Here is a 47,973-nt window from a genome sequence, read left to right as displayed (position 1 = left end):
ACACCGAAGGGTAGAAAGGCCCGGAACGCCGCCCTGCCCGAGATAGGAAAACCGCCAAAATTCAGAAACGGGCTACCCGCCCCAGCGGACCGGTGGATTCAGGCTTAGCTGATCGCGGACTTCATCTCGTCCACGGCCTTCTTCCCGGCCTCGTCAGTGGACAGGCGGTTGAAGAGGACCTCGGAGGTGTAGCGTTTGACGATTTCCTGGATGGCGCCAGCGCCCTTCGGCGGCGGGGCCGGAGCCTCGCCGAGCTCATCCTTGATCTGGTCGATGAACTTGACCACCTTGATATCAGCGGGCGTCAGCTTTGGCTCAATGGCTGTGCGGACGTCGGAGTTGGGGTAGACGCCGCGGTCTGCAAGCAGGGCCTCGCCTGCCTTGGTGTTGTTGGCCAGGAAGTTGATGAACTTGGCCGTTTCCACGGGGTGCTTGGTGCGCGATGAGGCCGACCAGAACTGGGATGCCTTGTACCAGAGCTTGGCGTCGGCAGCCTTGCCGGTGGTGGACGGGAAACGCAGGATCTGCAGGTCGCTTCCGGCAGCCTTCTCCAGCGCCGGCAACTGGTTGGACCACCAGAAGGCGAGCCCGTTCTTGCCCGTGGCCAGGCCACTCTGGTCAAGCGGTGCGGCCTCAGCTTCCACAACTTCTGATGCAGACGGCACAGCCTTCTTCTCGCTGAGCTGCTTTAGGAAAGCCCACCAGTCGGCGATGTCGGAGGGCTCGAAGCCCAGCTTGCCGTCGGACGTGTACAGGGATTTGCCGTTCTGCCGGAGCCAGACTCCCAGCGAGGCCTCGTCCGTGCCGTAGGCGGCAGAGCCGTAAGTACCCCTCGGGGACTTCTCGGTGATTTCGGCGGAGATGCGGCCGAAATCTTCCCAGGTCCAGGTCTTGTCGTCGGGAAGCTCAACGCCTGCAGCCTTGAAGACGGCCGGGTTGGCCAGGATGGTGGCCGCGTTGATGCCGGCGGCGATACCGGTCAGGCCGTCTTCGCTCTTGCCGGCGTTGAGGGCTGCTTCGTCCAGCTTTGACGTGTCGATCTCGTACTTGGAGAGGTCCAGCAGCGCACCGCGGGTTGAGTACTCGGTGATGTATTTCTCGTCCATCTGGATGATGTCCGGGGCGTCGTTGGCGGCGACCTGGGTGGCCAGCTTGTCCCAGTATCCGCTCCAGTCGCCATACTCCGGCTTGATCTTGATGTTGGGATTTTCCGCCTCGAAGGCGGCGATCGCGGACTGCGTCAGCTGGGCGCGTTTGTCGCTGCCCCACCAGGAGAAGCGCAGTTCAACGGGTCCGCCATCGCTCTGCGGGGAGGCGCCCCCGCCGCAGGCACTCAGGGCAAGCACGACGGCGGCTGCCGCTGCAACGACGCCCGTCTTGCGGAAACGGCGCGGCGTGCCGGCGGATGGCGTCTCTGCCGTACGGTTCTTGGCATCTGACTCAGTGCGGTGAAAAAGCGCCACTGGGTACTCCGATCTTCATTGATCTGGTTATTGGGGAAAGTAAACGAGAAAGCGTTTTCTTAAGTCTCATGCTACAAGTACATGACTTGTATTACAAGATGTTTTCGTGTCCTGTTCCCTTGGGCCTTGGCGGACGTTCCACGCCAGCCCCGACACAGCGGGATACGCCATTGGCCCGCCCTTGGAGGAGGGCCAATGGTCAGGGCAAGGCGGCTCGCTGGATCTACTTGATGCCTGTGGTGGCGATGCCCTTGATGAGGAACCGCTGGCCGAAGAGGAACACCAGGAACACCGGCAGTAGGGACACGATGGACATTGCGAACAGCGATCCCCAACTGGTGGCGGACTGCGAATCCACGAAGGCGCGCAGGGCAACCGGAACGGTGAACATGTCCGGATCCGTCAGGTAGATCAGGGCGCCGAAGAAGTCGTTCCACGTCCAGATGAAGGTGAAGATGGTGGTGGTGGCCAGGGCCGGCACCATCAGGGGCAGGATGACCCGCAGGAAGATGCGCGGGTGGCCGGCGCCGTCGATCCTTGCCGCTTCATCCAGGTCCTTCGGGATGCCGCGGATGAACTGGACCATCAGGAACACGAAGAACGCATCGGTGGCCAGCAGCTTGGGCACAATGAGCGGCCAGAAGGTGTTCACCCAGCCGATCTGCGAGAACAGGATGTACTGCGGCACGATCACCACGTGGAACGGGAGCATGATGGTCAGAAGCATAATGCCGAAGAAGAGTTTCTTGCCCGTGAACTGGAGCCGCGCGAATGCGTAGGCGGCCATGGAGCAGGAGATCAGGTTTCCCAGGATGGAGCCGATCACCACGATGGCCGAGTTGAGCATGTAGTGGCCGAACGGGTGCGTCAGCGCGGACCAGCCGTCCGTGTAGTTGCTCATCTCCAGGCTGTTGAGCCACAGGCCCGGCTCGCGGAAGATCAGCTCATTGGCCCGGAGTGAAGAGACCACCATCCACAGCAGGGGGTAGATCATAAGGCCGCCGGCGAGGATCAGGATGGCATGTTTGACCAGTGCCCTGGTGCGGGCTGCCCTGCTGAAAGCGAGCGTGCCGCGGGACTCGCGGCGCTTCGCGGGCTTGCGGTGGTTCGTAGGCTTACCGGCGCCGGCGGTGTTTTTGTCCGGGGCGGGCAGCGTCTCAAGCTTAGTCGTCATAGAAAACCCAATACTTTGCAGCGATGAAGTTGATGGCGGTGAACACGCCGATGATGACCAGCAGGAACCACGCCATTGCGGAGGCGTAGCCCATGTCGAACTGGCCAAAGCCCTTCTGGTACAGGTACAGCGTGAAGAACATCGTGGAGTCCGAAGGGCCGCCATTGCCGCCGGAAACGATGAACGCCTGCGTGAAGGACTGGAAGGATCCAATGATCTGGAGCACCAGGTTGAAGAAGATGATGGGGCTGAGCATGGGGAGCGTGATCCGCCAGAACTGCTGGAGCGTGCTGGCGCCGTCCACCCTCGCTGCCTCGTAGTACATCACCGGAATCTGGCGGAGGCCGGCCAGGAAAATGATCATTGGGGCGCCGAAGGTCCACACGTGCAGCAGGACGATGGAGCCCAGCGCGGTGCTCGGATCGGAAATCCAACCCGGGCCCTGGATGCCAAACATCGCCAGGGCCTGGTTGACCAGGCCGGTGGTGCCGAAGATCTGCTTCCACAGGATGGCAACAGCCACGGAACCGCCCAGCAGGGACGGCAGGTAGAAGACGGAGCGGTAGAACGGCAGTCCGCGCAGGCCCTTGTCCAGCACCAGCGCGATCAGCAGCGCAACACCAAGCTGCAGCGGGACGCCTACGAAGACGTAGGTGAACGTCACGCCCAGCGAGTTGTGCAGGCGGGCATCGCCGAACATGCGGATGAAGTTGTCCAGCCCGACCCATTCCGGCGGCTGGAGCAGGTTGTAATCCGTAAAGGACAGGTACAGGGACATCAGCATCGGACCGACGGTGATGGCAACAAGGCCCACCAGCCACGGCAGCAGGAAGATGTAGGCGGCCTTATTATCGCCATCGTTGGCTTTTTTCTCCGCTGCCGTCATGGGGCCTTTGCGGCGCTTGAGGGTGCTCAGTTCGCTGATGGCACTCATTGCGGCAACTCCGATTCACGCAGCAGACCCGCCGCAGCCGGCATTCCTGCCGGGCACGGCGTCCTGGGTATATGTCTAGCGGCCATGTGGCCTCCTTTGGTCATCGTGGCCCTCCACGTCTGGGTTGATCGCACTGGGCGATCCATGTATGCACCGTCTCCGGCGGCGGACTCACTTGGTGTGCAGCTGTCCGGATCCGGTCTCCGTCACGCGGGACGTTGAAAGCGGCTCCGTACCAAAGTAAACGGTTTCTTGACTCCTGTATAGCCCTTTGTTAGTTTTTGAGAAAGCGTTTTCTGCAACCGGATCACTCTACCCAGAGTTCAACATCCGTCCCGATCCGCCGCGCATTCAACCATCCCCATCCACCCGAACAACAGGCAGGGTCAGTGAGCAAGGATTCCCGGCCGGTCCGGCCCAGTGCGATTGCAGGCTACGAGAACTGGCCTGCCTACGTTCGTGACCGGCCGCGCTACCAGGCAGACACCCCAGCGGCACAGGATTTTTCGGACGCCCTGGGCGTTCCGGCAGTTGTTCCCCCGGCGAACGTCACCGTCCACTGGGAGGAAACGCACGACGGCGTCACCTCCTCCCAGCTCAGCTGGCAGTTGGGCTTCGGCCCCCGCACCACGGGCTGGCTGATGCGGCCGGCCGGGAGTTCGGGGCCGCTGCCCGGCGTGCTCGCCCTGCACTGCCACGGGGGAAACAAGTTCGGCGGAGCGGACCGGCTGGTCACGATTCCTGAGCCTCACCCGTCCGCAGTCGAAGCCCGTGCCGGGCACTACGGAGGGCGGGCACTGGCCACGGACGTCGCCCGCCAAGGCTTCGCCGTCCTGGCCCACGACGCCTTCGCGTGGGGCAGCAGGCGCTTCGATCTCTCCAGCCCGCCGTGGCGGACGGAATCCGCACTGGAGGCGAGGAAATCGCAGTGGCGGGAGGCCGGCGTCGTACCTTCCGACGCCGAACAGTACAACGCCGCCGCGGGAATCCACGAGGACACCCTGGCCAAGGCCGCGGGCCTGCTGGGCACCAGCCTGGCGGGGATGGTGGCCCACGATGACCTGGCCGCTCTGGAGATCCTTGCCGGACTGCCGGGGGTGGACGCGGAGCGGCTGGGCTGCCTCGGGTTCTCCGGTGGCGGCGGCCGGGCCCTGGCCCTTGCAGTCCTCAGCCCGCGGATCCGGGACTACGTGGTGACGTGCATGATGACCACGTTCCAGTCGCTGCTGCCCGCCTACCTGGATGCCCATTCCTGGCTGCTCCAGACCCCGGGCCTCTGGAAGCTGGGCGACTGGCCGGAACTGACCGGCAGATCCGGCGCAAAAGGATTCCTGGTGCAGTACGCGCTGGCCGACGAGCTGTTCCCGGAAGAAGGGATGCGGGACGCCCACCGGATCCTGGAGTCCATACACGGGCCGGAAAGATACACCGGGAGTTTCTGGCCAGGAGGGCACGTCTTCACGGCGGAGATGCAGAATGAAGCAATCAGCTACCTGTCCAGGACCCTGGGCGCAGCGGGACCCGCCGCCCACAACCTTTCGCCCCTACCAACCCCTTAGCCACCGAGGACCCCTGATGATTCAGCACTCCGCCCCCGCGGCACCCGCTATCTCTGCAACGGCAGGTGACGGCCCCGCGCCAGCAGCCCTTCCGCGCGTAGCCCTCGTGGGCGTGCACGGCTTTGGCGAATCGCACCTGGCCAACCTCGCCAGGCTCGAGGACGCCGGGGCCCTGCACCTGGTGGCAGTAGCTGACCCCAACCCACCGGAAACGGGCGCGCTCGGCGAGTCCGTGGCCGTCTTCAACACCCTGGACCAGCTTCTGGCAGCCGGGCCGGTCCCGGATGTGGTCATCCTGGCCACGCCCATCCAGACGCACGCTCCCCTGGCCCTCGCGGCGTTGGCCGCCGGAGCCGACGTGTATGTGGAGAAGCCGCCGGTGGCATCCATGTCCCAGTTCCAGGACGTGCTGGCCGCCGCCGAATCCGCCGGCCGGCTCGTGCAGGTGGGCTTCCAGAGCCTGGGCTCGCTGGCCCTGCCGGAAATCCGGAACACCATCGAGGCCGGCGGCATTGGCGAAGTGCTGGGACTCAGCGCCACCGGCATGTGGCTGCGGACCAGGGGCTACTTCAAGCGCACCCGGTGGGCCGGCAAACGCAGCCTGGACGGCACCGACGTGGTGGACGGCGTGGCCACCAATGCCTTGGCGCACGCCGTGGCCACCGCCCTGAACATGGCCGGCGCCCACACCGTGGCCGACGTCGCCTCCGTGGAGACGGACCTCTACCGCGCCAACGACACCCAGAGCGACGACACCTCGGTGATCCGTGTTCGCACCGCTGCCGGGACTACCCTGTTGTGCGCCCTCACGCTCTGCGCCCCCGAACAGCAGCGGCCGTCCGTCAAGGTCCATGGGACGCGGGGGGACATCACGTTCTTCTACACCGAGGACGAACTGGTCATCAGCACGGCGGACGGCGAGCGCCGGGAGAGTTTCGGCCGGACCGACCTGCTGGAGAACCTGCTCGCGGCCCGGGCGGCCGGCACTCCCCTGCTCAGTGGTCTGCCGGATACCGGTGCTTTCATGTGTGTGCTGGATGCCATCCGCACCGCCCCCGCGCCCCCGGAAATCAGCGCCGGCCATGTCAGCTGGGAGGGCGACGGCGATAATTCCCACCCGGTGGTCCACGGCATTGCCGCGCTGATCGAACGCGCCACCAAGGCACAGGCCACCTTTGCCGAGCTGGGCGTCCCCTGGGCTCGCAGCCTGCCGCCGGTCAGGACCTTCGACCTTTCCGGGCGTCCCGTCGCGGATTATCAGGACGGCAGCCGCATCCGCGCCGTGTCGTCTCCCCGCCCGTACCTGCACCCCGTCCGGACCCTAGCCGGGACCGTGGTGACGGACCACCAGCCGTTGGACCACGTGTGGCATCTGGGCGCGGGCGTAGCCCTCCAGGATGTGGACGGCGTCAACTTCTGGGGCGGCCGTACCTATACCCGGACTGCCGGCCAGTACGTCTGGCGCCCGGACCACGGCAGCATCGTCCGCACCGGCGAACCGTCCCAACAGGATGGCGAGCTGACCGAGAAACTCTCCTGGAACGGGCCCGACGGCGCTCCCATCCTGACCGAGCAGCGCACCTGGACGTGGGCCGCCGTCGGGCCTTCCATCTGGCGCCTCACCCTGGACTTTGCACTCTCCCCTGCCGGCAATCAGCCGGTGAGCCTGGGCAGCCCGGGTTCCAACGGCCGGGTTGGGGGCGGATACGGCGGGTTCTTCTGGCGCCTTCCCGAATGTTCCGGGCCGAGCGTCCGGACCCCTTCAGGGGCGGGTGAGTCCGCCGTGCACGGGAGCGTCACGCCGTGGCTCGCCTGGTCGGGCGGGTTCACGGGGGGACGGTTCGACGGCGGTGCCGCCACGCTGGTGTTCGTCGCCTCGGCGGATTCAACGGACCCGTGGTTCGTCCGGGTGGACGGATACGCGGGTGTTGGCCAGTCGCTGGCCTGGGATGCGCCGGTTATTGCTGAACCCGGCGCCCCGGTTCGTCGCAGCGTGACCGTGTTTATCGCCGACGGGATTTTGGGTACCGAAGACATCGAGACATTGATCAAGACACAGGGGAACAACTCATGAGCCAGACCACCACCGCTGCTACGCCGCCGTCACAGCTGACTGCAGCCGCTACTTTTGCCGACCAGGGCCGCCGCACGCCGCACGCTTCTAACGCAGACCGTGCCATCAAGCGCCGCCGCGTCCTGGAGATCCTGGATGCCAAGGGGCAGGACTCCCTGCTGCTGACCAGCCACACAGCGCTGGCCTGGTACCTGGACGGCAGCCGCGTCCACATCAGCCTGGCCGGCGACCCCATCGCGGCGCTGCTGGTGGACCGGGACGGCGACCACCTGGTGACGTTCAACAACGAGGCCGGCCGGATTGCGGCCGAGGAGCTCCCCTCCGGGGTCTCGCTCCACACCGTGCCCTGGTACGGGAACCTGCACGAGGCTGCCGCCGCCGTCGGACATTCCGCTCGAGGGGGCGCCGGCACCCCGCTGGCCGAGGCCTCGGTGGCCGCCGAATTGAGGGCTTCCCGGCAGCAACTGCTGCCGGGCGAGTCCGCCCGCTACGCCCACCTCAGCGCGGAGCTGGCGGGCATCATGACCGATGTGCTGTCCGCCGCCCGGCCGGACACCACGGAATTCGAACTGGTATCCGCTCTGGCCGGCCGCGTGGTTGGAGCGGGCGCGGAGCCGCTGGTACTCCTGTGCAACGGCAGCTCCCGGAACGACTTCCGCCACCCGCTGGCCACGCACGCACCCCTCGGCCGCCGCGCGATGGCTGTGGTCTGCGCCCGCCGGGACGGCCTGGTCGCGAACATCACCCGCTGGGTAAGGTTCGACGCCGGTACCCCCGAGGAACTCGACGCTGAGGCCCGGATCGCGGCCGTTGAGGCGGACATCTTCGACGCAACGGTCCCCGGCGCCCGGCTGGACCGCGTCTTCGGCGAGATCAAAGCGGCCTACGTCCGCCACGGTTTCGGCGCGGAGCAATGGGAGCAGCACCACCAGGGCGGACCGGCGGGCTATGCCGGACGGGATCCGCGCGTCACCGCGGCCGTCACCGACACCGTGGTCCTCAACCAGCCGTTCACCTGGAACCCGTCGGGACCCGGCGTGAAGATCGAGGACACGGTCCAGCTCACCGAGTCCGGTATAAAGGTCCTGACCGCGGATGACCGCTGGCCCGCCGCTACCGTCAACGGCCTCCAGCGGCCGGTCACGCTGCAGCTGTAGGGTCCAGCCGTTAGACGGCATAGAGACACCCCGGGACCGACGTCCCGGGGTTTCTCTAGGCCCGGTGATCGAGCTGGGGGTCTTGTGGTCACTGGCTGTCTTGAGCGAGACTCATTTAGCACATGATGAACTGATCATTTGGATTGCAGGACAAAACCAGCGGGAAGGGGACGCAAGGGCGCGTCCGTGTCTGCTCCGTGGCAACGACGCCGCCGGGGCGGATCCCGCAGACCGGGAGGATTGTTATGGCCGGAATGTTCGAACTGTTCGTTGACGCGGAGTCGTATTTCAGGTTCCGTCTGACTGCGCCGGATGGCACCGTGATGGCCGTGTCCAAGGCCTTTGAGAACAAGAGTGCAGCTGTTGCCGGTATCGCCGCCGTGCGTGAGTACGCCGGTATGGGACTGATTGCCGATGTTTCCCCTACGGAAAGGAAGGCGGCGCCGCCGGAGGCACACGATGTGACTGTTCAGGTTCGTGAAGTCCGGCGCATTCCGACGGCCGATCTTCACGCACGTTCCAGGGAAGTCCATCGGGCCCCCAGCGGACGTCGATTGGCCGGAGCGGTTTGAGTTACGGCAGTACCAGCTCGCCGTCCACGCGGCGCGGGATGCCCAGCGGGTTGCTTTCGCGCAGTGCCGGGTGCAGGACCGTTTCCGGAGCGTCCTGGTAGGCGACGGGGCGCTGGAAGCGGCGGACCGCCGTCGCACCTACCGAGGTGAACAGGGACGTCGTCGCCGGGTACGGGCCGCCGTGCTGCTGCGCCCAGTTCACTGCGACGCCGGTGGGCCAGCCGTCGAACAGGACCCGCCCGGCAAGGCCGGACAGCTGCTCCACGAGATCCCCGACGTCCTCGCCGGGCTGGGCGTGGACGGTCGCGGTCAGGCTGCCGGGGACCTTGGCCAGGACCGCGGAGAGCTCTTCCTGGTCAGAGTATTCGATCAGCATCGTGGTGGGGCCGAAGCACTCCTCCAGCAGCTCGTCCGGGCGCTCCAGGACGTTGGTGGCGGACGTGGAGAACACTACGGGCGCGGCGCCGTTGAGGGTTGCGTTCTGGTCCGCCGTTCCGCTGACGACGGCCACGTCGGGCAGCGAAGCCACGCTGCGCAGGCCCTCCGGATAGGCATCCGAGATCCGGGTGGTGAGCATGGCCGCCGTCGGCTTGTCCTTGCTGGCCTCAGCCAGCTCCGCGGCGAATCCTGTGCCCGCCGGAATGAAGACCAGGCCGGGCTTGGTGCAGAACTGGCCGGCGCCCATGGTGAACGATGCAGCAAGTCCCGCCGCCAGCTGGCCGGAACGCTCGGCCAGCGCGGCCGCGGTGATTACTACGGGGTTCAGGCTGCCCAGCTCGCCGTAGAACGGGATGGGGTCGGGCCGCGAGACCGCGAGGTCAAACAGCGCCCGGCCGCCGGGGATGGACCCGGTGAAGCCCACGGCCTTGATGGCGGGATCCTGCACCAGCGCGGTGCCTACCTCGCGGCCTGCCACGAGTGCGAACAGTCCCTCCGGCGCTCCGGCGGAACGCAGTGCTTCGGTGACCACTTCGGCCGTCCGCTCCGACAGCTTCAGGTGGCCCGAGTGGGCCTTGACGATCACCGAGGAGCCCACGGCCAGGGCCGACGCGGTGTCGCCGCCGGCCACCGAAAACGCGAACGGGAAGTTGGAGGCAGAGAAAACGGCCACCGGCCCGATGGGACGCAGGATGCGGCGCAGGTCCGGCTTGGGCGGGGCAGCGGACGGGTCCGCGTGGTCAATCACGGCTTCAAGGTAGGAGCCTTCGGTGATCACTCGGGCGAACAGCCGCAGCTGCCCGGACGTGCGGGCCACCTCGCCGGTCAGCCGGACGGTGCCGAGGCTGGTCTCCGAATCGGCGATCTCCACCAGTTCGGCCATGTTGGCGTCCAACGCGTCGGCGACGGCGTTGAGCCAGCCTGCGCGCTCGGCGTCCGACGCGGCAGCCGCGATGGCGGCCGCCCGGGTAGCGGCAGCCGTGAGCTCGGAGAGGGAAAGGGTTGCAGTTGTCACTGGGGATACCTGCTTTTCGTCGGGAGTTGTCGTGTCTGCGGTCAGTCGTGATTGCAAGCCGTCAGCCCTGCGGGTCGTCCGTGAACCGGAAGCCAAGTCCCGGCAGGTCTGTGAGGGTCAGGCGGCTGTTGCTGAAGCGGACCGGTGACGGCCCGGCCAGGATGCCCAGCTGCTCGAAGGACGCGTCCTCCACTTCCTCCACCAGGGTGGGTTCCGCCAGCGTGAGGGCCAGCTGCCCGGAAAGCTCCGGCAGCAGGTGCGGCATCACGCGGATGCTGTTGGTCCGCGCCAGCTCCACGATCCGCCGGAACGGCGTGATGCCGCCAACCCGGATGATGTTGGGCTGGATGATGTCCACCGCCTCCGCCTCGATGAAGTCGCGGAAGCGGAAGATGGTGTGCAGGTTTTCACCCAGGGCGATGGGCACGGGTGAATGCTTCCGCAGCCTGCGGTAGGCCCAGAGGTCATCCGCCCGGATGGGCTCCTCGAGCCATTCCAGCCGGTATTCCGCGAGCACGTCCAAAGCCTTAAAAGTGGTGGGCAGGTCCCACCGCTGGTTGGCGTCGATCATCAGCTTGCGGTCCGGGCCGAGGACGGACCGGACGGCCGCCACCCGCTCGGCGTCCTCGCGGATATCGGGCTTGCCCACCTTGATCTTGACCGCCCGGTGACCCTCGGCAATCCAGCGCTCGGTCTGGGCCACCAGCTCCTCCAGCGTGTAATGGAGGTTCACGCCGGAGCCGTACACCTCCGCGGACTCCTGCCGCTGGCCGAGCAGGCCCGTGACTGAACTATGGGCGCGCCGAGCCTGGAGGTCCCAGAGGGCAAGGTCGACGCCGGCCATGGCGATGGTGGTCAGTCCCCCGCCGCCGGCCTCATGCAGCCGCTTCCACAACGCGTCCCACACCGTCTCGGGGTTGGCGGGCAGCCCCGTAATGAAAGGCGCGATGTCGTAGTCGAGGAGCGCTTTGACGGCCTGCGGGCCGATGGTGGGCGTCCAGGAAAAACCGTGCCCCGCGCCGCCGTCGTCCGTCTGGATCTCCGTGACGATCACGTGGTTTTCCGGCGCCTCCACGCCCCAGCTGCGGCGCAACGGGACGGTCAGCAGCCGGGTGGTCAGGCCGGTGATGACCGGCGCGGTCCGGACGGCTTCGACGGCGGGCGCACCCATCAGCGGCTGGCCAGCTCGTAGCCCTTGGCCAGGATGGATTTCAGCTGGAGCAGCTGGTCCTCGGTGGGGTCCACCAGCGGCGGCCGGACCGGGCCAACAGGAAGTCCGCCCAGCCGCAGGCCGGCCTTGAGCAGCGAGACGCCGAAGCCGGGGGTCTGGTCCCGGAGCCGCACCAGCGGAGCGTAGAAACCCTCCAGCAGGGCGTTGCGGCGGTCCTCATCGCCGGAGACATAGGCGTCGTAGTATGCCTTGGCGATTTCCGGTGCCATGGCGAACGCCGCCGAGGAGTAGAGCGGAATGCCGAGGCCCCGGTAGGCGCCCTGGGTCAGTTCGGCGGTCAGGAGCCCGTTGAAGAAGGCGAAGTCCTCGCGTCCCGTGGCGCGGACCGCGGACACGATCTCCTGGGCCAGGCCAACATCGCCCAGCCCGTCCTTGAAGCCGATCACCTTGGGGTTGGCGGCGAGTCGGACCATGGACGCGGCCGTGAACTTGGCGTTGCCGCGGTGGTACACAATCACCGGGAGGCTGCTGGCATCGGCCACTGCCTCGATGTACGCCACCAGGCCGTCGGTGGGTCCGGTGACCAGGTACGGCGGCAGGACCAGGAGTGCGTCGGCGCCCGCTTCCTCGGCAACCCGGGCGGCGGCCAGGGCATGCCCCAGCGGCCCGCCGGCTCCGGCGACCACCGGCACCTTGCCAGCCACAACCTCGACGGCGGCGGTCACCACGGTGCGCACCTCGTCGATGCTCAGGGCGTGGAACTCGCCGGTGCCGCAGGCAGGAAACACGCCGCCGGGTCCGAACGGCAGCCGCGAGCCGATGTGCTCTTTGAGGAGCTCCACGTCAACGGTGCCTTCCGGCGTGAACGGGGTGACGGGAAAGAACAAAACGCCGTCGAATTTCATGATGTCTCCTTGGAACCGCTGCCGGCGCTTACCAGCCGGGCGGATGTCTCGTCGTTGAGGGTGGTTGCTGTCTTAAGTTCAGTCCGCCAGCTGCGCCTGGGTTCCCAGCCGAGCAGTTGGCGGGCCTTCGCGATGGAGAAGGCCGGGCTGGTGCCTGTCAGGCCGGCGGCCAGGGCCTCGCTTCCCGGCAGGTAGCGGGGCATCAGTTCGGCCAGCGGTGCGGTGGCGAGGGCATCCGCTGCGCCCACAAAGAAGGTTTCGCCGTTCGGGATGGTGTCCATTTTCTGCAGGAGTACTTCCAGGAAGTCGGCCACGTCGCGGGCGTCCACGTAGTTGAACAGTGCGGGCGCGGACAGGGCAGGATCGGCCAGTCGTTCGGCCAGGGTGTGGCCCTGCTGTGTGGGCGCGCCTTCCCATTCCTCCGGTGAGATGACGTAGCACGGGCGGAAGGCGGCGTACCGGATCTTCGCACCCTGCGCCGCTGCAAACATCGCCACTGTCTGCTCGGCAATCAGTTTGGACAGCGCATAGGCGTTCCAGGGCTTCGGCGTGGTGCGCTCATCCAGCGGGAAGCTGTCCGGCAGCCAGCCGGCCGGCGACCCGTAGCCCAGCACCGTGGGACTGCTCGCCGTGACGATCTTGCCGATCCCCAGTTCCGTGGCCGCGCTGATGACAGCGTAGGCAAGGCGGGTGTTGGTGGCGAAGATGACGTCCTCCGGCGCGCTGAACGGAACGGCGATCGCCGCGAGGTGGATGACGGCGTCGGGCCTGGTCTCCCGGAGGAGGCGCAAAGCCTCGCCCGGGGCCAGCAGGTCGCCGGTTTCCTGCGCAACACCGGCGGGCAGCTGGTCCGCCGGGATGGCGTCGCGGTCCACCGAGATGACCTCGTGGCCCGCTTCCGCGAGCCCCGCCACAACGCTGCGCCCCAGCCGGCCGGAGCCGCCGGTAACAAAGATCCTGCTCATGTTGGTTCCTTTGGGATTTCGGGCGGACTAGGCGTCGCGGCGAAGGTCTGCGCCGAGGTGGAGATCCTCGATGCGGACAGGAAGGGAGGACTCCAGCGAAAGGTTGCCGGCAATGCCCACGCACACGGAGCGGAGGCCGTCGAGGTAGCCGGAGGGACGGCCCAGCGGGTCCTCGCCGGGGCCGTTGAAGAGGTCGGAGAGGAGCAGGTCGTCGCCGCCGCCATGGCCTCCCTCGCCGTTAACGATGGGCACTTCGTAGGCAGCTTCCCAGTGGCGCTGGACCACCAGGCGTTCGCCGTTGCGGCGGACGGCGTCTTCCTCCTCGATGGGGGTGGCGCTCGGGTCAACCACGGTCTCTTCGTCCGTGCCGTTGAGGACCGCTGCGCGTTCCACCACTTCGAGTTCGGCCCGGCCCTCGGTGCCGTTGACTGCCACACGGTAGCCTTCCCACGGGCTGTGGGCGTTCAGGGAGTAGCTCAGGCGCGGGCCGCCCTGGTACTCCACCACGAGTGCCAGGTTGTCCTCGATGGTGATGCCGCCGGTGAAGACGTCCTGGTCGCGGCGGTAGCCGTCGTAGTGCTCGTTATCCAGGAAGAGGGCCTTCAGGCGCTCATCCTCACGCAGGTCCAGCGCAAACGGGTCCTTTTCGGCACTTACCGGAGTGCCGGCGTCGGGCGTTCCACGCTCCGGACGGGGGCCCAGGCCGCGCTCGGCGGCATTCTCGTCGCCGTAGAACTTCAGCCCGCCGGAGGCGAAGACGCGCTCCGGGACGTCGTTGATCCACCAGTTGACCAGGTCGAAGTGGTGGGATGCCTTGTGGATCAGCAGGCCGCCGGAGTTCTTCTTCTCGCGGTGCCAGCGGCGGAAGTAGTCGGCGCCGTGAACGGTGTCCAGGACCCAGCTGAAGTCGATGGAGGTGACCTTGCCGATCACGCCGCTCTGGATGATTTCCTTCAGGGCGCTGTTGCGCGGTGAGTAGCGGTAGTTGAAGGTGACCACCACGTTGCGGCCGGTTTCTGCCACGGCCTTGGTGATGCGGCGGCAGCCTTCGGCGTCGATGGTGAGTGGTTTTTCGACGACGACGTCGGCCCCCGCCTCAAGTGCCTCCACGATGTAGTCCGCGTGGGTGTAGTCCGGCGTGGTCACCACAACGCGGTCGATGTTGTTGGCCTGGATGAAGGCGGTGAGGTCCGCGGGGTTGAAGGAAGCGACCGGGCCCGGAGCACCGAGCTCCTGGATGAGCTTCTGGTAGAACTCGACGCGGCCGGGGTTGACGTCGGAGAACGCGACAAGCTCCGCGGTGTCCGCGTGCTTGCCGAAGATGGCTCGGATGTACATCTCGGAGCGTCCACCGGTGCCGATGAGGGCGATTCGGGCCCTCATACGTGCGCCTGACTCCGGTGCTGAAGTGAAGGCAGCGGTAGCAGAACTCGATTCGGCTGTGTTGACCATGAGGGTCCCTTTCGAAGGCTTCAATACTCGGCCGGACTGCGGCCGCTGGTGGTGCTCTGGACTGTAGTGCCCTGTGCGGGTGGTGCACTGGACGGGTGGTGCACTGGACCGTGGTCCAGAAAGTCGCTGGTCGGCAGACGAGAAAGCGTTTTCTGAGTGCCGCTACATGATTTCTATCAATAGACGAGCGGTCCCGTCAACCCTTATCCTCTCTAAGAGAAAGCGTTTTCTGACCGAAAGGCCGTTTCGGTGGCGACACGGCCCCCATCGGGCTCGCCGAAGGAATGGAAACCGGTTTCCCAGAGCGTTGTATGCTGTCCCACGGGCGCCGGTACTTACGGGGACCGGGACTTACGAAAGGCAGGGCCATGGCCAGGAAATCGGCAACCGGCAGAATCGGCATTGCGGACGTTGCCGTGAAGGCAGGGGTATCGCACGCCACTGTTTCGCGCGTAATGAACGGCAACTTCACCGTGGACCCGGACATCGCGGCACGGGTGCGGGCGGCCGCCGTCGAGCTCAAATACCAGCCCAATCCCGTGGGGCGCAGCCTCGCTCTGGGAAAGACGGACACCATCGGCATTGTGGTGCCGGACCTCGCCAACCCCACGTTCCAGGCGATTCTGCGCGGATTGAGCCGGGCTGCGGCGGAGGATGGCTACCGCGTCCTGATTGCCGATTCCTTTGAAGTCTCCAGCGAGGAAGCCATCCTGGCCGGCGAGGCCCGCCGCCGCTGCGACGGCCTGGTGCTCTGCGCCCCGCGCATGAGCGACGCCGAACTCGAGGAAATCGCGCCATCGCTGCACCCGCTGGTCCTGATCAACCGGACCACGGCGACTGCCGGGGTTCCCAGCCTCGTGGTGGACTACGGGCAGGGAGTCCAGGACCTCGCCGAGTACCTGGTGGGCCTCGGCCACACACGCCTTGCCTTCCTGGCCGGCCCGGCAGGCAGTGCCTCCAATGGCCTCCGGCTCGAGGGCCTGGGGGCGTTCAAGGCCAGGCACCCGCAGGTGGACGTCACCATGCTCGACGGCGGCTCGGACTTCGATACCGGCCACGGGGCAGTGGACTCGGTCCTGGCCAGCGGCGCCACGGGCATCCTGGCCTTCAACGACCTCGTGGCCATGGGCCTCATGAGCGGACTGCACGAGCGCGGTGTGGACGTTCCGGGCGACATTTCCGTCACCGGCTTCGACGACATCCCGTTCGCCCGCTACACCACGCCCACCCTGACCACCGCGGCGGTTCCCATTGCCGAACTCGGCGGCCAGGCCTGGCGTGAACTGCGGGCACTCATCCGCAAGGAAGACCACGACGCCCCGGGCGGCCGGTACCAGCCGCGTCTGGAAATCCGGGCCAGCAGCGGCCCCGCCAAGGCGCCACGTACGGCCGCGCACGGCTGACCCGCCCCAAACCCCCGCGAGATGACATTTCGCGGCAGTGTTGTTCACTGTCATTGCCGCGAACTGCCATGTCGAATCGCTGTCAGTCCCCGGGCGGGTCAGCCCTCCGCCGGGCGCCCCACCCCGCCCTCGCGGTAGTACCCCTCGATGTGGGCAGCTACCAGCGTGGCCGCGCGCGCGCCGTCGTCGTTCCTGATGGCGGCCAGAATGTCACGGTGCTCCGCCTGCAGGCGCGACGCCGTGGCATCCCAGTCCGGCAGGTTGGCCGTAAACTGGGCGGTATACCCCTGGATGGATTCGCGCAGCGAGCCCATCATGGCGCTGACCACGGCATTGCCGGCGGCGTCCGCGAGGGCCAGATGGAACCGGATGTCCAGCGCTAGGAAGTCATCCGCCGTCCGGGCAACGCGTTCGACGGCGTCCATCTCGCCCAGGAGCGTGGCGGCCAGTTCGAGCTCCGGAGCGTCGGGCTTTGCCCGGGCAGCCGCCCAGGTCTCCAGCAGGATGCGCGTTTCCACGATGTCGGACACGGGCAGGTGCTGAGTGGCAACGTGGAGCCGAAGCGCCGAGCCGAGCGCCGCCGTCGGATCCGAAATCACCACAGTCCCTGATTCCGGGCCGGAGCCAACCCCGGCCCGGACCACGCCCATGGCCTCCAGGATCCGAATGGCCTCGCGCACCGAGGTTCTTGAAACCGCAAGCTGCTCAGCGAGTGTCCGTTCCGCGGGCAGTCGTCCGCCCACGCTCAGCTGGCCGTCGGAGAGCTGCTTTTCGATCCACGTCAGGACAAGTTGGTGCGTACGCATATCGCTATCGTAGTTGATGTGGTTGGACCACATAGCCTAGAGTGTGGTTAGACCACAGCCCGACACCCTGCGCCAGGCCCACCAACGGAGGCAGCCATGACCCATACCATCCAGCCAACAAATCCCGAGGTCACGCCGGCCACGGAGGTCCCGGCATCCACCGCCGCGCCGAAGCCGGCCGCCACCGGAGTCCCGGCAGCGCTGAAGCGCCGCATCCCCAAATACTCGGACCTCGCCCCGCTGATGCAGTTCAAGAAGCCCGAATTCAGCAAGGAAGCCCGGCTCAAGCGCGCCAGTACCATCTGGGACCTGCGCGACATGGCCAAGCGACGCACGCCGCAGGCCCCGTTCGACTACACGGACGGCGCCGCCGAGGGCGAGATCACCCTGCGCCGCGCCCGCGAAGCCTTTCTGGACATCGAGTTCCGGCCCGGCATCCTGCGCAACGTCGCCAGTATCGACCTCAGCACCGACATCCTGGGCAAGCTTTCCCGGCTGCCCGTGGGCATCGCCCCCACCGGCTTCACCCGCATGATGCAGTCCGAAGGCGAATACGCCGGCTCGCAGGCAGCCGAAGCCGCCGGCATTCCGTACACCCTTTCCACCATGGGCACCGCCTCCATCGAGGACGTGGCCGCCGCCGCCCCGAACGGCCGCAACTGGTTCCAGCTGTACCTGTGGACGGACCGCGACCGCTCGCTGGAACTGATCGAGCGCGCCGCCAGAGCCGGCAACGACACCCTCATGGTCACCGTGGACACCGCCGTCGCCGGCGCCCGCCTGCGCGACGTCCGCAACGGCATGACCATCCCGCCGGCGCTGACCATCAAGACCGTCCTGGATGCGTCCTACCGCCCGGCCTGGTGGTTCAACTTCCTCACGCACGAGCCACTGACGTTCGCCTCACTGTCCCGTTACACCGGAACCGTGGCTGACCTCATCAACTCCATGTTCGACCCCACGCTGACGTTCGAGGACCTGGACTGGCTGCGCGAAACCTGGAAGGGCAAGCTCGTGGTCAAGGGCATCCAGACCGTTGAGGACGCCCGCAAGGTGGTGGACCACGGCGCGGACGGCGTGGTGCTCTCCAACCACGGCGGCCGCCAGCTGGACCGCGCGCCCATCCCGTTCCACCTGGTGCCGGGGGTCAAGGAAGCGTTCATCAAGGACAACTCGGACGCGGCCATCATGCTGGACACGGGCATCATGAGCGGCGCCGACATCATCGCGGCCCTGGCCCTGGGCGCCGACTTCACGCTGATCGGCCGCGCGTACTTGTACGGCCTCATGGCCGGCGGCCGGGCGGGCGTGGACCGCACCCTGCAGATCCTCGAGACGGACATGGCCCGCACCATGGCGCTGCTCGGCGTCAGCAAGATCTCGGAGCTGACCCCGGACCACGTGCACCTGCTCACCAAGTAGCCCCGCCCGCCCAACTAGGTAGCGCTATCTGTCGTTTTGAGCCCTCAAAACGACACTTACTGCTACCTACTTTGGGTTAATGGGAGCTACTTTTTGCGGCCGAACTTGGGGAGATTGGGGAGGTTGGCCAGCAGGTCCGCGGCCTTCGTGGCGGCGCGGCCCACAGTGCGGCCGATCTGCTGCGGCACGGTGTCGTCACTGAGCGGGGCCGAGGCTCCGCCGGGAATCACGACCGCGGGGCTCAGTTCGGCGCCCGGGCGCTCGAGGACGGCGGTGACGGCTTCGTCGTCCGGCAGCGGGGTAGCCACAGCGCGGGGTGACTTGGCGACGGCGGCTGCCGGGCCGACGTCGAACGTCTCCAGCCAGCTGACGATCCCCTCCAGTGGTTTGGGGTTCAGCGCGTAGTAGCGTTTCTGGCCCTGCGCCCGCATGCTGACCAGCTGCGCCTCGCGGAGGACTTTCAGGTGCTTGGAAATGGTGGGCTGGCTTGCGGAGAGTTCTTCCACCAGCTCGCCCACTGCCTTGTCCCCGGCGCGCAGGGATACCAAAATGTCGCGCCGGGTTGCTTCCGCAATGACGGCAAATACGTCGTCTGTCACCATGCCTCCCACCCTAGCGACATATACGCCGCAAGGCATCAACTATTTCGCCCGTTACCGGCCCGCGCAGGCTTGAAGAAGGGTCAGTCGAACCAGGGGTCCAGGCCGTGGAGCGGGAAAACGGCTTTGCGGGTGGCCATGACGGTGCGGTCCACGGCGTCGTTGGGGTCGAACCCCACTTCCCAGGACCGCCACCAGAGCTCCACGTCGTCGCCCATCAGGCCCGGTGCGTCCCTGCCGAACTTGCCCGATACGTAGGTGCGCCAGTCCTCCGGCACCGCGGTCCGGAGCGGAACGGGGCGCCCGGCGGCAATGGCGATCAGGTGGCTCCAGGACCGCGGCACAACGTCCGTGACGCTGTACCCGCCGCCACCGGTGGCGATCCAGCGGCCTTCACAGTGCCGGGCAGCGAGATTCCCGACGGCGGTGGCCGCCTCGCGCTGGCCGTCAACGCTGATGTTCAGATGGGCCAGCGGGTCAGAACGGTGCGAGTCGCAGCCGTGCTGGCTGACGATGACTTCCGGCTGGAACGCGCCCACGAGCTGCGGCACCACAGCATGGAAAGCACGCAGCCAGCCGGCATCGCCGGTGCCCGACGGCAGGGCAACGTTGACCGCGTCGCCCTCAGCCTGCGGACCGCCAATCTCGTTCGCGAAGCCGGTACCCGGGAACAGCGTGAGTCCGCTTTCATGCAGGGAAATGGTCAGGACCCGGGGGTCGTTCCAGAAGATGCTTTCCGTCCCGTCGCCGTGGTGCGCATCGACGTCGATGTAGGCCACGCGGCGGATGCCGCCGTCGAGCAGCCGCTGGACGGCCAAGGCAGAGTCGTTGTAGATGCAGAAGCCGCTGGCGCGGTCACGGGCCGCGTGGTGCATGCCCCCGCCGAAGTTCACGGCGTGGAGCGCGGATCCGTCCAGAATGGCGGACGCAGCGAGCAGCGATCCGCCCGCCAGCCTCGCGGCGGCCTCATGCATACCGGCGAAGGCCGGATCGTCGTCGGTGCCCAGCCCGCGGGCTTCATCCGGCGAGGTTGGATCGTCACTGACCCGGCGGACCGCGGCCACAAACTCGGGCGAGTGCACGGTTTCCAGTTCGGCATCGGAAGCAACCTCCGGCGCCTCCACGGACACATGCGCCAGGTCCAGCAGGCCCAAGCTCCGGGCCAAGCGGGCCGTCAGGTCCATACGCTCAGGAGCCATTGGGTGGCCCGGGCCGAAATTGTAGGCCGTCATGGCGGAATTCCACACCACCATCGTTGGTGGCGCGGGCTGGCTGAGACCGGGCAGGAATGTCATCAATGACAGGCTACCGGAGGACGCCACTGCCCCGGCCCGGCCATTACGCGGGCATTAGTGGTTTACTACTTGAGGAAACAGTTTCAACCGAGGAAAAGCCCCCATGACGCAACGCCAGTCGAGGCCCCGGAGCCCGGCCAGCTGGCACCCCGCCGCACCGGAGCGCGAAGGCCTCTGGATCTTCACCCGCGTACGCGACTTCGTTGACGACATTGCCAACACGTCGCCCGCCCGGCTTGCCCTGAGCGCCTTCGGCGCGGTCTGCCTGGTGTTCACGTTTCTCCTGTCCTTGCCCGTCTCCTCCGCCACCGGCACAGCCACGCCAGTACACCAGGCCCTCTTCACCGCGGTGTCCGCTGTCTGTGTGACCGGTCTGACGGTTGTTTCGACGGCGGTGCACTGGTCCTTCTTCGGCCAGCTGGTCATCCTGATCGGCATCTTCGTGGGCGGCTTGGGAACCCTCACGCTCGCGTCGCTGCTGGCCCTCATGGTGAGCAAGAAGCTTGGCGTCCGCGGCAAGCTCATCGCGCAGGAAGCCATGAATAACGCCGGCCGGCTCGGTGAAGTGGGTACGCTGCTGCGGATCGTCATCGTGACCTCCGTGGTGATCGAGGGTGTCCTGGCGCTGGCGCTGATCCCCCGGTTTATGACGTTGGGCGAGCCCTTCTGGCAGTCGGTGTGGCATGGAGTCTTCTACGCAATTTCCTCCTTCAACAACGCCGGCTTCACCCCGCATTCGGATGGCATTGTGCCCTACGAGACCGACCTGTGGATCCTCATCCCGCTGATGCTCGGTGTGTTCCTGGGCAGCCTGGGTTTTCCCGTTGTGATGGTCCTGCAGCAGAACGGGCTCAACTGGAAGGAGTGGAATCTCCACACCAAGCTGACCATCCAGGTGTCCTTCATCCTGCTGGCCGCGGGCGCGGTGCTGTGGGCACTGATGGAGTGGGACAACGCCCGGACCATCGGCCATATGGACCTCGGCGACAAGATCACGCACTCCCTCTTCGCCTCCGTCATGACCCGCTCGGGCGGTTTCAACCTGGTGGAGCAGAACCACATGGAATCCACCACCATGCTGCTCACCGACGCCCTCATGTTCGCCGGCGGCGGTTCGGCGTCGACGGCGGGCGGCATCAAGGTGACCACCATCGCCGTCATGTTCCTCGCCATCGTCGCGGAGGCCCGCGGCGACTCCGACGTGAAGGTGTACGGCAGGACCATTCCCCAGGGCACCATGCGGGTGGCCATCTCAGTGATCGTCGCCGGCGCGACGCTGGTCTCCGTCTCAGCGTTCCTGCTCCTGCAGATCAGCGGCGCATCCCTGGACCGCGTGCTGTTCGAAACCATTTCAGCCTTTGCCACCGTGGGACTGAGCACCAATCTCAGCGCCGAACTGCCGCCGTCGGGCGTTTATGTCCTTACCGTCCTGATGTTCGCTGGCCGCGTGGGTACCGTCACCCTTGCCGCCGGCCTGGCCCTGCGCCAACGCAGCCAGCTGTACCACTACCCGGAAGAGAGGCCCATCATTGGCTAATTCCTCAGGAGCCCCCAACCGCCCCGCCCACAACGCGCCGGTACTGGTGATCGGGCTGGGCCGCTTCGGCTCCTCTACTGCCGAGCAACTCGTGAAACAGGGCCGCGAGGTGCTGGCGATCGAACGCGACCGGAACCTGGTCCAGAAGTGGGCGCCGCTCCTCACCCACGTGGTGGAGGCCGACGCGACCAACATCGATGCGCTGCGCCAACTCGGCGCCCAGGAGTTCAGCTCCGCCGTTTGTGGCGTGGGCACCTCGATCGAGTCCTCCGTGCTGATCACCGTGAACCTGGTGGACCTGGGCATCGAGCACCTCTGGGTCAAGGCCATCACGCCGTCGCACGGCAAGATCCTCACCCGGATCGGCGCGAACCACGTGATCTATCCCGAGGCCGACGCCGGCGTCCGCGCCGCGCACCTGGTCTCCGGCCGCATGCTCGACTTCATTGAGTTCGACGACGACTTCGCCATCGTGAAAATGTATCCGCCGCGCGAGACTGTGGGCTTCACGCTGGATGAGTCCAAGGTGCGCTCCAAGTATGGCGTGACGATTGTGGGCGTGAAGTCGCCCGGCGAGGACTTCACCTACGCCCGCCCTGAAACCAAGGTGTCCGCCCGCGACATGCTGATCGTGTCCGGGCACGTGGACCTGCTGGAACGGTTCGCTGCGCGGCCGTAAGCCGCCCCGCCCTCTAACTCCCGAGTGTGGGGATCAGCCGAGCTGCCGTGTGATCTCTGCGGAGCGGTCCGCTGCGGCGCGGGCGCCTGCGGCGATGATGGCCGGAATGCCGCGGTCGTCGAAGGTGGCGATGGCGCGTTCGGTGGTGCCGTTAGGGCTGGTCACTCCCTTGCGCAGGGCCGAGGGATCGGCGCCCGGTTCGGCCAGCATAAAGCCCGCACCGGCCACTGTCTCCCGGGCCAGCAGCAGCGACAACTCGGGATCCAGGCCCAGTTCGACGCCCGCCGCTGCCATGGCCTCGGCCAGGTAAAACGCGTAGGCAGGACCCGAGCCGCTGATGGCCGACACCGCATCCACCTGCTCCTCGGGCACCTCCACCACGGTGCCCGCGGCCCGCAGGATGTCCTTCACGGTCTGGAGCTGTTCCGGCGTGCAGTTGGTTCCGGGTGAGACGGACACGACGCCGCGGCCCAGCTTGGCAGGGGTGTTCGGCATGGTGCGGATGACCGGCTGTCCGGGAGGCAGGGCAGCTTCCAGTTGCGCCAGCGATACGGCTGCGGCGACGCTGACTACGATGGCGTTCGGGGACAGGGAGCCGCTGATTTCGCGGGCCAGGTCGACGATGCCCACGGGCTTTACGCCAAGGATTACGACGGCGGATCCCTTGGCTGCGTCCTTGTTGTTGTCCGGTTCTTCTTCGCCGGCGACGGCCGTAATGCCGTGGTGGCGCAAGGCCAGCTCCTCGGCGCGTTCGGCACGCCTGACGGTAGCTATGACGTCAGCGGGGTCGGTCCCGGCGGCCAGGAGGCCGGAGAGGATGGCTTCGTTCATGGATCCACAGCCGAGGAAGGCGATTCGGTTACTCATGGTTCCATCATTGCAGTTCGGGTGGGCGGCCGCAGAAATGGAACGAATCGTAAAAAGCGGGAACCCGCCGAAACTGATTCACAGCGGACTCCCATGTTCGCTGCAGCTTGCACACAACTTCGCCGCCTAACGTAGTTATTACCTCATTGAGGGTGCGAGTGATGCGGCAAGCATGAGGATGTTTGCCCGAGGCGCCGGTGGTTTGCAACAGGTTTCCCCCATTTTCCTGTTGCGGACGCCGGCGCTTTCGCGTTAACGCGGTTTTCAGGCGGGCCCCAGGCAAACAGCCCTCAGGCGGGTGTGGCCTCGATCGCCGGACGTGCCCGGGCGGGCTCCGCGATATGCGGGGCCGGATCCAGCGGACCGGCGAAGACCAGCTGGTCGAGCCGGCGCAGGATCAGCCCTTCACGCAGCGCCCAGGGGCAGATCCTGACCTTCTTGAACTTGAACATTTCCAAAGCGGCCTCAGCAACCAGGGCCCCGGCGAGGAGCTGGTGCGCGCGGGCCTCTGACACGCCCGGCAGAAAGAGCCGGTCCTCGGACTTCATGGCTGAAATGCGCTGCGCCCAGACGCCCAGATCCGTGGCGTTAAGTGTGCGCTTCACGTAGGGACCTGCGGCGCTCGGGGCTGCCCCGGCGACCCTGGCGAGCGACCGGAAGGTCTTGGAGGTGCCGGCCACAACATTGGCGCGGCCCAGACCGTCGAACTGCCTCACCGCGGGGGCGAGCGTGGCCCGGATGTAGCGGCGCAGCTCCTTGACACTCTTGGCGGAAGGCGGGTCCTCAGCCAGCCAGTCGCGGGTGAGGCGGCTGGCGCCGAGCGGCACCGAGGTGGCCACCTCGGGCAGCTCGTCCTGGCCAAAGGCCATTTCGAAGGAGCCGCCGCCGATGTCCAGGTTCAGGATGGGTCCGGCGCCCCAGCCGTACCAACGACGGACGGCGAAGAACGTCATGGAGGCTTCTTCGCTGCCGGTCAGCTCCTGCAGGGTGACAGTGGTTTCGTGCTTGACCCTGGCCAGCACGGCAGGGCCGTTGGTGGCTTCGCGGATGGCCGACGTACAGAAAGCCAGCAGGTCGTCCGCCTTGTGCCTGGCCGCAAACTCCCAGGCTTCAAGGACGAATTCGGTCAGCTCATGCTGGCCCGCGTCCGTGATATTACCGTCAGCATCCAGGTATTGGACCAGGGACAACGGCCGTTTGTGCGACGCGAAAGGCACTGGACGCGCGCCAGGGTGGGCATCCACCAGGAGAAGGTGGACAGTGTTTGACCCGATATCGAGAACGCCTAGCCGCATCCTGCCATTATTCCCCCGCACGGGCCCTCACTCACAACCTGCGCGGAAAATGTCAGTTTGCGGAGGCGTCCTCGGGTGCGCCGTCCGGAAGCTCATCAGCGCGCTTGAAGTCACGCTTGATGTTGGCAACGCCCTCCGGGTTGATCTCGAAACCGTACGCGGCGCCGGGGTTGATCACCATGCCCAGTTCCTCGCCAATGTTGGCGATGATGGCTGCCCCCTGGGTCCCCAGGACGTTCGGGGCCGCCTCAAGGTACTGGTCATCAACCCGGCTCGGATGCGAGAACACCGCAAGGACGGGCTCGCCGTCGGCGTTCGCCAATACCAGCGGCTCCACCTGTGAATCCCCCCCCTCGATCCCGTCGGTGCTGATGACGTAGACCTCGCTGTTGAGGAAGGTCAGGATGACATCCACCGGGCTGCCCTCTGGCTGGCCGCCCAGGGCGAGCTTCTCTTCGAGGTCATTAAGCGGCGTGAGATCGGCTGTGCCGGGCTGTTCAGTCATGTATCTACTCGACCACGTTGGAGAGCCCGGCGCAATTCCGCCGTACTTACTTCTTGGCCGGAGCCTTCTTCTTGGCCGGGGCCTTGCGGGCCGTTGTGGTGCGTTTGACCGGACCCTTGGCCCGCTTCTCCGCGAGGAGTTCAACGGCTTGTTCCCGGGTCAGTTCCTCCAGGGACGTGGACCGCGGGACGGTGATGTTGGTGATGCCGTCGGTGATGTACGGGCCGAAGCGGCCTTCCTTCACCACGATGTTCTTCTCGGAAACGGGGTCCGGTCCAAACTCGGCCAGCGGCGCCACTGCGGCACGGGCGCCGCGCTGCTTGGGCTGGGAGTAGATCTCCAGGGCCTGCTCCAGCGTGATGGTGAAGATCTCCTCTTCGGTGCCGATGGAGCGGGAATCCGTGCCCTTCTTCAGGTACGGACCGAACCGGCCGTTCTGCACCGTGATGAGGTTGCCTTCGGCGTCCTCGCCCAGGGCGCGGGGCAGGCTCATCAGCTGCAGCGCTTCGTCCAGGGTCACGGAATCCACGGTCATGGAGGCGAACAGCGAACCGGTGCGCGGCTTGGCCTTGACGGGCTTCTTCGGCGGCTTCGGCTTGCCGTTCTTGTAGTACTCCACCGGCTGGTTGGCCAGCTGCTCCTCGGTCATCTCGGGGATGACCTCGGTGACGTAGGCGCCGTAACGGCCGTTTTTGGCGACAACGCTGTGCCCGGTGTGCGGATCGTCGCCCAGTACGCGTTCTTCCGGCGCCGCCGTTTCCATCAGCTCGATGGCCTTCGCCGCCGTCAGCTCATCCGGCGCCAGGTCCTCGGGGACATTGGCGCGGGAGTTCTCCACGAGCTCGCCGGTTTTGGGGTCCACCGTAGGGATGGAGCTTTCCAGATAGGGCCCGAACTTGCCCACGCGCAGCGTGATGCCTTCGGTGATGGGTACGGAGTTGATCTCGCGGGCATCGATCTCGCCCAGGTTGTTGACGATGCTCAGCAGGCCCGGATCGGAGTCTTCGCCGTAATAGAAGTGCTTGAGCCAGGCGGAACCCACGGCCTGGCCGTTGGCGATCTTGTCCAGGTCGCCTTCCATGTCTGCCGTGAACTCGTAGTCCACGTAGTCCGTGAAGTGCTGCTCGAGCAGGCGGATTACGGAGAAGGCGATCCAGCTGGGCACCAGCGCGGAACCCTGCTTCCGGACGTAGCCGCGGTCCTGGATGGTGGAAATGGTGGAGGCGTAGGTCGACGGGCGGCCGATGCCCTTCTTCTCCAGCTCGGCGGTCAGCGAAGCTTCGGTGAAACGCGGCGGCGGCGAGGTCTCGTGGCCCACGGCCACAATGTCCGACGCCGTGAGGGCATCGTCCTTGGCCACGTTCGGCAGCCGCCGGGCTTCGTCGGAGTCGTCGTCCCCGCGGCTTTCGTCCTTGCCTTCTTCATAGGCGGCAAGGAATCCAGGGAAGGTGATGACGGTGCCGGAGGCGGAGAATTCGGCGTCACGGCCATCGGTGGCAACGGCACCCAGGCGGATGGTCGCCGTCGAGCCCTTGGCGTCACCCATCTGGGAGGCGACGGTGCGCTTCCAGATCAGCTCGTACAGGCGGAACTCGTCGCCGGAGAGCTGCTTGGCCACCTGTGCCGGGGTGCGGAACGAGTCACCGGCGGGGCGGATGGCCTCGTGGGCTTCCTGCGCGTTCGCAGCCTTGCTCGTGTACACGCGGGGCGACGCCGGAATGTATTCCGGGCCGTACAGCTCGGAGGCCTGGCGGCGGGCGGCCGTGACGGCTTCGTCGCTCAGCGCCGAGGAGTCGGTACGCATATAGGTGATGTAGCCGTTTTCGTACAGCCGCTGGGCCACCTGCATGGTGCTCTTGGAGGTGAAGCGCAGCTTGCGGCCGGCCTCCTGCTGCAGCGTGGACGTGGTGAACGGCGCTGCGGGACGGCGGGTGTACGGCTTGGTGTCCACGGACCGGACGCGGAAGTCGGCGTCCTGCAGGCCCGCGGCCAGCGACGTGGCGAGTTCCTCGTTGAGGTGCGCCGCGTTGCGCGAGGTGAGGACGCCGTCGTCGTTAAAGTCCCGGCCCGAAGCCACCTTGGCGCCGTCAACCGCGGCCAGCTTCGCCTTGAACGAAGCAGAGCCGGCGCCGAACTGGCCCGTGAGGTCCCAGTAGGAGGCGGCTTTGAAGGCCATGCGTTCGCGTTCACGATCCACCACCATGCGGGTGACCACGGACTGCACGCGGCCGGCGGACAGGCCGCGGGCCACCTTGCGCCACAGCACGGGGGAAATCTCGTAACCGTAGAGGCGGTCCAGAACGCGGCGGGTTTCCTGCGCATCCACCAGGGCCGTATCAACATCGCGCAGGTTGTCCATGGCGCGGTGGATGGCTTCCTTGGTGATTTCGCCGAACGTCATCCGGTAGACCGGAACCTTGGGCTTGAGCACTTCCAGCAGGTGCCACGCGATGGCCTCGCCCTCGCGGTCCCCATCGGTTGCGAGATAGAGGGCGTCGGCATCTTTGAGTGCGGCCTTCAGCTCGGTGACCTTTTTCCGCTTGTCCGCGGACACCACGTAATAGGGTTTGAAGTCGTTTTCGATGTCGACGGCGAACTTGCCCACCGAGGTTTTCTTCAGTTCTGCGGGGAGCTCAGACGGCTGCGGCAGGTCGCGGATGTGACCAATGGAGGCCTCTACGATGAAGCCCTCGCCGAGGTACTTGGCGATGGTCTTGCTCTTGGCCGGAGACTCCACAATCACGAGTTTCTTGCCTGTTTTGGCCTTGCTTGGCACGGTGCTCCTACAGAAAAAGGTTGCGTGGGCAGATGAGCCCATATTGGCCTAGTTCACCATATTTTGGACAATCGTGCGCATTCATGTGGAAAACCCGTCGACTCATCAGGCACGTCCGGGACCCCGTTTTAGGGTGTTCCGGAGCCCGCCGAACCACTATTCAGCAGGCTCGGAAGGAACCAGGAAACCGTCGCTGACCAGGTTCGCGACGTCGGCGAGCAGCCTTGTCCGGAACGCGCCGCCGTCGAACCCGTCCTCCCCGGCGAGGCTCCCGCCGAGCAGCGCCGCGAGGGCGCCGATGATCTGACCGACGGAGAGGTCACCGTCGCAGGCGGAGACAAATCCGGCGAGTTCGGTGCTGAGCAGGTTGGTCCGGCGCAGGCCCGCACCCTGGCGCAGCAGGATCACGCCGGGGTGCTCGGCGCCGGGGCGCTGATGGCGTTCCTCGGTGACGTCGTCCGCCACGAGCAGGTGCGCGTCCGCCAGGGTGTTGCCGGCCAGCCAGTCGGAACGCTCGACGGCGGCGCCCAGGTGGGGCCCGATGGGCTGCTCAATGAGGTACGTGATTTCCTCGAATCGGCTGATGGACGCGGTGCCGCGCCCCGCTTCCGGTCCGGCAACCTGTCCCGTGACCGTCGGCCGGCGCAGCCAGATCATCCCGAAGCCGATCCCCGCCACGTTCCGTGACGCGAAGTCCGCCAGGTAGGCGGCGTAGGCGTCCCGGTAATGCTTCCGGTCGCGAGATTCTGACGCGTCCTGCAGCCACGTTTCGGCGTACTGTTCCGGGCCCACCTGCTCGCGCTGGATGAACCAGGCATCCGCGTCCGGACCGATCCAGCTCTTGGGCCGTTCGTGCCACTCGGTCCCGGCGGGAATTTCCCAGTTGCCCAGCAGCTGCGCGGTGCCGCCGGGGGCCAGGGCACCGGGCAGTGCCGCCACTAGCGAGGACACAATGTCATCGCCGGGCAGCCCGCCGTCGCGGTAGGTGAACTGCCCGGACGCGTGCTCGCCGAAAGTCCGGGGCGTGATGACAAACGGCGGGTTGGACACCACCAGTTCGAATTCCTCCCCGGCTACGGGCTCCAGGAGCGACCCCCGCCGAAGGCTGACCCGGTCCTCCAGCCTGTCCGGGTCCAGGTGCAGGGCCTCGGCATTCAGGAGCAGGTTGAAACGGGTGAAGGCCAGCGCCCGCGCCGAGATGTCCGTTGCCGTCACGTGCTCGGCATGGTGCAGGAGGTGGAAGGACTGGATGCCGCAGCCCGTGCCCAGATCCAGGGCCTTGGCAACGTGGCGGCGGACGGTGGTCTGCACCAGGGTGGTGGACGCCTGCCCGATCCCGAGCACGTGATCGTGCCGCAGCACGCCTGCCTGCTGGTGCGCGGCGAGGTCGCTGGCAACCCATAGCTCGGTGCCCCCGCTGCCGTCCTCATTGGCATCCCAGCCGTACGGCCGCAGATCCGCTTTTGCCTGCAGCAGGTCCTGCGCCGACTGGTCAGGGCCGGGCTGGTCAGGGCCGGACAGATCAGCGCCGGGCACGGGCTCAAGCAGCCCCAACGCCACCAGACCGTCGGCCTGGATTCCCGGCAGGGCGGCGTCGAGCGTTTCCCGCTTTTGCGGTTCCGCCAGCAGCCAGAGACGTACGACGGCGGCGAGCGCTGCCGTCGTATTCCCACCGTTCGCAGGCTCACGCTCCGCCACACCGTTCTGGAGTGCGGTTTCGGTGGCCAACAGCGCCGGGATGATCTGGTCCCGGTTCAGCGCGTTGTAGGCTGATTCGCCCAGCAGCCCGGCCACGCCGTCGAGCGTGTAATCCACCCGGCGCAGGTCCGCGGCGAGCGCCGTCAGGAGCCCCGGGAGGTCGCTGCGCGGGGCATCAGGGGTGTTGCCGGCCAGAAAAAGCGTGGAATCAGTCACCGCCCAAGTCTATTGGCGGGCCAGGTTCCTCCTGACGGGCTACAGGTTCTCCGCCGCGTAGATCTTCAGGGCATCCCGGACGAAGCCGGCACCCTCCACGCCGCCGTAGTTCTTGGCGAACCGGGGGTCCGCCACGTACATTTCACCCAGCCCGGTGACGTACCCCTTAACGTCGTCCTTGCCGCGGGCGTCCGACGCCGGCGTGCCCGGGATACCGGTCAGCCATTCGACGTGCCGCCTGGCGATGTCCTGGGCCTCCGCGCTGTCCGGTGCGATGCCCGCCGTGGCGGCGGCGATCCAGTCCTCGCCCAGCTGCTGCGAGCGCTGCTTCCACGCTGCCTTCTCGTCGGCGCTCATGCCCCGCCACCACGAATCCCCCTTCGCGTAGGCGTCCTTGCCCCAGCGTTGCTCCACTTCGTCCTTGTACTGCGTGTGGTCGAAACCGTTGAACATGTCTTCTGCCATGATTTCGCCACCTCCTTTCACTGCTTCGATGGTTTGTGTGACCGACGCGATCTGCCGCGCCAGCCTTTGCTGTTCCTGTTTGAGCCATTCGAGGTGCCCGGTAAGCGCCTTGGTTGCGTCCGTTTCGTCGTCGAGCAACTGGCTGATCACCGGCAGGCCCAGCCCGAGCCCGCGCAGGAGCAGGATGCGCTGGAGCTGCACCAGCGCATCCTGGTTGTAGTAGCGGTAGCCGTTGTGGCCGGTGCGGCTGGGCCTGAGCAGTCCGATGTCGTCGTAGTGCCGCAGCGTCCTGCTGGTGGTCCCTGCGATCCTGGCTATGTCCTGGATGGACCAGTCCACGTGTTCCTCCTTCCTGGTCTGTTGGCGGGATGATCCGGGGTTCCGGTCCGGCTGATGCTTCAACGATAAATGTTGACGTAGCGTCAAGGTCAAGGTCCCGAATCACAGTGCGCAGATGGGGCCGGGTAAGTTGGAAGCATGGTTCTGTTTCCTTCCTCAATACGGCGCGCCCTCTCCGCCTTTGCTGCAGCCGCTGTGCTCCTGGGCGTCTCCGGCTGCGCGCAGCAGCTTTCGGTGGAGAACTCCGATGTGCCGGCCTGGAAAGCCACGGCGATGCCGTCGGGCAGCGGCATTGTTGGCGAGGATGCCGGCAAGATCCTCAACGCCCAGCCGGTGGACCATACGGAGAACGTGCCGGCAGGCACTTACACGCTGACACTCGTCTGCGACGGCGGCGGCAAGGCCTTCCTCGCGGTGCGGTCCGGCGGCAAGGAACTCGCCGACCTCGGAGCGGCCTGCTACGGCACGCGGGAGTCCGTCAAAATCACTCTCCCGGAATCCGGACCGCTGGAGCTCAGCGTCTCCAGCGTTGACGCGCCGCTGATCTACGCCTATCAGCTGGTAATCGCAGGTTAGTTGCCGGCCACTCGCCGGTAGGCTCGGGGAATGGCGTTTCTGGGGGAAAGTCCGTTGCTCGCCGATCCATGCCACTACGAGGTTCCGTGCGGACGCGTTCCGGGCGCGGCGCTGCGGCGGCCGCCGGCATGCTGGTGGCAGCTTGCGGGCTGGGTGCGTGCGAGTACGCGGATGCCGAACCCCTGCCGGGCGCGAGCACCGCGGCGCTGCAATCGGTTCCTGGCGATGGACCAGCCGGCCCCAGCGCGCAGGAGCAGGCCCGCCAGCTTGAGCTGATCGCCGAGGTGGAAGCGCAGCTCGGACCGGAATCGGACCGCCGGCTGGCGTCGATGCTGGGCGGCATGGGAAACGCCGGCTCGAGCCTGATGGGTCTTGTGCCGGCGGCTCCTATCTCATCCGGGCAGGCTGCAGCCCCGGACGCGGACCCGCGGCGAAGCTCACCGTTTCACAGGGCAGCGGCCAGCTCCTTGACCTTGAGGTTCCCTGCGGCGATCCCTTCGAATCCACCCTGCAGCTGAGCGCCGGACCGGTGACGGCTACGCTGTCGCCCACCAGCCGCGGAGAATCCTCGGTGGCCGCCCTTCGCATCGAGACGGCTCCTGCCGAAGCGCCGGCCAGTCCGACCCCCGCTGCCCCAAGCAGCGGCCCTAACCCCCTCCCCTAACCGGCCTTCCCCTCACTTCCTTGAGTCTCTGGCTTGGGGTCCGTGCCGGGCATAGAGTCGGAGTATGCCCGCAACGCAGGGGGCGCCTCCGCCCCGCAGGGCGGCACTTCGTCCGGGCGCTTGCCCGCCCCGGTCAGATTCCGTGCGCACCCGGGTGCGGGCCGCCGTCGTACTCTGGACGGCGGGCGCCTTGGTGGCCGGATCTGCGCTCGCCGGATGTGAATACGCGTACGACGAAGGGTGGCGGCCGGCCGAGAACGCCCCGGCCGCGCCGGCAGCGACCGAGCCGGGGCCGCGCGCTGAACTGTGGCGGAAAGATCCCGTCAGCGAGGCCGAAATGGAGGCCTGGCTGACGGAGTCCCAAGTGGGGCCCGGGCTGCAGGTGGCGCACAGGACCTTCGGCCTGTTGCGCGCGGAGGAAATCCGCACGGAAGCCACGGCGCCCCTCCCGGCCGGAACCTACATTCTGGTGCTGGTGTGCCGGAGTCAACGGCGCGTCGACTTCAAAGTCCGCAATGACGAATTCACCATGGTGGACCTCAGCCTGCGCTGCGGATCACGGCGCGAAAGCGTGATCTATCTGTCCAAGGAAACGGTGATGCATTTCCAGGTTGCAGCGCCGTCCCCCGCCAATTTCGCTTACCGGCTGGCACGGCTCTGAACTTTTGTGCCTGCCGGCCCTGAACCGGCCGTACCCTTCAGGCCACGTACGATTCAGGCCGCGCAGCCTTCGGGGCACCGCAGCGTCTCCGGGCTGGCGGCACACTCGGCGCAGTACAGCGTCAGCGTGCGGCAGCTCGGGTTGGAGCAGTTCTCGAACTTACTCGTGGGCGAGGCACACCGGACACACGCACCGATAGTCTTTGCGTCCTCGCTGAATTCCAGGTGCATGCGCTTGTCGAACACGTAGAGCGAGCCTTCCCAGAGGCCCTGGTCCCTGAATGTTTCGCCGTAGCGGACGATGCCGCCGTCGAGCTGGTACACCTGCTTGAAACCGCGGTTTACCATCAGGCTGGAGAGCACCTCGCAGCGGATGCCGCCGGTGCAGTATGTGACCACGGGTTTGTCTTTGAGGGCGTCGTATTTGCCGGAGTCGAGCTCCTTGATGAAATCGTGGGTGGTGGCCACGTCGGGGACGATCGCGTCCTTGAACTTGCCGATCTGGGCTTCGAAGGCGTTGCGGCCGTCGAAGAACACCACGTCCTCGCCGGCCTGTTTTGTGGCCTCCACCAGTTCGTGCAGTTCTTTGGGCTTGAGGTGGGTGCCGCCGCCCACCACGCCGTGCTCATCCACTTTGAGTTCGCCGGGCGCGCCAAAGGAGACGATCTCGTCCCGGACCTTAACGCTCAGCCGCGGGAAGTCCTCCGCGCCGCCGTCGGACCATTTCACGTCGATGCCGTGGAAGCCCTTGTATTCGCGCGTGGTCTTCACGTATTGCTTAACCGCGCCGATCTCGCCGCCCACCGTGGCGTTGATGCCGTCCTTGGAAATGAGGATGCGTCCGGTCAGCCCGAGTTTTTCGCACAGAGCACGCTGCCAGAGCCGCACCGCGTCGGGATCAGGGATGGGGGTAAAGCCGTAAAAGAGCACAATTCGGTTCAAAGCCACGTATTTAAGGGTACTGGGTTGCCGGGCACCGGGCCCGCCGGTTGGCCGGGGCTAAGGTTGGCCCGCTGCGATGGCGGCGTCGCGCCTGTTCAGGGCGGTTTCAGCCGCCCGGTACCCCAGGACGACGGCGGCGAAGGGCACCACGGTTGCCGTCACGGCGGCCGCGAAAGCATCGGCGCCGTTGTGGACGGCGAGTGCTGCAGCGCCGTCCCCCGCAAGCCGCGGCACGAGGAACAGGACCAGCGCCGTCAGCAGTCCACCAAGTCCTGGCCGCCGCGCTCCTTCGGGCTCGGAGCGTGAGCCCAAAAAGTCCAGCGGGCGCTTCAAATTCCGGTAGATCAGGGCGCCGGCCACCAGCGGGACGAGCCCGCAGGCAAGCCAGACCCCGTAACCCACGCCCGTGGCCGTCTCCCAATACCTGGCACCGCCCACCATGACCACCATCAAGGCGACACAGACCAGCAGGGGCAGCGGAAAAGTGTTCTTGGTCGGATCCTTGGCGGCGGATATTCCGTCAGTCTTGTCTGGTCACGATTGCATAAGCAAGTCACCTCGGGGCACCCTACCCCTGTTGCTTGTCTCGGGGCTGGAATACCCTCATGACATGAGTCCGGACGCCTTGGTTGAAGACATCACACGCCTTCTTGAAGTCTGGGTAGCTGGCTGGGCCGGCTGCCGCGGTTACGAGACATCAGTCGAGGGCCGTTTCCCCGCTGCACTGCGGGCCGACACCACCGGGGAGTGGGAATACTTCGCCCATGACCCCTCCGATGACGAGTTCGCCGCCTTGGCCGCGAAGACCGCCGAGGCTCCGGCCAGGGTCCTGACCATCCTCAGCAATGACGTTGCCCGCTTCATGGCGCTGGCCCAAGAACACGGACTGAACGTCACCTCTGCATCGCAGGCCATGATGATTGTGGACATGGCCACCCAGGATACGGAAGATCCGTGGCTCTCCGACGACGACCTGAACCTGGTCACCTCCGAACTCGACGGCGTCCACCACGCGTTGGTCCGCTCGGGTGACACGGTGGCGGCGAGCGGCAGGGTTTTTGTAGTGGGCGAGACAGCGGTGTTCGACAAGATTGTCGTCCAACCGACGTTCCAGCGCCGCGGCCTGGGCAGTTTCATCATGAAGGCCCTGGCCGCGCAGGCCATCGGACCGGATGTGGAGAACGGCCTGCTGCTGGCCTCCCTCGACGGCCAGAAGCTTTACTCCCACCTGGGCTGGTCCGTTGTTTGCCGTGTGCTGATGCTGTCCACGTCCGACGAAGGCGCAGACCTTTCCGTGGGGTGATTTTTCCCCGGGTGAAAGAATGTTGGGGTGAACCCCCATGACTCCCTGATTCCTTTGCTGGGCCGAGGCCCGGACCCGGAGCAGCTGCGTCATGTCCGCACCATCCCTGCCCGGCAGGCGGTCCACGAGCCGTGGCCGGCGTGGGCGCACCCGGATCTTGTGGCCGCTTATGGCTCCCTGGGCATCCACGAGCCCTACCGGCACCAGATCCAGGCCGCCAATCTGGCCCACGGTGGCGAGCATGTAGTCATCGCCACCGGCACCGCCTCCGGAAAGTCCCTGGCCTACCAACTGCCGGCGCTTGACGCCATCCACCGCTCCGAACTGCGCGTCCTGTCCGAACCGGGAAAGATCCACGACGACGGCGCCGTGACCCTTTATCTCTCCCCCACGAAGGCGCTCGCCGCTGACCAGCTGGCAGCCATCCGTGCGCTGAAACTGCCCACCGTGCGGGCCGAGACATACGACGGCGATACCGACCCCGCATCCCGCCGGTGGATCCGGGACCACGCCAATTTCATCCTCGCGAATCCGGACATGCTCCACTTCGGCATCCTTCCCAATCACGCCTGGTGGGCCAGCTTCTTCCGGCGGCTGCGGTACGTGATTGTGGACGAGGCCCACAGCTACCGCGGGGTGTTCGGCTCGCACGTGGCCAACCTGATGCGCCGGTTGCGCCGCATCTGCGCGTACTACGGTGCCGGGACTGCCCATCCCGGTCCGGTGTTCATCGCCGCCTCTGCCACGGCATCGGAGCCCGGCACATCGTTCGGACGCCTGATCGGGGCGCCGGTCCGGGCCGTTGCGGAGGACTGCTCGCCGCACGGCTCCACCACCGTCGCTTTCTGGGAACCCGCATTGACCGCGCTCAAGGGCGAGAACGGCGCCAACGAACGCCGCACCGCCGTTGCTGAAACGGCCGACCTGCTGGCGAACCTGGTTTCGTCCCGGGTCCGGACCATTGCTTTCATTAAGTCCCGCCGCGGCGCGGAAACGATCGCTTCGATCACCAAGCGCCTTCTGGACGAAGTGGATCCCAGTCTGCCGCAACGCGTGGCCGCCTACCGTTCCGGCTACCTTCCGGAAGAACGCCGGGCCCTGGAAAAGGCCCTCCGCTCCGGTGAACTGCTGGGTGTCTCCAGCACATCCGCCCTTGAGCTGGGCATCGACATTTCCGGGCTGGATGCCGTCCTGGTTGCGGGCTGGCCAGGGACCAGGGCGTCGCTGTTCCAGCAGATCGGCCGGGCAGGGCGTGCGGGCCAGGATGCCATCGCCGCGTTCGTGGCCAGTGATGATCCGCTCGACACCTACCTGGTGAACCATCCGGAGGCGATTTTCGACGTGTCGGTGGAGGCCACCGTCTTTGACCCGTCCAATCCGTACGTGCTGGGGCCCCACCTCTGCGCCGCCGCCGCAGAGCTTCCGCTGGGCGTGGCCGAACTGGGCCTTTTCGGCGCCACAGCAGAGAAGCTGCTGGGGCAGCTCGTGACGCAGGGCTACCTGCGCCGCCGGCCGGCGGGCTGGTTCTGGACCCACTCCCAGAGCGCTGCGGCCATGGTGAACCTTCGCGCCGACGGAGGCGGACCGGTGAGCATCGTCGACGCCGACACCGGTTCCCTGCTCGGGACCATGGACTCGCCCCAGACGCACTACCAGGCGCATACAGGGGCCATCTACGTACACCAGGGCGACAGCTATGTGGTGGAGGAGCTGAACGAAGACGACCACTGTGTGGTGGTCCGGCGCGCCAACCCTGACTACTACACAACGGCCCGGGACGTGACCCAGATCGAAGTGCTCGAAACTCTCCGGACTGAGCACTGGGGCGATGTTGCCGTGCACTTCGGCGATGTGAAAGTGACAACGCAAGTGGTTTCCTTTCAGCGCAAGGCCCTGATTTCGAACGAAATCCTGGGTGAGGAACCACTGGAGCTGGGCGCCCGGGACCTGTTCACGAAGGCCGTGTGGTTTGTGGTGGAGAACCGTTCGCTGACGGGCGCCGGGCTCATCGAGGCGCAGTTCCCGGGCGCCCTGCACGCGGCCGAGCACGCAGCGATCGGCCTCCTGCCGCTGGTGGCCTCCAGCGACCGCTGGGACATCGGCGGAGTGTCCACCGCCATCCACGCCGACACCGGCGTGCCCACCATCTTTGTGTATGACGGGCACCCCGGCGGTGCGGGCTTTGCCGAACGCGGCTTCGACAAGGCAAAGGTGTGGCTCTCGGCGACGCGGGACGCCATCAAGGCGTGTGAGTGCGAGTCGGGCTGCCCGTCCTGCGTCCAGTCCCCTAAATGCGGGAACAAAAACAATCCGCTGGACAAGGCTGCCGCCGTCACGCTCATCGACGTCCTCCTCAAAGACGCCCGTGAAATGCCTCCCCTCGGTGCGGAATTCCTGGCCAGCACAGAGCCGTTCAGCAGCACAGCGGCTCAGGGCGGCGGTCCGGCCCGCGCCTGACCGGTGGCGGCGCCAACCAGTGTGCGTGCATTCAGCTCCGTTCGGACCATGACGGTCTGGCCGGCCTCTTCCGTGCAGCTGACGAGTGCGGCCGCATGGCGGGCCGCTACCTCGGCGGCCACCGTACAGGGGTCCCCGGACGTGATCCCTCGCAGCGCATCGGCCGCGGCCAGGGCAGCGAGGTCCGCCGCTGCCGCAGCCCTGCTGGCCATCACCGCGGACTGCGCGAACAACAGCATCAGGACCATCGCCATGATGACAACCAATGCCAGTCCCGCGGCCAGGACTGTTCCCGAACCGCGCTCCGGGTTGTCTCGGAACTGCCTGTTCACGCCGCTGCCTCCGTCGGCACCCGGACGTCTTCCGCCCGTTCATCCGCAGAATGTGCCGGCCTGAAAGAGTACTCGTGCGTCGTGGCCGCCATTGGCGGTACCAGTGGCAGAGGATCGCCAATGGCAGCTGGCGTTTCGCTCCGCGTCGTGGCTTTGGCTGTGAGCATCCAGGGCACTGTTGCCCCCAGCGGCCCGCCCACACCGTCGGCCACCGTAACGCTGAGCCACTCGCCGTCAGCCCCAACGGACGCCGTTGCCGACGCCCCCGCCAAGGTCCTGACGATCCCCTGCACTGCGGCCGGATCCTCGCCTCGGGCCAGCGCCCTGGCGCCGGCCCGCGCCGCCTCCTCGAGCCTGAGCTGGGTGACGCCCGCGGAGGCTCCGGCCAAAAGCAGTGCGAGGAGCAGCAGTACCGCCGGCAGCGCAACCGCGAACTCCGCCGTCACGGCGCCGTGGGCATTCCCCGGCCCACGGCGCCGGCGACGATACGAGGCCGCCGGTCCCAGCAACATGCGGGTGTCCTCGCCCTGGCCCCGGCAGTCGCCCCTGCCGTTGCTGTGGTCATTGGCCCGCCGCAGCGCTGCCGGCGCCAGGATCATGGCAAGGCCAGCGCCGTGCGGATGAGGTTCAACAGGAATCCGCGGACTTCGTCGCTGCGGAGAATGAAGACGAGAAGTCCTGCGAAGCCCACGGCGGCCAGAGTGGCGATGGCGTATGCGGGGATTGTGTCAAGTTACCTGCCGGATAAACTGGTTGCATGACTAACTCCAAGGGCATCCGCGCCGCCGTTTATGCTCGCATCAGCCGGGACCAGCAGGGCCAGGGCTTGGGCGTGGAACGCCAAGAGCAACTATGCCGTGAGCTCGCAAAGACGCTGGGCTTGGAAGTCGCAGAGGTCTACACGGACAACGACATCAGCGCCTACTCTGGGCGCCACCGCCCCGCGTATGAACGGATGCTGACGGACATTCAGGCCGGGCGCGTGGACGCCGTGCTCTGCTACCACTCAGACAGGCTTATGCGCCGAACGCGGGAACTTGAGCGGTACATCGATATCTGCAAGCCCCGCGGCGTCGTTACGCATCAGGTCACCGCCGGTCTACTGGATCTATCCAGCGCCACCGGCCTAGCGGTTGCCAAGACCGTTGCTGCATGGTCACAGCACGAGTCAGACCATAAGGGCGAACGCATCGCCGCGCAGAAGGCCCAGGCATCGAAGGCGGGCAAATTCCTTGGCGGGCGGATCCCGTGGGGATGGCAGAAGACGGCGGAGGGAATCGAAGTGGAGCCCGTAGCCGCCGCCCACATCCTTGAGGGGACACAATCCATCATTGCGGGCAAGTCGCTTATCAGCGTCACCAGGGCTTGGGCGGACGCTGGAGCCGTTAGCCTGTCTGGCACTCCCATGATTACCACTCAGGTTCGCCGCGTCCTGCTGCGCCCCCGTAACGCCGGACTGCTGACGTTCCATGGAGAGGTTGTCTCTGACTCCTGGCCCGCTATCGTGCCTCTGGAGCTCTTCCGGCAGTGCGAGGCGATACTCACCAGCCCGGACCGCCCACAGCAGTCTGAGGCCAAGTTCAAGTACCTGCTTAGTGGCATCGTGAAATGCTTTTGCGGCCGGTACATGACAGGGTTTGGCGCTGAAGGTTACCGCCGGTCCTACCGCTGCAAGATCCACCAGGAGGGCGGCAAGTACACGCCCGGGCACGCTAACCGCGCCATGGGCCCGCTGGATGACTACGTGAAGACGGCGGCAGCCCTGTATATCGAGCGCGACGACTACAAGGCAGCAGTTAGGGCCGACGCTCAGCTATTGGCAGAGAATGAACGGCCGGCGGAATCGGCGGATATTGGCGAATTGATTTCGCGTAAGAATTCATTAGCCAGAATGTTTGCCCAGAGCCTCATTTCCGAAAGTCAGCTAATTGAGGGCAGCCGGGAAATTGAGCAGAAATTGGATTCAATGAAGAATCAGGCGGCGGCGACTATCGGCAGCCGGGTGATGGCCGAATTCGCTTTCGCTGAGCACCCCGGGGCCGCGTTCCTGGCAGCGAGTACAGACGTACAGCGCGAGCTCCTGCGCACGGTCTTCGACATCACGCTCCGCCCGACCGGACCCCACCGCGGAGAGTTCGACCCCTCATCAGTGGAGATGTCACCACGGCCCTTAGGTTCCCAGCAGTAGCCGAAACGCCCTAGAAGTAGCCAAATGGGGAACATCGGCAGGCCGTGACCAAATTGTTACCTTCCGGGTTATCCACAGGTGGCCGGGGGATCTAAACCCCAAGGGTGTTCCGTCTATCCTGTTCCGTCCCGACGCCCACGGAGCTCCTAGCATGCTCTAGCGTGCTCTATCCCGTTCTGCTCAATTTCGCCATGTTGACAGAATGTTGACGCGGATACGGGCCGTGGGGGGATTTACACACAGGAGGGCGCCCTCAAATACTGAATGCAACCCCGCATTCATGTGCCAAAGAATGCCACCGGCGTTTATAGTTATTCATAGCAACGCAGAACCGGCCCGGCAGCTCCCGCTAGAGAACAACCCGGACCGGCTCAAGATCAGAGAATCCTGGCAGATTCAAAGATCGGGCTTGCATTACATATCCGGCAAGGACAAGAAATGCAAAGGGGACAGTTCAAAATGAACGATCCGAGATTAACTATCGCAGACCTAGAGCGCGATCTCAATGTGAGCCGCTCGACAATTTACCGCCGCATCAAAGACGGAACGCTGACGGCCTACAAGTTCGGGCCTCGGATTATCCGCTTCGATGCCGCAGAAGTCGCCGCCGCCTTCCGTAAGTAGGCCGGCCGTGAAATCAACTGCATCCGACAAGTTGACCGCCCACATCGCCGCCATGGTTGCATCATGGCCCCCGCCCACTCCGGAGCAAGTCCGCCGCGTCACAGTCATTCTGCGTGGTGCAACATGCTAACCGTCGCCGTTTACCAAAGCTGGGAATTGCGCAGATTCCTTGACGCCGGCAAGTTCGGGTACTTCGACGCCGCGGAGGTTGCCGCATGGACGTAATGACAGCAATGGAAGAGTTCAACATCTCCGAAGACGAGTACCAGCGCAACCGGCGAGACCAGCAAAAGGCCGAAACATCCTCTGTTCCTGTTCCTCCACCCCCTGTGTCAGGAACAAGGAACACGGTGGTTTACGGGAACATTGCAGCCCTCCTAGCCGGGGATCTTCCCCCCGCGCCTATCCCGTCAGTGCTCCGCCGAATGGATGGCATTGGGATGTTCTACAACAACCAGGTCAACATCCTTTTTGGAGAACCGGAGTCAGGCAAGACCTTCGTGGCCCTCGCCGCCATCGTGGAGTGTCTCAGTCAGGGCGGCCGCGCAGTGTTCCTGGATATGGACCACAACGGCATGGAGGGTATAGCCGCTAGGTTGCTGGATCTCGGAGCTGACGCGGACATCCTAGGCAACCTGGACAGGTTCCGCTATAAGGAGCCAGAAGACCGCCAGGACCTCATACAGACCGTGGCCGACCTGCGGGTGTGGCGCCCCGGCGTCGCCGTCCTGGACAGTATCGGTGAACTAATGCCAACCATGGGGCTAAGTTCCAACAGCCCGGATGATTTCACCATCGCCCACACGTCAGTTCTAAAGCCGCTGGCAATGGCAGGCGCCGCAGTCATCGCCATCGACCACGTAGCCAAGAACACCGAATCCAAGGCCCAGGGCCCGACCGGCACGGCGGCGAAGTCACGGGCGGCGGGCGGGACCATGTTGCGGGTAACCGTCAAGGATGCATTTACTCCCGGCCATGGTGGAGCCGCCTACCTGAACGTCAAAAAGGACCGCCATGGTGGTCTACGCTCCAACTCCCCCCGAGGAGATAAAGAACCCTTGGGCGGGACATTCAAACTCTTCCCAGATGGCAACTTCGCGGTGTTCGCGGCCAACGACGGGGAGCGCAGGCCGGAGACTGTGCCCGGTGCCGACCTCGCGGCACTCAAGGCGCTGGATCCTCAGCCCGAATCGGTCAGAGACGTCAAGGAACGCCTGAGTTGGAGCAGCGACCGGGCCACATCGGCCCTGCGGGTTTACAGGGATCAGGTGGAGAAGTGAGGGCGTTCCTTGTTCCTCATACAGAGGGTGCAGGAACAGGAACACTCATCGTTCCTTGTTCCGGAGGAACGCAGCAGGAACAGGAACGCTCAGTGAAAGGAATCAGCGAAATGACCACCAGCATGAATGCCTGCGAGCACTGCAACGCGGACGTGACACTAACCCCGGACCCAGAGTGTGAAGTCGTCATGGTCTTGACCGTCGCCCACGATGACGACTGCGAGTTCTACCAGCAGTTGCAGGCCAAACGGGAGGCCAGAAAATGACCACGGCAAAGGAACTCCGCGCAGCTTTCCACGAGGCCATTCTCAGCCACGGCGGACGCCGCACCGGCGGTTACTACACGGTGCCGGCTGGCAGCCCCGTAAACGGCCGTCAGCCATGGCTCAGCTACAGGATCAACCCCAACGGCTACGGCCCAGCGGCTTGCACCATCGTCCTAGACAGGTGGAACGCCTCAGACCCTCCCGAGTCCGCCCGAGCATGGCTCACGGAACACGTTCACCCGTTCGTCAAGAGCGCAGTGCAAAGCATCCGCAAGGGCAACTACTGGATGACTCTCCCCGGCGTCAGTTCCTACACTTCCGCGACGGTCCTGCGCTCCGACGTCGCCGCCTTCCTGAATGTTTGGATCCCCCAAGAAAAACGCTGGCACCAGGAACGGGAGCAGACCGCATGAACACCACCCCGCCGCCCTCAGTAGCCGTTATGAAGCTCTCAAAGTCTGAGTACGTCCAGCTTGCAGACCAGTTCCGGGACAAGGCCCTAGAGGCTCACCAGGACATGCGCCTCTGGATGAATCGCTGCCTGCTCGCAGAGTCCCGACTAGCCACCCTCAGGGCCGAATACGAGCCCACCACAAACCAAAAATTGGAGAAGTAGACATGGGACAGCCAGGACAGTTTGGACTCAAAGGCGAAGACTGGATCGGGCGTGAACTCGCCGACATCAAGCGCCAGATGCAGCAGGATCGCGCCGCGAATCATTTTGCACCCATGGGCATCCTTCCCCGTCAAGGCGGGATCGACGTACAGGGTTTTGTGAACTCCCTCCGCACTGACGGGACCAAGGGCGTAGCGATGGACGATGACGGCGTGTTCATCGTCTACAACGCCGCCGGGACCACGCCCGTAGCCCGCTTCGGCCCGCTCGACAACTCCGCCCCCGGTCAGTACGGCGTGGAAGTGCTTGTAGGCACCACATGGGTTCAGCTCGGCGCGCAGGCCACCACTTGGGACACCGTATCGGGTAAGCCGGGCTGGGCGTCCAGCGCTGCCAGCATCGCCGGCACCAACATCAGCGGGACCGTGCCAGCGTCCACGGAAGCAGCCCACGCGCTCGACGCCGACGGATCAGTTAGGGCTTATAACACCGAGCCCGCGGGCACCGGCAGCTACTACGCCGTATGGGTGGATGCCAACCAAAAGCTCTGCCGCAACACTTCCAGCATCGCGTACAAGGAAAACGTCAGGGCCCACAACCTGGACCCCGCCAGCGTGCTTGAACTCCAGCCCGTCATTTACGACCGGAAGGCCGGCGGATCCAACGAGTACGGCCTCATCGCCGAACAGGTGCAGGAGCATGTGCCCGAGCTGGTGCAGTGGTTTGACGGCAAGGTGGACGGCGTCCGCTATGAACTGTTGCCCGTCGCCCTCCTGGACGTTGTGAAGGATCAGGAGAACCGGATACGGGCACTTGAAGGCCGCGCACCACTCCCGCCCCGTCTCAGCGTTCCGAACGTACCGGCACCCGGCGCCCCGGACATCGAACCGGAACCCCTGCCCTACAACATCGAGGCAACATCATGATCATCCCCGCCGTCAACGTCCGCCCCATCGACAGGGCCCGCGCCATCCGCGCCATCCTCGCCGTCCGCCAGACCGACCAGGTAGGACTCACCCACGTAGCCAAGGAAGCGGCCTCGGACGCAGACCCCGAATCCGTGGCGCAACTAGTCCTTGCGCTCACCGAGCTAGCCGCATCCTTCCTTAGCTCCATCCCAGACGGCGACAACCGACTCCAGCAGATGCTTTTGGACTACGCGAAGCACAACACTACGGAACAGGAGAACTGACATGGAAGCGGAAAACGGAAGCCGCAGCCCGGCGCCATCATCAGCCGGCATCTACTCAGACCGGACCCTCAATGGATGGAACGCGCCCGCCGCGGCCGCCGCCCTCTGGGAACGCGCAAAGCACCTACAGGAGCAAGTGGACTACTGGAGGCGCCGCGCAACCTCCGCAGAGTCCCGGATGCTCACCCACCACTGCCAGGAGAACCAATGACCCGCGCCGCCAGCCAATGCTCACTGCATCCGACGCCCCAACCGAGCATCTGCTTTACCTGCAACCAGATCAACCGTGACGGCTGGGGCTCGACGGAGCAGCAGGCCACCGAGAAGGAAACCAGCAAATGACCAACCGCCCCACACTGTTCACTACCAAGCCGGAGTACCACGCAGAAAACGTGAAGCGCGCCGCGAGGCTCCGCACCGCCGCCGGATACATCGGCAAGCCCGACGGCGCCACGGAACCCGCCGTCATCATCTTCAACGGCCACGGCTTCCAGTACGCACTGGACGAAACACAGGCGTACAAGCTGGCTGACTCCATCGCCGACGCCCTCGAATCCCACCGCCAGAACTGAACCAGGAGATAGCCCATGACTGAACAGCGAGACACCCCGGAGACCACCGACCAGGAAGCCGCGGACGCTCTATACGAAAAGGCCTACGGCGCCCCACGCCTACCGGAATTCTCGCCAGAACACGAAGACCTTTACAACCAGTACTTCCCCAACAACTGAAAGGCCCAACACTATGCCCCGCTTCAACCCCGCCACCGTCCGAATCAACGAACTACGCGAAATCGTAGAAGCCATCAAGGCCTACGGCATCAAACCAGACCCCAAGGTAGCCCACGGCATCGACATTCACGACGCCATCCACCACCGAACCGCCGCAGCACCCGCGGCGCGCATTCTGGACCTCACCGAAGATCAGGCAGTTGACCACGCTTTCAACATCGCCCGCACCATCGCCCAGGGCAACCGGGGAGAGGGCATGACCGCCGTGGGAATCGCGTCCACTCACGTCCAAGACCGTCTGGTTAGCGAGACATGGGAAGTACTCGCCGCCGACGCCCCTCGCATCATCGAAGAGCTTCGCCCCACCTTCGACACCGCAGTGGCCCAACTGACGGCCGCCATCAACGCGGGCATCAAACCGAAGTCGACAGCCCAAGACGTGCTGGACCTTGAAGACGCAGCCGCCGCGGTTATCTGGAACGACCTCGACAGGCATATCCGCACCCTTGAACGCATCAAGACCTTGCGGGCCAACATGTCAGTCAGGCTTGGGATCGCACCGCAGAGTCACAGCGATGACCCGGTTATCGACTACACCGCCAGCTTCGCCCACCCGGACACCGGCATTACCTCCGGAGTCAGCCTTACCTACCCCGGCAACATCAACATCCGCCGCGCCTTCAGCACCCCGTTCGAGGAATGGATGACCCTCGCAGCCTGGACCAAGGGCAACATGCAGCTCAACTAGAACAGGCACACGGCGCGGGCCAGTTACACGCTGGCCCGCCGCCGTGACCACCAGTAGGAGGCGCGAGGGGACGTTAACCCAAGGGCCTCCTGCACCCCACCGAGGGCAGCAACCCCCGCGCCAACCGCTCAACCTCAACGCAACGACGAAAGGAGGCCCTTAGATGGGCACTCAAAGGAACATGACTAAGCCCAACTCGAGGGCCTACAGGCCGCAGGCAGCGGCTATCCGCGCCGCCCTTGTGGAGCTACCAGCGGAAGGCTGCACGTTGCCCATCCCGGATCTCCCCAAGTCGCGGGAATGGTCCGACGTGGAACAGGAACGCTGGATCGAGCTGTGGGAGTCTCCGCAGGCTACGCAGTGGGATGACTCATGCCGCGGAACCGTCGCCCTGTTGGTTCAGTATGAATCCCGTTTGCTATCTGGCAACGACGGCGGCACGGCATGGGTAGCCCAGGAATGCCGCTACGCCTCAGAGTCCCTTGGATTGACCCCTAAGGCCATGGCATCTCTTGGATGGAGGATCAGCGATGGCGAGTAGCAGACGGGCAGCTAGAGCCGCGCCACCCGCCCCAGTGCAGCCGGCAGCGGAGACCGCTACGTACCGCCGCCGAACGGCTCACGACTCCAACGGATTCCGGGGCATCATCACGTGGGAGGGCGGCGTGCCGGTGAGAGTGTGGGACGTGCACGGAGGCGCTGCAATTGAAGGTCTCAAGGCACAAGAGTTTGTCCATGCTTTGAACGCGCCTAGCCTGCCCCTATCAACTCGACGATGACGACCGTTCGACCGACCACCCCTGGGCCGAAACCCTCGCCCCCGGCCCTCTGAAATTTCCCCGCCGGGGAGGGTGCTTATATCGCGTACGCTTCCCGGGATCTGAAGCACGGCCCTACCCAGGGTGCGGGCATACCCTCAAGGCAACCCAATTCCGGACCACCGGGGAGCAAAACGCGTACCGCCGCGAAATGCAGCGTTCTTGTGGACCCCACCAGGGGCCTCTACATGTCGCCCGCTCATACAACCACCGCTGGTGAGCACCCTCGCAGTTCAGGGCAGCTGAAATGTCGTCGGCCCAACGATTTCGGCAAGCGCAGCACGTAGCAACAGAGCGGCCCCGGATCTCTTAGGAGGTTCGGGACCGGCCTGACGTTGCCCTACCGCAGGGCTCAGTGCTTGCCGGCGGGGACTGTTACGGCGAATTGGGTGGACGCAGTGAGCGCCGATGCTATGCGTTTCAGGTAGCCAATGCAAATGATCAGCAGCCCGAGGATTCCGCCGCCGCCAAGGATGAAACCATTCGTAACGCCGTTGAACGAGCCCATCACGAAGAGCGCCACGCTTAGGCCGCAGAAGATGATTCCAGTTCCGATAAGAGTGTCGCCCGGAAGTTTTGCGCTAGTCCCCAATTTGATCCCCATGCGCTGATCTAACCACGTAAACCGGTCGCACGGGTAGGGATCGCCGGAATGAGTCCGGTCTCGCGGGAAACAGCACAGGCGTGCTAAATCGGTTCCATCGCCACTGCTGACTAAATCCTCGTGGCTGCCGCAGAATGTCCGAGTCACGCGGTACTGTGCACTCACTCGATGACTTCAGGGGGACAACGTGGGGACAAAGCGGGAGTTCTTAGCGACGGTCGCGCCGGTGCAGGAATCACTCAGTACCGGCCAGGATGGCGGCAAGAGCGTCATTCGCACGCGCAAGATCACCATTACGGACCACACGGGCAAGACAGTGCGCACCGTCGAAGCCGCAGATGATGCATCGGACATCAAGGAAAAGATCACCAAGGCCGGATATATCATCTCGGGCTGGGACGGTGCTAATGCGAAGCTGACGCAGCGCCCCTCCACATCAGGTGAGAAAGCCGTTATTGGGTGCGCTTGGGTCGCACTCGCCCTGGTCATCCTGATGTTCGTTGGATGTTCGGCCATGATGAACAGCGCCGGCAGTAAGAATGATGACGACGGCAGCGCAGTCATGGCCCGGATAGCGTGCGAAGACATGGTGAAGGACAAACTCAAGTCGCCCGGCTCTGCCAAGTTCAGCGGGCAGTCTGAGACTGGATCCGGAAATTCATGGACAGCGAGTGGCAGCGTCGATTCTCAGAACGGCTTCGGCGCCCTAATGCGCTCAGGCTATAGCTGCACTATCACGTACACTCCCAGCGACCAGACGTGGCGAGGGAGGGCCACGATCAACTGACGCCGGGCCATCGCGCCGATTGTTGGGGCGAGCCAGCGAACCGTTGCCAACGACGTTGAGCAGGTGAGCAATTTTGCTCACGTCGATACGCAGGGCATGGACGGCAAAACCTATACCCGCCCGAACCGCTCGGAATATTCCGAGCGCGAACCTCGCTACAACTCCGCGCATCTTCCATAGCCTCAATGGTGGACATTTGTCCACCATTGATATCCGCCCGCTGACGGCACAGAAAAGCCCCGGACCTATGACAGGTGCCGGGGCTGTTTCCTGCGCGCTTAGACGGCAGCCGGGACCGCGGCCGTGATATTCACCGGGCGGATGGACTTAGCTGCGGCCGTGAGGTCGGCCGCAAGCTTCAGGGCTTCGTCAGGGGAGAGCATCTGCATTTCCCCGAGCCCGTC

51 protein-coding genes and 1 pseudogene (1 of these 52 only partly in view) are annotated in these 47,973 nt (G+C 65.5%); 28 read left to right on the top strand and 24 right to left on the bottom strand.

The window, feature by feature from the left end; translation table 11 throughout:
• Nucleotides 1-104: 104 nt before the first annotated feature.
• The 3 genes from AC50YA_RS10585 to AC50YA_RS10575 form a co-directional block, all read right to left on the bottom strand.
• Nucleotides 105-1,463 carry an ABC transporter substrate-binding protein gene (locus AC50YA_RS10585; protein WP_494982238.1) on the bottom strand — a complete coding sequence of 453 codons (1,359 nt, stop codon included), beginning with the start codon at nucleotides 1,461-1,463 and terminating at the stop codon, nucleotides 105-107.
• 223 nt (nucleotides 1,464-1,686) lie between these two features.
• A complete protein-coding gene (locus tag AC50YA_RS10580; protein WP_160674214.1) occupies nucleotides 1,687-2,637 on the bottom strand; it encodes a carbohydrate ABC transporter permease in 951 nt (316 codons plus the stop codon).
• A complete protein-coding gene (locus AC50YA_RS10575) occupies nucleotides 2,627-3,571 on the bottom strand; it encodes a carbohydrate ABC transporter permease (RefSeq protein WP_494982237.1) in 945 nt (314 codons plus the stop codon). Before AC50YA_RS10575 ends, AC50YA_RS10580 begins: the two co-directional genes overlap by 11 nt.
• 389 nt (nucleotides 3,572-3,960) lie before the next feature.
• On the opposite strand from AC50YA_RS10575, the gene AC50YA_RS10570 reads away from it, so the two are divergent.
• The 4 genes from AC50YA_RS10570 to AC50YA_RS10555 all read left to right on the top strand — a co-directional run bounded on the left by AC50YA_RS10570 (nucleotide 3,961) and on the right by AC50YA_RS10555 (nucleotide 8,933).
• On the top strand, nucleotides 3,961-5,130 hold the full coding sequence (locus AC50YA_RS10570) for an acetylxylan esterase (RefSeq protein ID WP_494982236.1): 1,170 nt from the start codon (nucleotides 3,961-3,963) through the stop codon (nucleotides 5,128-5,130).
• Between the two features lie 16 nt (nucleotides 5,131-5,146).
• A complete protein-coding gene (locus tag AC50YA_RS10565) occupies nucleotides 5,147-7,204 on the top strand; it encodes a DUF6807 family protein (RefSeq protein WP_494982235.1) in 2,058 nt (685 codons plus the stop codon).
• Nucleotides 7,201-8,361, top strand: coding sequence for a M24 family metallopeptidase (locus tag AC50YA_RS10560; RefSeq protein ID WP_494982234.1), 1,161 nt, complete (start codon nucleotides 7,201-7,203; stop codon nucleotides 8,359-8,361). Before AC50YA_RS10565 ends, AC50YA_RS10560 begins: the two co-directional genes overlap by 4 nt.
• Nucleotides 8,362-8,606: 245 nt before the next feature.
• Complete coding sequence (locus AC50YA_RS10555) at nucleotides 8,607-8,933, top strand: YegP family protein (RefSeq protein ID WP_494982233.1); 327 nt, start codon at nucleotides 8,607-8,609, stop codon at nucleotides 8,931-8,933.
• 1 nt (nucleotide 8,934) lies between these two features.
• On the opposite strand, the gene AC50YA_RS10550 is transcribed toward AC50YA_RS10555, so the two are convergent.
• From AC50YA_RS10550 to AC50YA_RS10530, 5 genes are all read right to left on the bottom strand, one after another.
• The gene (locus AC50YA_RS10550; protein WP_494982232.1) at nucleotides 8,935-10,386 is read right to left on the bottom strand and encodes an aldehyde dehydrogenase (NADP(+)); all 1,452 of its coding nucleotides are present in this window, start codon (nucleotides 10,384-10,386) and stop codon (nucleotides 8,935-8,937) included.
• A gap of 61 nt (nucleotides 10,387-10,447) precedes the next feature.
• The gene (locus AC50YA_RS10545; RefSeq protein ID WP_494982231.1) at nucleotides 10,448-11,557 is read right to left on the bottom strand and encodes a mandelate racemase/muconate lactonizing enzyme family protein; all 1,110 of its coding nucleotides are present in this window, start codon (nucleotides 11,555-11,557) and stop codon (nucleotides 10,448-10,450) included.
• Nucleotides 11,557-12,462: a 5-dehydro-4-deoxyglucarate dehydratase gene (locus AC50YA_RS10540; protein ID WP_494982230.1), complete on the bottom strand. Its 906-nt coding sequence runs from the start codon at nucleotides 12,460-12,462 to the stop codon at nucleotides 11,557-11,559. Before AC50YA_RS10540 ends, AC50YA_RS10545 begins: the two co-directional genes overlap by 1 nt.
• Nucleotides 12,459-13,427: an NAD-dependent epimerase/dehydratase family protein gene (locus AC50YA_RS10535; protein WP_494982229.1), complete on the bottom strand. Its 969-nt coding sequence runs from the start codon at nucleotides 13,425-13,427 to the stop codon at nucleotides 12,459-12,461. Before AC50YA_RS10535 ends, AC50YA_RS10540 begins: the two co-directional genes overlap by 4 nt.
• 27 nt (nucleotides 13,428-13,454) lie before the next feature.
• The gene (locus tag AC50YA_RS10530) at nucleotides 13,455-14,879 is read right to left on the bottom strand and encodes a Gfo/Idh/MocA family protein (protein ID WP_494982228.1); all 1,425 of its coding nucleotides are present in this window, start codon (nucleotides 14,877-14,879) and stop codon (nucleotides 13,455-13,457) included.
• Nucleotides 14,880-15,247: 368 nt separating this feature from the next.
• On the opposite strand from AC50YA_RS10530, the gene AC50YA_RS10525 reads away from it, so the two are divergent.
• Nucleotides 15,248-16,282, top strand: a complete 1,035-nt coding sequence (locus AC50YA_RS10525) for a LacI family DNA-binding transcriptional regulator (protein WP_494982227.1) — start codon at nucleotides 15,248-15,250, stop codon at nucleotides 16,280-16,282.
• 98 nt (nucleotides 16,283-16,380) lie between these two features.
• On the opposite strand, the gene AC50YA_RS10520 is transcribed toward AC50YA_RS10525, so the two are convergent.
• Nucleotides 16,381-17,088, bottom strand: a complete 708-nt coding sequence (locus AC50YA_RS10520) for a FadR/GntR family transcriptional regulator (RefSeq protein ID WP_494982226.1) — start codon at nucleotides 17,086-17,088, stop codon at nucleotides 16,381-16,383.
• A 96-nt stretch (nucleotides 17,089-17,184) separates the two neighbouring features.
• Here AC50YA_RS10520 and AC50YA_RS10515 point away from each other — a divergent pair, with 96 nt between their 5' ends.
• Entirely contained in the window at nucleotides 17,185-18,510 is a 1,326-nt protein-coding gene (locus AC50YA_RS10515) for an alpha-hydroxy acid oxidase (RefSeq protein ID WP_494982225.1), read from the top strand.
• An 86-nt stretch (nucleotides 18,511-18,596) separates the two neighbouring features.
• Here the strand turns inward: AC50YA_RS10515 and AC50YA_RS10510 are convergent, their stop codons facing one another.
• Together AC50YA_RS10510 and AC50YA_RS10505 are read right to left on the bottom strand one after the other, a co-directional pair.
• Nucleotides 18,597-19,112, bottom strand: a complete 516-nt coding sequence (locus tag AC50YA_RS10510) for an ArsR/SmtB family transcription factor (RefSeq protein WP_494982224.1) — start codon at nucleotides 19,110-19,112, stop codon at nucleotides 18,597-18,599.
• A gap of 80 nt (nucleotides 19,113-19,192) precedes the next feature.
• Nucleotides 19,193-20,404 (bottom strand): acetoin utilization protein AcuC, encoded by a 1,212-nt coding sequence (locus AC50YA_RS10505; protein ID WP_494982223.1) that lies wholly within the window; start codon nucleotides 20,402-20,404, stop codon nucleotides 19,193-19,195.
• A 103-nt stretch (nucleotides 20,405-20,507) separates the two neighbouring features.
• On the opposite strand from AC50YA_RS10505, the gene AC50YA_RS10500 reads away from it, so the two are divergent.
• Nucleotides 20,508-21,941, top strand: a complete 1,434-nt coding sequence (locus AC50YA_RS10500) for a TrkH family potassium uptake protein (protein ID WP_494982222.1) — start codon at nucleotides 20,508-20,510, stop codon at nucleotides 21,939-21,941.
• Complete coding sequence (locus AC50YA_RS10495) at nucleotides 21,934-22,620, top strand: potassium channel family protein (protein ID WP_058931335.1); 687 nt, start codon at nucleotides 21,934-21,936, stop codon at nucleotides 22,618-22,620. Before AC50YA_RS10500 ends, AC50YA_RS10495 begins: the two co-directional genes overlap by 8 nt.
• Nucleotides 22,621-22,653: 33 nt before the next feature.
• Here AC50YA_RS10495 and proC read toward each other — a convergent pair whose 3' ends face one another.
• The 6 genes from proC to AC50YA_RS10465 all read right to left on the bottom strand — a co-directional run bounded on the left by proC (nucleotide 22,654) and on the right by AC50YA_RS10465 (nucleotide 30,781).
• Complete coding sequence (proC, locus tag AC50YA_RS10490) at nucleotides 22,654-23,487, bottom strand: pyrroline-5-carboxylate reductase (protein ID WP_494982221.1); 834 nt, start codon at nucleotides 23,485-23,487, stop codon at nucleotides 22,654-22,656.
• Between the two features lie 290 nt (nucleotides 23,488-23,777).
• A complete protein-coding gene (locus tag AC50YA_RS10485) occupies nucleotides 23,778-24,782 on the bottom strand; it encodes a Ppx/GppA phosphatase family protein (protein ID WP_494982220.1) in 1,005 nt (334 codons plus the stop codon).
• A gap of 52 nt (nucleotides 24,783-24,834) precedes the next feature.
• A complete protein-coding gene (locus AC50YA_RS10480) occupies nucleotides 24,835-25,287 on the bottom strand; it encodes an SseB family protein (protein WP_494982219.1) in 453 nt (150 codons plus the stop codon).
• A gap of 46 nt (nucleotides 25,288-25,333) precedes the next feature.
• Nucleotides 25,334-28,063 carry a type I DNA topoisomerase gene (topA, locus tag AC50YA_RS10475; protein ID WP_494982218.1) on the bottom strand — a complete coding sequence of 910 codons (2,730 nt, stop codon included), beginning with the start codon at nucleotides 28,061-28,063 and terminating at the stop codon, nucleotides 25,334-25,336.
• Nucleotides 28,064-28,219: 156 nt separating this feature from the next.
• Complete coding sequence (locus tag AC50YA_RS10470; RefSeq protein WP_494982217.1) at nucleotides 28,220-29,977, bottom strand: DUF7059 domain-containing protein; 1,758 nt, start codon at nucleotides 29,975-29,977, stop codon at nucleotides 28,220-28,222.
• A 39-nt stretch (nucleotides 29,978-30,016) separates the two neighbouring features.
• Nucleotides 30,017-30,781, bottom strand: coding sequence for a MerR family transcriptional regulator (locus tag AC50YA_RS10465; RefSeq protein WP_494982216.1), 765 nt, complete (start codon nucleotides 30,779-30,781; stop codon nucleotides 30,017-30,019).
• Between the two features lie 138 nt (nucleotides 30,782-30,919).
• Here AC50YA_RS10465 and AC50YA_RS10460 point away from each other — a divergent pair, with 138 nt between their 5' ends.
• The 3 genes from AC50YA_RS10460 (at nucleotide 30,920) to AC50YA_RS10450 (ending at nucleotide 32,682) form a co-directional block, all read left to right on the top strand.
• Complete coding sequence (locus AC50YA_RS10460; RefSeq protein ID WP_494982215.1) at nucleotides 30,920-31,357, top strand: DUF6023 family protein; 438 nt, start codon at nucleotides 30,920-30,922, stop codon at nucleotides 31,355-31,357.
• Nucleotides 31,358-31,443: 86 nt separating this feature from the next.
• A complete protein-coding gene (locus tag AC50YA_RS10455) occupies nucleotides 31,444-31,875 on the top strand; it encodes a hypothetical protein (protein ID WP_494982214.1) in 432 nt (143 codons plus the stop codon).
• Between the two features lie 210 nt (nucleotides 31,876-32,085).
• Nucleotides 32,086-32,682, top strand: coding sequence for a DUF6023 family protein (locus AC50YA_RS10450; RefSeq protein ID WP_494982213.1), 597 nt, complete (start codon nucleotides 32,086-32,088; stop codon nucleotides 32,680-32,682).
• 53 nt (nucleotides 32,683-32,735) lie between these two features.
• On the opposite strand, the gene trhO is transcribed toward AC50YA_RS10450, so the two are convergent.
• Complete coding sequence (trhO, locus tag AC50YA_RS10445; RefSeq protein WP_494982212.1) at nucleotides 32,736-33,629, bottom strand: oxygen-dependent tRNA uridine(34) hydroxylase TrhO; 894 nt, start codon at nucleotides 33,627-33,629, stop codon at nucleotides 32,736-32,738.
• Between the two features lie 51 nt (nucleotides 33,630-33,680).
• Nucleotides 33,681-34,073, bottom strand: a complete 393-nt coding sequence (locus tag AC50YA_RS10440) for a hypothetical protein (RefSeq protein WP_494982211.1) — start codon at nucleotides 34,071-34,073, stop codon at nucleotides 33,681-33,683.
• Nucleotides 34,074-34,233: 160 nt separating this feature from the next.
• Here AC50YA_RS10440 and AC50YA_RS10435 point away from each other — a divergent pair, with 160 nt between their 5' ends.
• Nucleotides 34,234-34,926, top strand: coding sequence for a GNAT family N-acetyltransferase (locus AC50YA_RS10435; RefSeq protein WP_494982210.1), 693 nt, complete (start codon nucleotides 34,234-34,236; stop codon nucleotides 34,924-34,926).
• Nucleotides 34,927-34,953: 27 nt separating this feature from the next.
• Nucleotides 34,954-37,383: a DEAD/DEAH box helicase gene (locus AC50YA_RS10430; RefSeq protein ID WP_494982209.1), complete on the top strand. Its 2,430-nt coding sequence runs from the start codon at nucleotides 34,954-34,956 to the stop codon at nucleotides 37,381-37,383.
• On the opposite strand, the gene AC50YA_RS10425 is transcribed toward AC50YA_RS10430, so the two are convergent.
• From AC50YA_RS10425 to AC50YA_RS10415, 3 genes and pseudogenes are all read right to left on the bottom strand, one after another.
• Nucleotides 37,356-37,715: an Rv3654c family TadE-like protein gene (locus AC50YA_RS10425; RefSeq protein WP_494982208.1), complete on the bottom strand. Its 360-nt coding sequence runs from the start codon at nucleotides 37,713-37,715 to the stop codon at nucleotides 37,356-37,358. The two genes, AC50YA_RS10430 and AC50YA_RS10425, sit on opposite strands and share 28 nt — an antisense overlap.
• Nucleotides 37,712-38,314, bottom strand: a complete 603-nt coding sequence (locus AC50YA_RS10420; protein ID WP_494982207.1) for a TadE family type IV pilus minor pilin — start codon at nucleotides 38,312-38,314, stop codon at nucleotides 37,712-37,714. The genes AC50YA_RS10425 and AC50YA_RS10420 overlap by 4 nt, the downstream gene beginning before the upstream one ends.
• A pseudogene (locus AC50YA_RS10415) lies at nucleotides 38,311-38,430 on the bottom strand (DUF4244 domain-containing protein); the annotation flags it as partial. The pseudogene AC50YA_RS10415 and the gene AC50YA_RS10420, both read right to left, overlap by 4 nt.
• Nucleotides 38,431-38,472: 42 nt before the next feature.
• Here AC50YA_RS10415 and AC50YA_RS10410 point away from each other — a divergent pair.
• The 14 genes from AC50YA_RS10410 to AC50YA_RS10345 all read left to right on the top strand — a co-directional run bounded on the left by AC50YA_RS10410 (nucleotide 38,473) and on the right by AC50YA_RS10345 (nucleotide 45,901).
• On the top strand, nucleotides 38,473-39,903 hold the full coding sequence (locus AC50YA_RS10410; RefSeq protein ID WP_494982206.1) for a recombinase family protein: 1,431 nt from the start codon (nucleotides 38,473-38,475) through the stop codon (nucleotides 39,901-39,903).
• A 438-nt stretch (nucleotides 39,904-40,341) separates the two neighbouring features.
• Entirely contained in the window at nucleotides 40,342-40,527 is a 186-nt protein-coding gene (locus AC50YA_RS10405) for a helix-turn-helix transcriptional regulator (protein WP_494982205.1), read from the top strand.
• 440 nt (nucleotides 40,528-40,967) lie between these two features.
• Nucleotides 40,968-41,807 carry an AAA family ATPase gene (locus tag AC50YA_RS10400; RefSeq protein ID WP_494982204.1) on the top strand — a complete coding sequence of 280 codons (840 nt, stop codon included), beginning with the start codon at nucleotides 40,968-40,970 and terminating at the stop codon, nucleotides 41,805-41,807.
• 110 nt (nucleotides 41,808-41,917) lie between these two features.
• Nucleotides 41,918-42,073, top strand: a complete 156-nt coding sequence (locus AC50YA_RS10395) for a hypothetical protein (protein WP_494982203.1) — start codon at nucleotides 41,918-41,920, stop codon at nucleotides 42,071-42,073.
• Entirely contained in the window at nucleotides 42,070-42,486 is a 417-nt protein-coding gene (locus AC50YA_RS10390; RefSeq protein ID WP_494982202.1) for a hypothetical protein, read from the top strand. The genes AC50YA_RS10395 and AC50YA_RS10390 overlap by 4 nt, the downstream gene beginning before the upstream one ends.
• A complete protein-coding gene (locus AC50YA_RS10385) occupies nucleotides 42,483-42,689 on the top strand; it encodes a hypothetical protein (RefSeq protein WP_494982201.1) in 207 nt (68 codons plus the stop codon). The genes AC50YA_RS10390 and AC50YA_RS10385 overlap by 4 nt, the downstream gene beginning before the upstream one ends.
• A 2-nt stretch (nucleotides 42,690-42,691) precedes the next feature.
• On the top strand, nucleotides 42,692-43,615 hold the full coding sequence (locus AC50YA_RS10380) for a tail fiber domain-containing protein (protein ID WP_494982200.1): 924 nt from the start codon (nucleotides 42,692-42,694) through the stop codon (nucleotides 43,613-43,615).
• On the top strand, nucleotides 43,612-43,881 hold the full coding sequence (locus tag AC50YA_RS10375) for a hypothetical protein (RefSeq protein ID WP_494982199.1): 270 nt from the start codon (nucleotides 43,612-43,614) through the stop codon (nucleotides 43,879-43,881). Before AC50YA_RS10380 ends, AC50YA_RS10375 begins: the two co-directional genes overlap by 4 nt.
• Before the next feature lies 1 nt (nucleotide 43,882).
• Nucleotides 43,883-44,092, top strand: coding sequence for a hypothetical protein (locus tag AC50YA_RS10370; RefSeq protein ID WP_494982198.1), 210 nt, complete (start codon nucleotides 43,883-43,885; stop codon nucleotides 44,090-44,092).
• Nucleotides 44,089-44,223 carry a hypothetical protein gene (locus AC50YA_RS10365; protein WP_494982197.1) on the top strand — a complete coding sequence of 45 codons (135 nt, stop codon included), beginning with the start codon at nucleotides 44,089-44,091 and terminating at the stop codon, nucleotides 44,221-44,223. Before AC50YA_RS10370 ends, AC50YA_RS10365 begins: the two co-directional genes overlap by 4 nt.
• On the top strand, nucleotides 44,220-44,453 hold the full coding sequence (locus AC50YA_RS10360; RefSeq protein ID WP_494982196.1) for a hypothetical protein: 234 nt from the start codon (nucleotides 44,220-44,222) through the stop codon (nucleotides 44,451-44,453). Before AC50YA_RS10365 ends, AC50YA_RS10360 begins: the two co-directional genes overlap by 4 nt.
• A gap of 15 nt (nucleotides 44,454-44,468) precedes the next feature.
• Nucleotides 44,469-44,612: a hypothetical protein gene (locus tag AC50YA_RS10355; RefSeq protein ID WP_494982195.1), complete on the top strand. Its 144-nt coding sequence runs from the start codon at nucleotides 44,469-44,471 to the stop codon at nucleotides 44,610-44,612.
• Nucleotides 44,613-44,625: 13 nt separating this feature from the next.
• Nucleotides 44,626-45,360, top strand: coding sequence for a hypothetical protein (locus AC50YA_RS10350; protein WP_494982194.1), 735 nt, complete (start codon nucleotides 44,626-44,628; stop codon nucleotides 45,358-45,360).
• A gap of 181 nt (nucleotides 45,361-45,541) precedes the next feature.
• Entirely contained in the window at nucleotides 45,542-45,901 is a 360-nt protein-coding gene (locus AC50YA_RS10345; protein WP_494982193.1) for a phage terminase small subunit, read from the top strand.
• Nucleotides 45,902-46,530: 629 nt separating this feature from the next.
• On the opposite strand, the gene AC50YA_RS10340 is transcribed toward AC50YA_RS10345, so the two are convergent.
• The gene (locus tag AC50YA_RS10340) at nucleotides 46,531-46,782 is read right to left on the bottom strand and encodes a hypothetical protein (protein WP_494982192.1); all 252 of its coding nucleotides are present in this window, start codon (nucleotides 46,780-46,782) and stop codon (nucleotides 46,531-46,533) included.
• Between the two features lie 226 nt (nucleotides 46,783-47,008).
• On the opposite strand from AC50YA_RS10340, the gene AC50YA_RS10335 reads away from it, so the two are divergent.
• Nucleotides 47,009-47,569: a hypothetical protein gene (locus AC50YA_RS10335; protein WP_494982191.1), complete on the top strand. Its 561-nt coding sequence runs from the start codon at nucleotides 47,009-47,011 to the stop codon at nucleotides 47,567-47,569.
• Between the two features lie 278 nt (nucleotides 47,570-47,847).
• Here AC50YA_RS10335 and AC50YA_RS10330 read toward each other — a convergent pair whose 3' ends face one another.
• Nucleotides 47,848-47,973, bottom strand: the final stretch of a protein-coding gene (locus AC50YA_RS10330) for a hypothetical protein (RefSeq protein ID WP_494982190.1). It continues 327 nt past the right edge of the window; only the last 126 of its 453 coding nucleotides appear in the window; its start codon lies beyond the right edge, outside the window; its stop codon occupies nucleotides 47,848-47,850.

The sequence above is a fragment of the Pseudarthrobacter sp. RHLT3-21 genome (genome assembly GCF_059383495.1).
Note: the sequence above shows the minus strand (reverse complement) of the source record. Positions and strands in the feature narration are given on the sequence as shown.

Bases quoted from the DNA above. Each gene is read 5' to 3' on its own strand.
- AC50YA_RS10340 (WP_494982192.1), bottom strand. From the start codon at position 46,782: ATGGGGATCAAATTGGGGACTAGCGCAAAACTTCCGGGCGACACTCTT.
- AC50YA_RS10410 (WP_494982206.1), top strand. From the start codon at position 38,473: ATGACTAACTCCAAGGGCATCCGCGCCGCCGTTTATGCTCGCATCAGC.
- AC50YA_RS10515 (WP_494982225.1), top strand. From the start codon at position 17,185: ATGACCCATACCATCCAGCCAACAAATCCCGAGGTCACGCCGGCCACG.
- AC50YA_RS10450 (WP_494982213.1), top strand. From the start codon at position 32,086: ATGCCCGCAACGCAGGGGGCGCCTCCGCCCCGCAGGGCGGCACTTCGT.
- AC50YA_RS10510 (WP_494982224.1), bottom strand. From the start codon at position 19,112: ATGGTGACAGACGACGTATTTGCCGTCATTGCGGAAGCAACCCGGCGC.
- AC50YA_RS10345 (WP_494982193.1), top strand. From the start codon at position 45,542: ATGACTAAGCCCAACTCGAGGGCCTACAGGCCGCAGGCAGCGGCTATC.
- AC50YA_RS10535 (WP_494982229.1), bottom strand. From the start codon at position 13,427: ATGAGCAGGATCTTTGTTACCGGCGGCTCCGGCCGGCTGGGGCGCAGC.
- AC50YA_RS10580 (WP_160674214.1), bottom strand. From the start codon at position 2,637: ATGACGACTAAGCTTGAGACGCTGCCCGCCCCGGACAAAAACACCGCC.
- AC50YA_RS10565 (WP_494982235.1), top strand. From the start codon at position 5,147: ATGATTCAGCACTCCGCCCCCGCGGCACCCGCTATCTCTGCAACGGCA.
- AC50YA_RS10390 (WP_494982202.1), top strand. From the start codon at position 42,070: ATGACCACGGCAAAGGAACTCCGCGCAGCTTTCCACGAGGCCATTCTC.
- AC50YA_RS10405 (WP_494982205.1), top strand. From the start codon at position 40,342: ATGCAAAGGGGACAGTTCAAAATGAACGATCCGAGATTAACTATCGCA.
- AC50YA_RS10370 (WP_494982198.1), top strand. From the start codon at position 43,883: ATGGAAGCGGAAAACGGAAGCCGCAGCCCGGCGCCATCATCAGCCGGC.
- AC50YA_RS10365 (WP_494982197.1), top strand. From the start codon at position 44,089: ATGACCCGCGCCGCCAGCCAATGCTCACTGCATCCGACGCCCCAACCG.
- AC50YA_RS10400 (WP_494982204.1), top strand. From the start codon at position 40,968: ATGTTCTACAACAACCAGGTCAACATCCTTTTTGGAGAACCGGAGTCA.
- AC50YA_RS10435 (WP_494982210.1), top strand. From the start codon at position 34,234: ATGAGTCCGGACGCCTTGGTTGAAGACATCACACGCCTTCTTGAAGTC.
- AC50YA_RS10460 (WP_494982215.1), top strand. From the start codon at position 30,920: ATGGTTCTGTTTCCTTCCTCAATACGGCGCGCCCTCTCCGCCTTTGCT.
- AC50YA_RS10355 (WP_494982195.1), top strand. From the start codon at position 44,469: ATGACTGAACAGCGAGACACCCCGGAGACCACCGACCAGGAAGCCGCG.
- AC50YA_RS10540 (WP_494982230.1), bottom strand. From the start codon at position 12,462: ATGAAATTCGACGGCGTTTTGTTCTTTCCCGTCACCCCGTTCACGCCG.
- AC50YA_RS10375 (WP_494982199.1), top strand. From the start codon at position 43,612: ATGATCATCCCCGCCGTCAACGTCCGCCCCATCGACAGGGCCCGCGCC.
- AC50YA_RS10530 (WP_494982228.1), bottom strand. From the start codon at position 14,879: ATGGTCAACACAGCCGAATCGAGTTCTGCTACCGCTGCCTTCACTTCA.
- AC50YA_RS10520 (WP_494982226.1), bottom strand. From the start codon at position 17,088: ATGCGTACGCACCAACTTGTCCTGACGTGGATCGAAAAGCAGCTCTCC.
- AC50YA_RS10420 (WP_494982207.1), bottom strand. From the start codon at position 38,314: ATGATCCTGGCGCCGGCAGCGCTGCGGCGGGCCAATGACCACAGCAAC.
- AC50YA_RS10485 (WP_494982220.1), bottom strand. From the start codon at position 24,782: ATGCGGCTAGGCGTTCTCGATATCGGGTCAAACACTGTCCACCTTCTC.
- AC50YA_RS10500 (WP_494982222.1), top strand. From the start codon at position 20,508: ATGACGCAACGCCAGTCGAGGCCCCGGAGCCCGGCCAGCTGGCACCCC.
- AC50YA_RS10360 (WP_494982196.1), top strand. From the start codon at position 44,220: ATGACCAACCGCCCCACACTGTTCACTACCAAGCCGGAGTACCACGCA.
- AC50YA_RS10545 (WP_494982231.1), bottom strand. From the start codon at position 11,557: ATGGGTGCGCCCGCCGTCGAAGCCGTCCGGACCGCGCCGGTCATCACC.
- AC50YA_RS10480 (WP_494982219.1), bottom strand. From the start codon at position 25,287: ATGACTGAACAGCCCGGCACAGCCGATCTCACGCCGCTTAATGACCTC.
- proC (WP_494982221.1), bottom strand. From the start codon at position 23,487: ATGAGTAACCGAATCGCCTTCCTCGGCTGTGGATCCATGAACGAAGCC.
- AC50YA_RS10555 (WP_494982233.1), top strand. From the start codon at position 8,607: ATGGCCGGAATGTTCGAACTGTTCGTTGACGCGGAGTCGTATTTCAGG.
- AC50YA_RS10560 (WP_494982234.1), top strand. From the start codon at position 7,201: ATGAGCCAGACCACCACCGCTGCTACGCCGCCGTCACAGCTGACTGCA.
- AC50YA_RS10575 (WP_494982237.1), bottom strand. From the start codon at position 3,571: ATGAGTGCCATCAGCGAACTGAGCACCCTCAAGCGCCGCAAAGGCCCC.
- AC50YA_RS10525 (WP_494982227.1), top strand. From the start codon at position 15,248: ATGGCCAGGAAATCGGCAACCGGCAGAATCGGCATTGCGGACGTTGCC.
- AC50YA_RS10385 (WP_494982201.1), top strand. From the start codon at position 42,483: ATGAACACCACCCCGCCGCCCTCAGTAGCCGTTATGAAGCTCTCAAAG.
- AC50YA_RS10350 (WP_494982194.1), top strand. From the start codon at position 44,626: ATGCCCCGCTTCAACCCCGCCACCGTCCGAATCAACGAACTACGCGAA.
- AC50YA_RS10380 (WP_494982200.1), top strand. From the start codon at position 42,692: ATGGGACAGCCAGGACAGTTTGGACTCAAAGGCGAAGACTGGATCGGG.
- AC50YA_RS10395 (WP_494982203.1), top strand. From the start codon at position 41,918: ATGACCACCAGCATGAATGCCTGCGAGCACTGCAACGCGGACGTGACA.
- AC50YA_RS10440 (WP_494982211.1), bottom strand. From the start codon at position 34,073: ATGGTGGTCATGGTGGGCGGTGCCAGGTATTGGGAGACGGCCACGGGC.
- AC50YA_RS10505 (WP_494982223.1), bottom strand. From the start codon at position 20,404: ATGACATTCCTGCCCGGTCTCAGCCAGCCCGCGCCACCAACGATGGTG.